We start from the raw sequence: 55,109 nt of genomic DNA, 5'->3' as shown, positions 1-55,109 counted from the left end.
GCGCTGACATCGAGCCCATTGACCCGGGAGCCGGCGGCGCTGTACGCCAGCTTCAGATTCGACAGCACCTCGTCGTGGAAGCCGGTAAGCGATTTTACGTCGGCGCTGACCGAGATCGCGTCGGCGCCGGCGCCCTTCGTGGCCGTGTCGACGTCGGAGGTGAACTGCTTGATCAGGGAACGAGCGTCGAGCGACTCGCCGCTGACATCGACCGCGTAGCTCTTGCCCGATCGCTTCACCGAGACGGCGACGTCGTCGCCCCTGTTGAGCGCAACCTTGCTGAAGCGAGCCTGCGACAGCGCCCCGTTGACCAGCGTCACGTCGCCGTCGATCGAAAAGCTTTTCCCATCTAGGTTGAAATCCGACAGCGTGGTGGTGCTGCCGGACTTCGCCATGGTGAAGGTGGCCTTGGCCGGAATGCCTGCTCCCTTGCTCCAGCCTGCCCAAGGGATGTCGAGCTTGGCGTTGGTCAGGTCGGCCGAGACGCTCTGGCTGCCCTCGCCGCTCCTGTCGATCGCCACCTTGACGGTTCCGGAAAGCAGCTGCGACAGGCCGGGCATCGTCGCATCGCGCGTCTTGTCGTCGAGCACCAGCGCGACCTTGCGGCTGCGTGGCGGCCCGTTGTCCTCGAGCGGCTCGACCAGATCGAGCTCCGCCGGAATGCCGTTCAGCTTGGCTCCGGCCGATATGACAGCGCGGCCGGGGCTGACGGTGATCGAGCCGTCTGCATCCGTTACCGTCTGGTCCTCGAACGGCTTGGCGAGCGAAAGGCCCTGGTAGTCGAGCGCGACCTGCCAATCGAGGGTCGAAGTATCGACACCGGAGGTCAACGGAATGTCGGCCCGCACATGGCCGGTGACTGTGCCGGTCAAATCCTCCGGCGCAAGGCCGACATGGCGCATGGCGTTGATCGGCTCGTAGGAGGCAAGCTCGGCGATCGCCGGCGCTTCGCCGGCAACGTCGATGTCGAGCGCGCCGATGACCGGCGGGCGGTTCGCCGCCTTCACCGTCAGCGTGCCGCCGCTTGCCGCCACGGTGCGGCCGCTCGGCATGTAGACGCTGCCCGAGGAGAGCGATATGTCGACGTCGTTACCGTGGAAAGCGACGACGCCGACGGCATCGCGGATCGGCGGGATGCGGCCCGCCGTGTCGAAGCGCGAGCCGTCGATCTGGAAGCGGCCGAACACCTCGTCGCCGGAAAGCGGCACGCCGTTGCCAAGCCGCCCCGGCACGACCTGGAACTGCAGGTTGGCGTCGACCACGCGGCCGCCAAACAGGTTGTCGAGCACCCAAAGCCGGGCATTGCGGGCGGAGAACCATGGCCACAACTGTTTGACATGCGAGACCGGCATGTCGTGGACATTGAGCGAAAGCGAAACACCCGGCGGACCGTTGTCGATGAAGGCAAGCGAAGCCGTCCCTAGCACTTCGCTCGAGCCACCGGAGCGTACGCCGATCTGCTCGGCGACGAGCTTGCGGCTCTTGGTCTGATAGACGCCGGCGATGCGAGCCAGGAACTGGAGCGCCGGCTCCGGCGATTCCGAAGGCGCAAGCGTTGAGCCGTCGCTGGTGAGGTCGTATCGATAGGACGGCTCCTCGTCTGGGGCTGCCGGCTTCGGCCCGATAGAGCCGGCGAAATCGAAGGTCGAGCGACCGGTCTTGATCAGCAGCTTGTCGATCGAAATCTTGTTCGACCCCGCCACCAGCGTGGCGTTGGCATCGACATCGGCCGGCAGCAGCCCGCGCGAGCCGAGGTCGAGCACCGAGTCGCCGAGCGACAGCGATGCCGTGAGCCGCGAAGGCGTTTCGCCGAACGCCTCGGCGCCCGAGAGCTTCAGCGCTACCGAACCGAGCCTGCCGCCCTGAGCGGTGGCGTTGCCGTCGCCAGAGCTCTCCTCGACCAGGTTTGCCCCGCCATCGGCCAATTGAAGGCTGGCGTCGAGAGACGCAATCCGCCTCGCGCCCGGATCGCGGGCCGCGCTAGCGGTCAAGGCGACGTGCCGGCCATCGACATCGGCATCATATGAGAGCTGCATCTTGCCCGTGCCTGTCTGCTCCACCGTGCCCTCGGCCACGGTCACGCGGCTGACCAGCCCGCCCCCCGGCAATTCGAATTCGACATTGCGCAGATCGATCTGGCGCATCGAATCCTCGCGCACAGCATCCAGCGCCTCGTTGACGCCGGAAAACACCGCAGCCGACACCTTCTCGGGATCGACGAGACCATCCTCGTTGCGCAGGGCCGCGGTCCAGTCGCCGCGTCCGGACGGCATTGAGGTAACCATGATGTGGGCGTCGGAAAACCTGGCGCTGGTCAGCCGGACCTCGCCTGACAGCAGCGGCAGCAGGCGCATGCCGAAGCGGACGCGGCCGACATCGGCCATCGGCTCGCCGTCGGCCGTCTTCAGACTAACGTCGCTGACCTGCAGGGCGATGAAGCTCGATCCGTCGAGCGTCAGCCGCGCCGACCCGACGGTGACGTCGACATCGACGCCGGCCAGCTTCTCGATTGCCGTCTCCGCTTCGGCGCGAAGCCGCTCCGTGCCAATGCCCGACGTGCCGAGTGCGTAGACGCCGCCAGCCGCCAGAAGCATCAGCGCGCAGAGCCCGGCAAACACCCGGCCGATGATGCGGAAGCGGCGACGCACAGAAGCACGGCCGAGCGGCGGTACGCTGCACGCGGACGGAAACGTCCCCAGGTCGGTGATCTCGTCACGCCTGAACCTGATCTTCTCGTGCTGCGGTTGCTCCTGATCCACGCAATATTCCGTTATGACGAACTCGTCGTGGACGAATCCCCGCTTCACGTTATATCGATGCTCTCTCGCGCGCGTAACCGCAAACAAGGGCATCGACATGGCTGATCTCGACGTGGGCGACGTTGCGCCGCAATTCGATCTTCCGCGCGACGGCGGCGGCTCCCTCAGCCTCGCCGCATTCCGAGGAAAACCTGTCGTACTCTACTTCTATCCGCAGGACGACACTACAAGCTGCACCAACGAGGCGATCGGCTTCTCGCAGTTGAAGCCGGAATTCGAGAAGGCCGGCGCCGTGGTGATCGGACTGTCTCCCGATAGCGTAAAAAAACACGACAAATTCAAGGCGAAGTACGATCTCACCGTCGATCTCGTCGCCGACGAGGAGCGCAAGGTGATCGAGGCCTATCATCTGTGGGTCGAGAAGACCATGTACGGCCGCAAATATATGGGCGTCGAGCGCGCCACCTTCCTGATCGGCAAGGACGGACGCATCGCCCGCGTATGGCGTCAGGTGCGCGTCAAGGGCCATGCCGAAGAGGTGCTGGAGGCGGTGCGCGCCCTCTGACTGTCCGGGCGCTGCCGGCCGACCCTCGTCGAAACCTGCCTCCCGCAGTGCGGCATTCGTTACCGAGGCTGTCGGACCGGCAAAGCTTTGTTAACCCTAATAATGTGTAATTCGGACCTGTCGTTGGTGTCGTAACGAAAGCTTGGTCCCGTGAAATCAAACGGTCAGTCGGCGGTCTTCGGCAGGCGCAAGGAACCCCACACGGTCATTATCGCCCGGGGCAACGAGATCAGGCATTTCACCATCCGACCTTGGCTTGCAGCATTCATCGGATCCGCTCTCGCAGCGATCGCTATCGGCTATCTGCTCGCCACCTCCTACCTGGTGCTGCGCGACGATCTGATCGGCGCCACCACAGCCAGGCAGGCGCGCATGCAGCAGGCCTATGAAGACCGCATCTCCGCGCTTCGCGCCCAAGTGGACCGCATCACCAGCCGCCAGCTTCTCGACCAGCAGCTCATGGAAACCAAGGTGAGCGAGTTGCTGGCCAGGCAGACCCAGCTCAGCCAGCGCCATGGCCGGCTCGGGCCGATCATCGAACGCGCCGAAAACGAGGTCGGTGATGCGCCCGCCGCGAACGATACACCGACGAAGGCCGACGAGCACGCCGAGATCACCGGCAGCCTTTCGCAGGTCCCGACCTACTCCGTCGCATCCTTGAGCGCTGGCGACACTAGGCCTTTCTCGCTGTGGTCGACACGGTCGGATCCGCTCGACAACGAAACGGCCGCGGATCGTGCCGACAAGCTGTTCGTCTCGATCAACGCTTCGCTCAAGGCCATCGAGAGCCAGCAGCTTACCCGCATCACCACGCTTGCCGACAACGCCTACCGCAATGCGGACGCGATCTCGCAGGCGCTGCAGGCCGCCGGGCTGCCGGTCGACACAGAGCTCGACAAGAACGATGTCGGCGGGCCGCTGGTGCCGCTCGATTCCTCGATGATTTTCGACAGCAAGGTCAAGGAGCTGGACGAAGCTCTTGACGCGCTTGATCAAGTCAAGAAGGAAGCGCGCAAGCTGCCGCTCACCAACCCTGCCCCTGGCCGTACCGTGACCAGTCCGTTCGGCGTGCGCACCGACCCGATCCTCGGCACGGCCGCCCTGCATACGGGAATGGATTTCCGGGCGCCGATTGGCATGCCGGCCAAGGTCACGGCCGCCGGCGTCGTCACCAAGGCCGGCTGGAACGGCGGTTATGGCCGCATGGTCGAGGTCGACCACGGCAACGGCTTTGCCACCCGCTATGGGCATCTGAGCGAAATCGACGTCACCGTCGGCCAGAAGCTCACCGCCGGCGACGTGATCGGCAAGACCGGCAGCAGCGGCCGCTCGACCGGCCCGCATCTCCACTACGAAGTGCGCCACAACGGCGAGGCGGTCGACCCGCTACGCTTCCTCGCCGTCGGCAAGAAGCTCGCGCAGTACCTTTAGCGCAGTCGCACGCCCGCAAGCTGTGTCCATCCACAGTTTGACTTGCGAGAAGACCTTGCGGATTGACTCGGCCTAAGTTGTAGGATGATATGTATCACCCTATCGCCTGACACCGATTGCGCCGCTGATGACCATTCACAGTCTCTCGCCTCAGATACTCGGCGCCCTAGAAGGTGCCGTCGGGCGCAATGGGTTGACTGCCGAGCCAGCAGGAATGGCGAAATACCTCGGCGATTGGACGGGCGACTATCGGGGCAGCGCCCTCGCCGTGCTGCGGCCCGCGTCGGTTGCCGAGGCACAGGCCTTGCTGCGACTGTGCAGCGAGTTGAACCTCGGCGTCATCCCGCAGGGCGGGAACACCGGACTGGTTTCGGGCGCCATCGATGGCAACGGCACCGGCTTGGTCGTCGTCAGCTTGGAGCGGCTGAACGCCATCCGCCGGATCGATCCTGAGAATTTCACACTTCAGGCGGACGCAGGCTGCGTGCTGCAAACGATCAAGGATGCGAGCGAGGCCGAAGACTGCCTGTTTCCGCTGGCGCTCGGCGCGCAAGGCAGCTGCCAGATCGGCGGCAATGCCGCAACTAATGCCGGCGGCGTCAATGTCTTGCGCTACGGCATGGCGCGCGATCTGATCCTCGGGCTGGAAGTCGTGCTCGCCGACGGCGAGCTGTGGAGCGGCTTCTCCGGCCTGCGCAAGAACAACAGCGGCTATGATCTGAAGCAGCTTTTCATCGGCTCGGAGGCACGCTTGGCATCATCACGGGTGTCGAGGTCAAGTTGTTCCCAAAACCGGCCCGCGTCGAGACGGCCTATCTCGGCCTTGCCTCGTTCGAGGCAGCCGTCACGCTGTTCAACCGGGCGCGCCGGGCCTGCTCCGATCTGATCTCCGCTTTCGAGATCATCGGTTCGGAATGCATCGCGTTGGCCCAGTTGGTCGATCCGGGAATGACGGCGCCTGTCGCGGCACCAGTCCACGTGCTGATCGAATTGTCCTCGGGACCGACCATCGACCTCAGCGGCGTGCTCGCCAGTTTTCTTGCCGATGCAATGGAGGGCGGCTTAGTGGCCGACACAGTCCTCGCGACCAGCAGCACCCAAGCCAAGACCTTCTGGGCGATCCGCGAGGGACTGGTCGAAGGCCAGGCCAAGCGCGGCTATCATGTGCGCACCGACCTGTCGGTGCGCATTTCCGATGTCCCTGCCCTGATCGATCGGTCGCGGCGCTTCGTCAGCCTCGAACATCCCGGCTGGATCCCGCTGGCCTATGGCCATGCCGGCGACGGCAACATCCATTTCAACGTGCTGCCGCCACTCGGTCTCGGCGGCGCTGAAGCTCGAACGCGCGGCGCCGAGGTCACGGCGGGCCTCTATGACATTGCCGTCAATCTCGGCGGCTCGATCAGCGCTGAGCACGGTATCGGCCGCAGCCGCCGTCGGGAATTCTGGTCCGGGATCTCGCCGGCGCATCGCCGCATGGTCACCGCGCTGAAAACCTCGCTCGATCCCAAGGGTTTGATGAATCCCGGCTGTCTGCTGCCCTCGACGGAGATTTTCCCATGAAGCAAAGACTGGCCGCCATCGGCACCGTCGAAACCTTGCCGCACCGGGTCGCGGCCTTCCTCAGCCGCGAGATCGAATCCGGCGAGCTGAACCCCGGCGCGCGGCTGCCGACCGAGCAGGAGCTTTCCGAAAAATTCGGCGTCAGCCGCAATGTCGTGCGCGAGGCGATCGCCCAGCTTCGGGCCGACGGCATGATCGAGGCGCGTCAAGGCATCGGCGCCTTCGTGCTCGCGCCCGAACAAAGGGCCGCGATCCGCATCGATCGCGAGGCGCTAAAGGACACGCACAATATGGAGCGGCTCTTCGAGCTTCGCTGCATCCTCGAGGCCGAGTCGGCGGCGCTCGCCGCGGCACGCCGCGGACAGGAGCATCTCGATTCTATCAAGGCGGCGCTCGACCGCATGAGCGGCGAGGAGCGCTGGGAAGAAGGCAGCATCGACGCCGACCTGTTGTTCCATCGCGAGATCGCGCGCGCCACCGGCAACAGCTACATCCACACCTTCATTTCCTTCGTCTGCGAACAGATCCGCCACTCGATCCACTATGCCCGCATGACCAACCCGCTGCACAATCTCGTCGAGATCAATCTCGGCGAGCATGTGCGCATCTACGAGGCCCTTGTGGCGGGCGATCCCGCAGCGGCGGAAGCCGCGATGCGGGCGCACATCATCGGCGCGGCCAACCGCGTCGGCGTGAAGCTGCCGCTGCCGAAATCCAGCGGAGCGAAATAGCCATGCCGGCGAACGTCACACGTATCTCCGATGTCTGCCTGCTCGTGGAGAACATCGAGCGTACTGTCGAGTTCTATGTCGAGAAACTCGGCTTCCGCCTGCGTCGCCGCGCCGAGGGCTTCGCCGACTTCTACGGCGAAGGCGTGACGCTTGCCGCCTGGGAGCTCGACCACATCAACCAGCATACCGGCGTGTCAAACCTGAGATCGCCGCGCCATGCGCACAAGGTTTGCGTCGCCGTCCAGCTCGACACACCGGCCGACATCGACCGGCTGCATGGCGAACTGAGCGCCAAGGGCGTGAGCTTCTACGGCCCGCCCGAGAACTACGTCTGGAATGCGCGCTGCGCCTATTTCACCGACCCGGACGACACGCTCTGGGAGCTTTACGCCTGGCTCGACGGCGGCCCTGGCGACCACCACGACGAACAGCCGTAGACGCCGCCGCGCCGGAGGGAGCGGCGCTTGGAAAGAAGAAGTCTGCAACAGGAGCGAAAAATGAGTGGGAACCGAGACTACCAATTGAACCGCCGCGCCTTCGTGAAGACCGGCCTCGCAGCGGTCGCGGCCGCGTCAGCCGGCATGCAGCTGGTGCTGACGCCGGGCGCCAGGGCGGCCGGCAAGGTCGTCATCCAGTATGACTGGCTGATGTCCAACGGCCAGATCGGCGACATCGCGGCTGTCGCCAACGGATATTTTAAGGATGCAGGCCTGGAGGTTGAGTTCAGCCCCGGTGGCCCCAACGCTTCGACCGTGCCGCCGGTCGTCTCTGGAGCTGCCCAGCTCGGTCAATTTTCCGAAACGCCGCAGCTCTATGCGGCGCGCGCCAGCGGCGTGCCGGTCAAGATCATCGCCTGCGGTTTCCGCACCGGTCCCTATGCACTGACCTCAAAGCCAAGCAAGCCGATCCGCAATGTCGCTGACCTCAAGGGCAAGAAGATCGGCATTCAGCCGACAGCGCGTTTCGTCATCGACGAGATCCTGGCGAAGAACGGCATCGACCCGTCCGAGGTCACCATCGTCAATGTCGGCTTTGACAAGGCGCCGCTGGTGCGCGGCGATGTCGACGCCATCGGCGGCTGGATCACCAACACGCAAGCGCTCAGCGTCGTCGGTAACGATCGCATTGACCTATTGGTGCGCGACCTCGGGTTAAGCTCTTATGCCGATGTCTACTTCGCCACCGACGCGGCAATCGAGAAAGACTCCGAAACGCTGGCAAAGTTCATCGGCGCCGTCGGCAAGGGCTGGGGCTGGGTGCACGCCAACCCGCAGGAAGCCGTAAAGAAAATGGTCGCCGCCTATCCAGAGATGGACCTCGGCTGGGAGCAGAAGACCGTCAACCTGGTGCTCAAGCTTTCCTTCGACGGCTCCACCGCCAAGGATGGCTGGGGCACGTTCGATCCGGCCTCGATCGAAGAGCAATTGGCACTGCTCGACAAGGTCGGCCAGTATCCGAACGGACGCCCGGCTGCCAAGGACGTCTACACCACCAAGATCCTGGAACTCTCGTCGGCCGACCGACCCAAGCTCGACGCGCCCGCGGCCTGATGGCGAACGCGATCGAAGCCAACAAGCTCGATGTCGGCTATGGCGGCCGGCAGACGGCCGTCAAAGTGCTTTCCGGCCTCGACCTTACGGTCGCGGCCGGCTCCTTCCTGTCGATCCTCGGACCGTCCGGTTGCGGCAAGTCGACCTTGTTGCGTGTCGTGGCCGACTTGCTCGATCCGCTCGGCGGCACGATCAGTGTGCTCGGCGCCACACCGCACGCGGTGCGCTCGCGCCGCGATGTCGGCTTCGTTTTCCAGGATTCGACGCTGCTCCCCTGGCGCACGGTGCGCGACAATGTACGGCTGCCGCTCGGCGTCGGTCAGCGCAGTCTGACGCGCAAGATAGAAGACCGAAGCGTAGAGCTGCTGGAACTGATGGGGCTTAGTGGTCTCGGCGAACGCCTGCCGCATCAGCTTTCCGGCGGCCAGCGCCAGCGTGTCGCGATCGCCCGAGCGCTGCTTAGCGAACCAAAATTGCTGTTGATGGACGAGCCGTTCGGTGCCCTGGACGAGATCACGCGCGACCGCCTGAATGACGAATTGCTTTCGCTCTGGCGCCGCACCGGCACGACGATCCTCTTCGTCACCCATTCCATCGCCGAAGCCGCCTATCTCGGTGAGCGCGTCATCGTCCTTGCCGCCAATCCGGGGCGCGTGGTGAAGGATCTCGACATGCGGCCGTTCAAGCGGGAAGGCAACCGCTGCTCGCGCGAGGATCCGGCGATTGTCGCCGCCATGGCGGAACTCCGTACTGCGCTGGAGCGCGCATCGTGAGATCGGCACCGCTTTCCCCGCAAATGACGATTGCGCTGCCAGCTCTCGGCGCTGCTTCGATTCTGCTGGTCTGGCAGTACCTGCTGCCCTTACTTGGCGTGCCGGCTTACATCGTGCCGACGCCGACGGCGATCTTCGGCGTCTTCCAGAAGAATTTTCCGCTTCTCATCGACAACCTGAGACCGACGCTGATCGAGGCGCTGGCCGGCTTCGCCATCGGCAACCTGGCCGCCGTACTACTAGCCGTGCTCTTTGTGCACAGCCGCATCCTGCAGGCCGCCTATTTCCCGATCGTGCTGTTCTTCAACACCATCCCGATCCTGGCGCTGTCGCCGATCATCATCCTGATCTTCGGCCTCGGCATGACGCCGAAGATCGTCATCGCGGCGGTGATCTGCTTCTTCCCAACTCTGGTGAACATGATCCGCGGCTTGGACTCCGCGAGCGACAATGAGCACGAGCTGTTCCGGGTGCTGTCGGCGACGCGCTCGGAGGTTTTCTGGAACCTGCGCCTGCCCCGCGCCCTGCCGATGCTGTTCTCCTCGCTCCGCATCGCCTCGGCCACCGCGGTGATCGGTGCCATTGTCGGCGAATGGATCGGCTCGGACAAAGGCCTTGGCGCGCTGATCATCCAGGCGACCTTCAACTACCAGTCCGACCGCCTTTATGCGGCGATCGTGCTGTCGTCGTCGTTGTCGATCGCACTGTTCTGCATCGTGGTGCTGATCGAGCGCAGGGTGATCCGATACTAGGCCGGCGCCGCGCTCCTGCTCCGCCTCGGACGGCGAAGTCGGAACGGCCTCGGCCGCACCCAAAAATATTTTTGAATTCCATTTGACTGAATAAATCTTCTCTGCGAACCTTGCGTCAGCAGGGAGCGCAAGGCATGGCGTTGCGGGGAACCAATCAGGAGTTCGGGCGGCCGTACAATCGGCGCATTGTGCTCGAGTCCATCCGCCGCTTCGGCCCTATTGCCCGCGGCGATATCGCCCGGCATGTCGGGCTCACCGTCCAGACGGTGTCGACCATCGTGCGGGAACTGGAGGAACAGGGTTACATCCTGTCAGTTCGCGAGGAGCCGAAGGGCCGCGGCCTGCCGCCGGCAACGCTGCGCGTCAATCCGGAAGGCGGTTATGCCGTCGGTATCCACCTCACCCCGCTCGGCATCGACGCGGCGCTGATCAACCTCAGCGGTGACGTGATCGAAAGCGCGCATCGCGAGGCGAGCCATGTGGCGCCCGATGAAGCATTCGAGGCAATCGGCGCCATGGTCGCCGAATTGACCGGCCGCCGCTCGGGTGGCCGCGTCATCGGCATCGGCATGGCGCTGCCGGGACCGTTCGGTGTCGAGCCGATGAGCTTCGTCGGCCCGACCACCATGGCTGGCTGGCAGGACGTTCCGCTGCGCGAGCGGCTGACCGCAGTCACCGGCCTGCCGGCCTTCTTCGAAAACGACATGGCCGCCGCCGCGATGGGCGAGCGCCTCTACGGCCTCGGCACGAAACATTCCGAATGCTACTATCTCTACTTCGGGGTCGGCCTTGGCGGCACCATGTTGCATGATGGCAGCGTATTGCGCGGCGCCTGGGGCAATGCCGGCGAGATCGGCCACATTCCGGTCGTTCCGGGCGGCGAGCTTTGTCCCTGCGGCAACCGCGGCTGCCTCGAACGCTACATCTCGCTGGAAGCGCGAGGCCGCTGGAGCGGCGATGATGCCGAGTGGGTTGCCGAGGTCGCGCCGGTCTTCCGCAACGCCATCACCATCATCGAAAACCTCTTCGACCCCGAAACGATTGTCCTCGGCGGACTGGCTTCGCCTGCCTTGCTCGAGCGGCTGGCGGCATCGGCGGAACCGCTGCACAATTCGGTCTCGGCCCGCAAGGACCGCACGACGCCGCGCATCCTGGTCGCCCGGGGTGGCCAGCATGCGGTGCTGCGGGGTGCGGCCGCACTTGCCGTTTCCGGCGTGCTTTCCCCCCGCTTCGGCCAGATCTTCACCGCCAAGCGGCAGCGCGAGGGCGACCCTCTGAAAGGCGGAGACATCGCGGCATGAGCGAACCCCTGCTGGTCCTCGACAACGTCGCCAAGAACTACGGCGCCATCCAGGCGCTGAAAGGCATCAGCTTTTCGATCGGGCGCGGCGAAGTGGTCGCGCTGCTCGGCGACAACGGCGCCGGCAAATCGACGCTGGTCAAGATCATCGCCGGCGGACTCGAACCGACCTCCGGCCGCATGCTGTTCGAAGGCAAGGAATTCCTCGCCAAATCTCCCGCCGAGGCCAAGGCCGCCGGCATCGAGACCGTCTACCAGGACCTCTCGCTCTGCACCAATGTCGACGTGGTGGCCAACTTCTTCATGGGGCGCGAGATCACGCACAAGGTGTTGGGCGTTCCGGTGCTCGACGAGCGCGCCATGGAGGCGGTAGTGGCGAAGGCGCTAGCCAATGCCGGCACGCGCATTCCCTCGCTGCGCACCAAGGTCGAGCATCTCTCGGGCGGCCAGCGGCAGGCGATCGAGCTCAACCGCTTCGTCCATTGGGGCGGCAAGCTGGTGCTGCTCGACGAACCCTTCGCCGCGCTCGGCGTCGAGCAGACGCGCCGCGGCCTCGACATGATCCGCCAGGTGGCGAGCCAGGGCATCGGCGTCGTCATCATCACCCACATCATGCAGCAGGCCTTCCAGGTCGCCGACCGCATCGTGGTGATCCGCCAGGGCGTGGTGGCCGGAGACGTTGCCCGCAACAAGACAAGTCCCGATGCGGTGATCAACATGATCACCGGGGAGACGCTCGCCGGTGCCGGACCGGCGGGCTGAGGGACAAATGAGGGGTCCGGCGCAAGAGGAGCGAACGACATGAAGCGACTGCTACTTTCTGTCTTCGGTATCCTGGCTCTGGCCGTTGCCACGCTCACGCCGGCATTCGCCCAGTCCAAGGGTACCGTCTATTACCTGGTGCCGACACTGCTCGACGAATTCCAGACCGGCTCGGTGAGCGCGCTGGAACTCTTCCTGAAACAGGTCGGCTACGAGATGAAGACGCTGAACGCCGACAACAAGACCGACGCTCAGCAATCGCAGATGAACGACGTGATCGCGCTGAAGCCGAAGGCGATCATCCTCGCCGCCGTCGATTTCAACGCGCTGAAACCGTCAGTGGAGGCGGCGCGCGCGGCCGGCATCCCGGTGGTCGAGTTCGACCGCCAGATCACCGCGACGCCGTCCGACTTCACCTCCGTCGCCGGCACCGTCGAGATCGGCCACATCGCCGCCGACCAGGCCGAAGCGCTGCTGAAGGCCAAGAACGGCTCGGTGAAGGGCAAGATCCTGCAGGTTCTCGGCGATCCCGGCGATCCCTACACCCTCGACATCCAGAAGGGCTTCGAGGAGAAGATGAAGGCGTTTCCGGACGTCAAGATCATCTCGCTGCCCGCCATGCAGTGGGAGGCGAGCAATGCCGGCACGATCGTCGCCGATCAGATCCTGGCCAATCCCGACATCGACCTGATCTTCAGCCACGCCGCCCATCTTTCGGTTGCCGCCGTCGCCTCGCTGGAGGCCGCCGGCAAGAGGCCGGGCGACGTGATGCTGATGAGCTCGAACGGCGCGCCGGTCGGCCTCGACCTGATCCGCAAGGGCTGGCTGAATGTTGAGGTCGAGCAACCGCTCTACGCGCAGGCCGCCGCGGTCGCCATGTTCATGGACAAGGTCGCCAACAAGCAGGAGATCAAGCCTGGCGACTATGACGTGCTCGGCCTGAAGTCGGTGGTGACCAAGGAGGCCTGGGGGCCGAACATCAAGATCCCGGGCGCCGCGATCACCAAGGCGAATGTCGACAACCCCGCCTTCTGGGGCAATCAGAAGCCGCCGACGGATACAGTCAAGTCCGTCGAATAGGCTTTCCATCGAGCTCCGGGCCTCCGGCCCGGAGCTCCGCGGCGCGTCCGCCCGAGTGGCCGCGCATCACGTCCCGACGTCAACCGGATCGGCCCATGAGTCCGCGCACCCGCCATAGTCTCGAGCTCGTGCTCGACAATCTCGTCTGGTTCATGCTGGTCTTCGTGCTGGCGGTGTTCTCGATCTTCATCCCCAACTTCTTCCAGCTCGGCATCTTCGCCAACATCATCGAGGCTTCGAGCGTGCTCGGCGTCATGTCGATCGGCCTGGCGCTGGTCATCATCGCGGGCCACATGGACCTGTCGGTCGAATCGGTCGCCGCGCTCAGCGCCATGGCGGTCGGCATCATGTTCTGCTCGTCGGGCATCGGCCTTGGCCTGCAGCTACATCCGGACTGGCTGATGGTGCCGGTGTCGCTCGCCATCGCGGTTGCGGTCGGAGCCGTCATCGGCGTCGCGAACGGCTTCCTCATCGTCAGGCTGCAGATGAGCGCCTTCATCATCACGCTGGCCTCCTACATCTGGGTACGTGGCCTGGTGCTCGTCGTTTCCGGCGGACGCTCGGCGCAGGATCTGGCGCCGGCCATACGCTGGTTCGGCATCCAGCGCCTCGCCGGCCTGCCGCTCACCGCCTGGATCGCCGTCGCCTGCTTCGTGGTCTTCTCGCTGATTCTCGCCAAGACGCCGTTCGGCCGGCATCTCGTCATGATCGGCGGCAACGAGACCGCGACCTTCCGCGCTGGCATCCGCGTCAACCGCAACCTGATCATCGCCTTCGTGCTTGCCGGCGCGATTGCCGGCCTTGCCGGCTGGCTGCTTGCCATCCGTACCTCCGGGGCGACCGCCAACCTCGGCGTCGGCCTGCTCTTCAACGCCTTCGCCGCCGTCGTCATCGGCGGCGTCAGCCTGAAGGGCGGCGTCGGCACGCTGCCCGGCGTCTATGCCGGTGTGCTGCTTCTGTCGGCCATCAACACCGCCATCAATCTCATGGGCCTGCCGGCCAATTTCACCCAGGTCATCCATGGCCTCTTGGTGCTGGCCGCCGTGCTGCTCGACGCTTTCAAGCAAACCATTCGCCAAAGACTCGCATGACAGGACGGCTCGCATGACAGGACGCATCGACGGCAAGGTGGCGGCGATCGTCGGCGCCGCGCGCGGTATCGGCAAGGGCATAGCGCAGCGCTTCGCCGAGGAAGGCGCCAAGTTGGTGCTCGCCGACAGCGAAGCCGAAGCCGGCAAGGCGACCGCCGACGAGTTGGGTGCCGCCTTCATCCGCACCGACATCTCCAAAATGGCCGATGCGGAAGCCGTTGTGGCATTGGCGCTGGAACGCCATGGCCGGCTCGACATCATCGTCCAGAATGCCGGCATCTACCCCTGGCAGCTGATCGAGAACACCAGCCCGGAGGACTGGGACCGCGTCATGGCCGTCAACCTGCGCGGCAGCTTCAACGCCGCGCGCGCCGCGCTCACGCCGATGAAGGCGCAGCAGAGCGGCCGCATGCTCTTCACCTCCTCCATCACCGGCCCGCAGGTGAGCAGCCCCGGCCATGGCCATTATTCGGCCAGCAAGGCTGGCATCAACGGCTTCATCCGCGCCGCGGCGCTGGAGTTTTCCGGCTACGGCATCACCGTCAACGGCGTCGAGCCCGGCAACATCCTGACCGAAGGCATGAGGCTGCACCGCGACGCCGCCTTCATCAAGAGCATGGAGGACGCCGTGCCGCTCGGGCGTCTCGGCACCCCGCGCGACGTCGCCAACGCCTTCCTGTTCCTGGCCTCGGACGACGCCAGCTACATCACCGGCACCACCATCGTCGTCGATGGCGGTCAGCTGCTGCCCGAAGGCCAGGATTTCCGACTGACGCCGCCGTGATTGCTGTCCTTCATAACGCCGGTCATCGGGAAGTGATCGAGCCTGCCGGGATTCGGCCCCATTTTAAGTATTCCTAATGTAAAGCTGGAAAGCAGGCCTTGTTGCTGTACACTCGCAGCTCGAAGCGCGTCGCGTTCGGGCGGCCTTTTGTGAGGCGCTTCACTGTCCTGTTTTGTGCATGTCGCAAGCTGGTAGAGCATTCTTGGCTGGCATGCATCAGGCAAAGGGTTGCTCCCGATGCTGCTCGAGCGAGAGGGTCCGCTTAAAACCTTGTTGGCGACCGCGGCCAGTGCCGTCGACGGCCGCGGCGGTATCGTCCTGCTCGAAGGCGAAGCGGGCATCGGCAAGACTTCCCTCCTGCAGGAATTCGCTGGGCGGGTGGACGCAGGTTGCCGCGTGCTGTGGGGCTGGTGCGAGGCGCTGTTCACCCCGCGTCCGCTCGGTCCCCTGCAGGACATGGCGCAGGCGCTCGACCCCGAGGTCGCGGCGTTGCTCGACCAGGGGGCCGCGCCAGAGCGGCTCTTTCCCGCGCTGCTGAATGCGCTTCAGCACGCCAGGGGAATGACGGTGCTCATTTTCGAGGACGTGCATTGGGCGGATAACGCAACTCTCGATCTCATCAGATATCTCGGCCGACGCATCTCCGTGCTTCCTGCCATGCTGGTGCTCAGCGCGCGCAGCGACGAACTGGTCGCCGACCATCCGCTCACGCATATTAGGGGCGACCTGCCGGCGGCATCGCTGGCCCGCATATCGTTGAAGCCGCTTTCGCCCCAGGCGGTCATGAAACTTGCCGCGCAGTCGGATCGCGCCGGCGCCGATCTTTACCAGATCACCGGGGGCAACCCCTTCTTCGTCTCCGAGCTTCTGGCGAGCAGCGAGGCGGAACCGGGCCATGTTCCGGATTCGATACGCGACGCGGTGTGGTCGCGCCTGTCGCGCCTGACGGGCGGCGAGCGCGAGGTGCTGGAGATGATGAGCATCGAGCCGGGCAGCGTGGAGCCGTGGCTGATCCGCGCCCTTCTCGGCGCCGAGGCCGACACTGTCGTGGACCGCTGCGTAGCCCGCGGATTGCTGCGGCGGGACGCTCTGGGGGCGCTGACCTTCCGCCACGAGCTTGCCAGACAGGCGACGCTCGAGCGGCTGTCGCCCAGTCTTCAGCGGTCGCTTCATGCCAAGGTGGAGGCAGCGATAGCAGCGCTTCCGGCCGCGCAGGCAAATGCCCAGCTTGCACGCCGGGTGCACCATGCCGCCGCCGCCGACAACGGCGCGCGCGTCCTTGAACTCGCGCCGCAGGCCGCGGCGCAGGCTGCGCGGCTGGGCGCGCATCGCGAAGCCGCCGCGCATTTGGCGACGGCGCTCAAATACATCGCGCAGGCTTCGCCGGCCGAGGCCGCCCAGCTTTACGAATCCTGGGCCTACGAGGCCGGACTGGCGCTGCAGGTCTATGACACGATCATCGAGGCGCGCCATCGCGCCATTCAGCTCTGGCGCGAGCTTGGACGCCCCGACAAGATCAGCCTCAACCTGCGCAACCTCTCCAGGCTGCATTGGCGCCGCGGCGAGGGCGAGCAGGCGGAGCACTTCGCCAACGAGGCGGTGCGCGAGGTGGAGAACCTGCCGCCCGGGCCGGAACTGGCGATGGCCTACAGCACCTGCTCGCAGCTGCACATGCTGCACTACCGCTTCGACGACGCGATCGAATGGGGCCTGCGCGCGATCGCGCTGGCCGATCAGTTGGGCGAAGTCGAAACGCGCGTGCATGCGCTCAACAATGTCGGCACCTCGCTCTTGTTCGACGACCGTCCGGGCGGCCGCGAACGAATGGAGGAAAGCCTGGCGCTCGCGCTCGAGCACGGGTTCCACGACCATGCAGCGCGGGCCTACACCAACTATGCCGAATATGCGGTGGTGTCCAAGGACTTTGCGTTGGCCGAACGGCTGCTTTCCGAAGGCATCGTGTTCGCCGCCCGGCACGATCTTGATTCGCCGGCGCAGTATCTGCTCGGCCGGCAGGCGCAGCTTCGCATGGAACAGGGCCGCTTTCGCGACGCCGAGACCATAGCCCAAGGCGTCATGAAACTGAAACGCCTGCCGGTGGTCATGCACCTACCGGCGCTCACCGTGCTTGGCAGGGTGCGCGTGCGGCTGGGCGAACCCGGCGGCCCTGCCCTGCTGCAGCAGGCGCTGGAGGAAGGACTGCCGACGGGCGAGCTGCAACGCATAGTGCCGGTCCGCTTGGCGCTGACCGAGGCCGCCTGGCTAACCGAGGATCGCGCCGCCGGCCATGAGCAGCTAACGGCGCTGGCCGCGATGGACCTCAACAGTTTCCGCCCGTCCGACCTCGGCGAACTGGCTGTCTGGTGGCGGCGATGCGGGATGGGGGAGCCGCTGCCTGCGCCGACGACACGCATTCCGTGGCGCCGCGCCGTCGAAATTGGCGGCGATCCGTCGGCGGCAGCCAAGGAGTGGGAGCGCCTCGGCCTTCCCTACGAGGCGGCGCTGGCACTGATGCAGGTGCGGGGCGCCGACGCCGCGATGGCCTTGGCCAGCGCCGTGACCACGCTGGAGGAACTCGAGGCGCGTCCTGCCGTGATGCTGGCACGCAAGCTGGCGCAGCGCCTGGGCGTCGCCGGCCGGCTGCCGAAGATGCGCCGGGGTCCTTACACCGCCGCCCGCCAGCACCCGCTCGGGCTCACGCAGCACGAGCAGCAGGTGCTCGCCCTGATCGCGGAGGGCAAGAGCAACAAGGAGGTCGCCCGCACCCTGTCGCGATCGCCGCGCACGGTGGAGCACCAGGTTTCGGCGGTGCTCGGCAAATTCAACGCCGCCAACCGGATGGAAGTGCTGCTCAGGCTGCGCGGCGAGCCGTGGCTGCTCTCCACCGCCGCGCCCTGATCCAGCGAAATTAGGAGGGCTACAGCCGAAATTTGGGTGATCGTACCGATGTGCGCGAAGGCCGCGGCGCGTAGGCTCAGATCAGCTGAAATCCCGGGCAGCCTGCCTGTCCGGGAACTCGCTAAACCGAAGGGAGAGATCGATGACCAGACGTTTTAGCGCATTTGCATTTGCGCTGCTCACTGCCACGGGCGGCGCGGCGGCATCGGAACTGGCGCCAGGCAGCGGCCATAGCATCCAGCTCGGCAGCTTCAGCGGCGCCGTCTATTACACGGTCGAGCAGGACGGTTACCGGGTCGTCGCGACCATGGCTTCCGGGGTCGAGCAGCAGCCGGTCCGCGTCGTGTCCACGCTCGCGGCGGGCCAGCGCATGACGATCTCCGTGCCGCAGGCCGTCGGTCAGCCGTCGATCGATTTCGAAATAGTGCGGGACGGCAAGGCGCTGCTGGTCAGCGACCCGACCTTGGTTCCGGCAACCGCCATGGAGAACGACCTGTCGCTGGACAGCGCGCAACCGACGACGGTATCGGCCACCGCGCCATGAAGGCGGCCTAGGCCAACACTATGAGATGCTGGCGGGGCAGATGGGGGCGCGAAGGATCGCGATGGAACGACCTGCGCTCCCACACTCTTGGCCGATGATGTTACTGACGATGGCTGGCCTGCTGCAAATCTTTTGCCCCGCAGTCCTGAGCTTCGCTGTCGGCGCCGGCGCATCGGCGCAGGATGCCGCCGCTCCCGGCAAGTTCTACAGGGTCGTGGACGGCAAGGTCGATGCGCGGACCTATGACGGTTTCAGGCGTTACCATGCGGGCTGCGATCGCTGTCACGGCCCAGACGGCGTGGGATCGACCTTCGCGCCGTCCCTGGTCGGCCGGCTACCCGACATCGAAGCCTTCCGTCGAGCCGTGCTCGGCGGCCGTGCTGAAGGCGGCTCGGCGATGAAAGGCTTTGCCGGCGATCCCAACTTCGCACCCTATGTGGACGATATTTATGCCTACCTGCAGGCCCGCGCCGACGGCGCGCTCGGCCGCGGGCGGCCCGGCAGACTGCAGCCATAGATGCTCCGGGTTTGCCGCTTGAGGCTGGATTGATGGCGACGCTGCGCAACCGCGCGACGTCGCCAACGCCTCTTGTTCCTGGTCTCCGACGACGCCAGCTGCATCAGCGGGACGACCATCGTCGACGATAACGGCCAGCTTCTGCCCGAAGGCCGAGATTTCTGGCTGACGCGATGTGCCGCATCGGCCTGAGGTTGGTCTTCGTCAGGCCGACCGCTTCGAGTTGTGCGTATGCCCACGAGGCGTGCTCCCGACATGAGCCTGCTATTGCCGAGGTCGACCCGCTCATCATTTCGGATCAGACTGGCCCGAATAGAGTCTGGCCAGACCGCCTCGTCCGGGTGCATAGTCATTTGCAGGACTTCGCGAGCGGAATTGTCCGCAGCAATGACATTGCCAGGTCCTGTCTCTTGTGCTGCATCCGTCCGCGATCCCGATGGGACCAGGCCACATGGAGGCGACCATGCTGGTAAAGGAAGCGATGACGGGGAAAGTGCGTTGGTACTCCCCCGATACGCCGATACGGGAAGTCGCGCGCGCCATGCGCGACGAAGGTATCGGTTGCGTGCCGATCGGCGAGAACGATCGGCTCGTTGGCATGATCACGGATCGCGACATCACCTGCCGCGCCGTGGCCGCCGGCGAGAGCCTCGATAAGTTGACATGCCGCGCGGTGATGTCGCCCGGCATATTCTTCTGTTTCGAGGATCAGACCCTGGAACAGGCGCTTGGGCAAATGCAGGAGCGCCAGGTGCATCACCTTCCGGTGCTCAACCGGCAGAAACGGATGACGGGCCTCATCTCGTTGGGTGACGTCGCGCTGAAGGCCGAAAGTGCGATCCTTGCGCCGCTTGCCAAAATCGCCGCACGCGACGCTGAGCGGCACCTCCGAGCCGCCTGAGATCCAGGTACGCTTTGCAAGGAACTGGCTGGGATGGCATGCCTGAAATGGAACCTGGCATGCCACCCCAGGTTTTCTTACCGCATCCGTTTTGCACAAGCTTGGCTTTCGCCCCCCGCCCGCGCGCCGGCTGCGGACGGCTTCGAGTGCGTATGGTGCAGTGTCACGCCATCTCGACTCGCTGATCCACGCCTGGCCATTGCCCTCTTCGCAGGAACTTGTGAATTCGAGCAGCCCGACGGAAAGCGCTGGCCTGCGCACTTTTCAGCGCGATCGCCAGCGTGCTGGACACGCTCCCACGATCCGCGGCCAGGGCTCGATAGGAACAGTTATCTTGGCGGTATCGAGGACCATCCTCAAAGCGCCAACGCGGAGCCGTGATCAGCCATCGCCGCGCTGGCGCGCCACACAGAAGAAGATCGGCGAGGAGATCTCGATCTCCTGCGTTCCGATTCGCACGTATTTCCGGTCGCTTGAAAAATTAGGCGGCCTTGAGATCCTGCAGCACTTTCTCGAAGGCGTCTTTGACCGGCTTGGAAACGTCGGTCGCCGCTTTGGTAGTGAGTTCCTGAAATTCCCTGGCTTGCGCGACACCCATTTCGACGCGCTTGCGCAGGAAGGTCGTCTGCAGCTCAAAAACTTCTGGCAGCGACTTCGCTCGGACCAGAGCCTCGACGTGCGAGAAATCAGCTTCGGCATTGGCGCGCAATGCGGCGATCATCTTCAGCGACAGCTCGTTGCCGACCGACTTCGCGGTTTCGACGGTCGACTCGAGTGCCTTCCGGGCGTCTTCAGCACCCGATTGGAATTTCGCAAGAGCTTCTTTCGACTGCTCCACGCCCTTTTCGGCGACTGCACGAAGTTGATCGGTGGCCTTGCCGGGGTCGACCGTCGGAATTTCGGCGGTTTCGGTGGGCTTGTCGGCGGTCTTGGACATTTCCTGATCCTTCCGGTTGACGATGATCCCTCGCCCGCGCCCCAGAACTGCGAGGGCAGTATGTGGCAGTATTACCTGCAGTGCAACATTTTGTTGCGGCGCACTATATTTATATTTGAAACTAGGCTTCCTGTACCCGCCAGAAGAAACAAGGCATGAGGGGAGCCAATCAGCCGCTGCTTGCGGCACATGTCAGCTATGCAGCCCGCGGCCAGCCGCGCGGTATATCCAGATGCCTTGGTAGCGGCCGGCTCGCGGTCGCTGGCGCATATGTGACGCAGTTCGTAATGCGGCACCGCGACCTCCTTCCCTGGGATGAGTGTCCCGTTGTCAAATGCAGGGCTCATCAGCTTGAATGCCATGATTGCCTCCCTGCGTGCTGGGCTTTCGTGAGTTCCGCCCAACGGGCAGCTTCGCAAGCTGGGGCCTTGGGCCGCTGGATGACTGTCTTCGGTGCAAGCAGAGATCGTGACAAGAGTATCCAGGCCTCTGCGTCTGGGAGGCTCGACTGCAAGCCCTCTGCCGGGGAATTGGTGGGCGATGACGGACTCGAACCGCCGACATCTTCGGTGTAAACGAAGCGCTCTACCAACTGAGCTAATCGCCCGCTCCGGGCCGGACCTTTAAGCAGTTAGGGCTCTATTCGCAAGGCCCAATGAACGGGCGGCTGTTCTGGTGGCAAGGGGATTTGCCCGGTGCCGCCGCGCTTGTCAAAAAACCTTCTCCAGTTTGCTGTTATGCTCACATGCCGCGCTTGACACCCGCAAACGAACCCCTTATCCAGCGCCCCAACGACGAACACGCCTGACACGTGCTCGTCAGTGCGCGGGTGTAGCTCAGTCGGTTAGAGTGCCGGCCTGTCACGCCGGAGGTCGCGGGTTCGAGCCCCGTCACTCGCGCCATTTCCAACTCCTTGGCAATGCAGAGTCTTTTGTTCCGATCTTTGGGTCGGAAGGGGGCTCACTTTCAATTTGAATACCGGTGCCGCCCTAGGCAGCTGTGCTCTACCTTCCCCAGAACTGCCTCAAGAAAGCCGGCCGCCGGCAGGCCATAGCTGTCGTCGGTTTTTTTCAGGATGCGCCCCTTGCCCAATTTCCCGTTCTCCGAAGCGGACCCGATTCAATATCCCGGTCCTCCACCGAAAAAGTCCGACGTGGTGATTGTCGGCGGCGGCATAATCGGTGTGACGACAGCCCTTTTTCTTGCGCGGCGGAACATCTCCGTGACGCTGGTCGAAAAGGGACGGGTTGCGGCTGAGCAGTCCTCCCGCAATTGGGGATGGATCCGCAAGCAGGGACGCGATGCGGATGAGCTGCCGATCGTGATCGAGGCATCCCGTCATTGGCGGCAACTGGCTGAAGAATGCGGCGAAGACATCGGCCTGAAGCAGACAGGTGTGACTTACCTTGCAAGCTCGGACCGCGAACTAGCCGGCTTCGAAAGGTTCATGAAGATCGCTGCTGCCCATAAGATCGATACCCGCCTTCTGAACGCACAAGAAACCGCGGGTCTCATCAAGGGCATGTCGCGCAGCTTCAAGGGCGCGATGACAACGCCTTCCGACATGCGGGCCGAGCCTTGGATGGCCGTGCCCGCGCTTGCTCGGCTTGCCGTCCGCAAAGGCGTCAAGATCGTAGAGAATTGCGCGGCGCGAACCCTCGAGATTTCGGCCGGCAGGGTCAGCGGGGTGTGGACCGAGGCGGGTCACATCGAGACTTCCAGCGTTCTTCTCGCCGGCGGCGCGTGGTCTTCCCTCTTCCTGAAAAGACACGGAGTTTCCATTCCTCAGCTCAGCGTCAGGTCGACCGCCGCTGCGACGGAGCCGATGCCTGAAATCCATGCAGGTGCCGCCTCAGGAGAGCGTATCGCCTTCAGGCGCAGACAGGATGGCGGATACACGCTCGCCCCGGGAGGCAGTCATTTGCTCCACCTGGGGCCTGACGCATTCCGGCACGCGACGAAATACCTTCGCGCCCTCATGGCCAATCCTTTCGGGTCGCGCTATTCACCGGCCGCGCCGGCGGGCTATCCGGATAGTTGGTCGACGCCGCGTCACTGGACGCCGGATTGCCAAAGTCCCTTCGAAACGATGCGGGTGCTCAATCCGGCCGCCGAGCGCTCCGGCCTCCGTTCGATCGAACGCAATTTCAGTCGCCTTTTCCCGCAGCTCGGGCCGGTCCGCCTGAAGGCAAGCTGGGCCGGCATGATCGACGCAATGCCGGACGTCGTCCCCGTGGTGGATCGCGTCCAGGCGATCAGCGGCCTGACCGTCGCAACGGGCATGAGCGGCCATGGCTTCGGCATTGGGCCTGGAATCGGTCGGGTCGTCTCCGACCTGATCCAGGGGAACGAGATCGGCCACGATCTCACCCGCTTTCGCCTGTCGCGCTTCTCTGACGGAAGCGCCATTCGGTTGGGTCCGGCCCTCTAGGGCCCGGCTCTCTAAGACCATTGCGCCCAGAATCAGACCTCTGATGCAATTGCCGAATCGCCGGCGAACAAACACTTTCCCCCTGCGCCGGCTACCCCGCCCCCCAGCCCAACGCCGGTGCGCAGCCCGGCTTGCTGTTATGTGCCGATCTTATCCGCCAAAGCAGGCCGGGCTATTCCCGGAACCCATTGCGCCATTGCCTCGTTCAGCCCGAGGGCGCAAGGATGGGAGAGACAGATGGCTGTGAGATGTCGCGTTTCGATTGACGACGCCAGGGACGTCGACGAGCTCGCGTTCCAGGAGCTGCCCCGGGTGGGTGAAAGCGTCTCCATGCTGATCGAAGGATCGGCCAGGGACCTTCGCGTCATGCGCGTCGTGCATATCCCCGGCAGCGAGCAGGGTGGAACGACGATGCTGGAACTGACCAGCAAGATTCTTTAGAGTTCGCTGATCACTCGCCCAATATCACGCCCGAGGCGACAATCTGGGCGGTTCGCGCGGTGAGCTTTTGGCGCTTCACAAGCGTGGGCTTCTCATAAGGCTTTTTCATCTCACCGTTCCGGAACCGGCGCCGCCTAGTATTGGTCAGCACAGTGAACGCGTTCGCTCGGTTTGCGTTCCGAACGGTGAAACCGCCAAGTCGTAACTGCAGCGAGGCGTCTCAAGCCCTCGCCAGCAGCGCCTCGACCTCCTGGAGCGTCGGCATGGACGGAGCCGTGCCCGGACGGGTCACCGAAATGCCGGCGACCGCGCAGGCAAAGCGCACGGCCTCCAGCGGCTCGATGCCCCTGGCAAGTGCCGCTGCCAGGCCGCCATTGAAGGCGTCGCCCGCTCCCGTGGTCTCGACCACCGGGCCGGCATTGACCGCGCCGACATGATCGGAACGGTCCTTGGTGTGCAGCAGCGCGCCTTTCTCGCCGAGCGTCACGATGACGGCGCCGACGCCCTTCGCCAGCAGCGCGTCGGCGGCACGGCGGGCATCATCGACCGAAGAGACGGTGATACCGGTCAGCCCTTCGACCTCGGACTCGTTGGGCGTGACGTAGTCGCAGAGCGCGTAGATGCTGTCCGGCAGGGTAGCGGCCGGCGCCGGGTTGAGGATGGTCGTCACCCCTGCTTCGCGTGCGATCTCAAGCGCCTTCACAGCCGCAGCGATCGGCTGCTCGAGCTGGGTGACGAAGACGCCGGCCGACCGGATCAGATCGGCATGCGCCTCGATATCGGCGGGCGAGATCAGCATCGCCGCACCCGGGCTGACGATGATGGCGTTGTTGCCGGTGCCCTCCTCCACAAAAATATAGGCCGCGCCGGTGTAGCTGTCGGGCGTGTCGATGACCGCGCTCGTCACGCCCGCACCGTTCCACGTCTGCTTGGCCATGTCGGCGAAGGCATCGACGCCGAGTCTCGTCAGGAAGGTGATGTCGGCGCCGAGCTTGCCGGCCGCCACCGCCTGGTTCGAGCCCTTGCCGCCCGGTCCGAGCTTGAACGAATTGCCGAGGATCGTTTCGCCCATGCGCGGCTGGCGGTTGGCGCGATAGGCGGTGTCGGCGACGAAGACGCCTAGGATGACAACAGGCTTGCCGGCGGCCATCTTCCTACTCCGCATCCGGCGGAATGACGCCCTTCCGGAAGGCGAAGCAACCATAGAAGCGGCGCTCGCCGGTCTGGATGACGCAATAGGCCTTCTTGGCGCGCTCGTAGAAGGCGTAGCGCTCGATCGAGATCATCGGCCAGGGCTTGCCCTCGGCTGCGTCAATCTCCTTCTGCACTTCCTTCTGTACCGGCGGGATCTCGTTCGGCTTGCCGACGATCTCCATGCGCGCGGCAGCATCGTTGACGAAGCTGTCCAGCGGATAGAGCGACAGCACGGCCTTCACCACATCGGCTGCCGGCGCATCGATGCGCAGCAGCTTGCCGAGCACCGTCTGCTTCGCGACGGAGTCGGATGGGAAATTGGTGTCGGCGATGATCAGGTCATCGCCGTGGCCCATGGCCCGCAGCGCCTGGAGCACATCGGCATTGAGCAGCGGATTGATCCCTTTGAGCATGGTTTCCTCTTGGAAGTCTGTTTACGGTCAGAGCCGCTTGCCGGTCCCTGCGTCGAAGAGATGGACGTGGTCGAGGCGCGGTCTGAGCTTCAGCGTATCGCCCGGCTTGAAGTCGTGGCGCTCACGGAACAGCGCCACCATCTCGCCTTCACCGAAGCGCACGAACACCAGCGTCTCCGAGCCTGTCGGTTCGACCACCGAAATCGTGGATGCGACGCCCTCGGGATGGATCTCCAGATGCTCCGGGCGCACGCCATAGACGACAGCCTGGCCGTCCGCAGCCGTTATGCTGGTAGGCATTGGAAAGGCCGAGCCCGCTATGTCGACCACCGGCTTCTCACCCTTCTTCACCGTGCCCTTGAGCAGGTTCATCGCCGGCGAGCCGATGAAACCGGCGACGAACAGGTTGGCCGGCCGGTCGAACAGCTCCAGCGGCGCGCCGATCTGCTCGATGCGGCCGTCGCGCATGACTACGATCTTGTCGGCCATGGTCATGGCCTCGATCTGGTCGTGGGTGACGTAGATGGTGGTGGTCTTCAGCCGCTGGTGCAGTTCCTTGATCTCGGTGCGCATCTGCACGCGCAGCTTGGCGTCGAGGTTGGAAAGCGGTTCGTCGAACAGGAACACTTGCGGATTGCGCACGATGGCGCGGCCCATGGCGACGCGCTGGCGCTGGCCGCCGGAAAGCTGGCGCGGATAGCGCTTGAGATAGGGATTGAGGTCGAGGATGTCGGCCGCTCGCTTCACCCGCTCGGCGACGACGGCCGGATCGGTGCCGCGCAGCTTCAGCGCGAAGGCCATGTTCTGCTCCACCGTCTTATGCGGATAGAGCGCGTAGTTCTGGAACACCATGGCAATGTCGCGTTTTGCCGGCGGCAGGTTGTTGACGACGCGGTCGCCGATCGAAACCGTGCCGCCGGAAACGCTCTCCAGTCCCGCCACCATCCTCAAGAGCGTGGACTTGCCGCACCCCGAGGGGCCGACCAGCACGACGAACTGGCCGTCAGCGATGTCCACGCTAACGTCATGCAGAACCTTGACGGTTCCGAATGCCTTGGCCACATTGGTGATTGCGACTTGAGCCATCGTCTCCCCTACCTCTTTCGGTGAAGCTAGCCATTGCCAACGGCAAGGGCAAGTCAGTATCTTATCGATAAAAAGCCATCCTTGTTGACAAGGTAATCGATTACGCGAATAGTGGCGAGTGCCAATCCGACAGCCGGTCCTTTTTCCGGAAATCGGAGCTCCAGGCGACGCAGGGTGGGGTCCCACGTCCACCTATGGTATAGGAGAACCGCAGACGTTTCGGCGTCCGAGAGATTGGCAAATCAATTCACGACTGAAGTTCTGGGAGGAACCTTGCGATGAGAGTCGATCTTTACGAAAAACTGGTGCGCGCCGGGGCGACCCGCCGCGATGTGCTGAAGGGCGCGGCCAGCATGGCAGCGCTCGCCGCGGCGTCCAGCGCCGGGCTCGGCGCGCTGACCAAGCCGGCCGCGGCCGCAGATGATCTGCGCGCGAAAATCCTGCAGATCCCGGGCGTCGGCAAGGGCCAGCCGACAGATGCCGACTTCCAGAAAGTCGGCGAGCTTTGCCTGGGAGCAACCAAGGCCAACGTCAAGGAGGGTGAGTTCGCCGGCGTTCAGCTCACCTTCATGGGCCTCAACAACCAGAACCTCCATAACGTGCTGTTCCGCGGCTTCCTGAAGCCGTGGGAGGCCTATACCGGCGCCAAGATCAGCTGGATCGACCTTGCCCAGGCCGACTACAACGCCCGCCTACAGCAGTCGATCGCAACGAAGACCGTCGACTTCGACATTATCGAGATGGGCGCGCCCTTCGAAGGCGATGTCTGCGGCAAGGGCCTCACCTCGGAGATGCCCGACTGGGTCAAGAAGCAGGTAGACATGGACGATCTGGTCAACTACCTGAAGCCGCCGGTCGGCACGTGGGACGGCAAGCAGTACCGCGTCACCATCGACGGCGACACGCACAACTTCAACTACCGTACCGACGTGTTCTCCGATCCGGATCTGGCCAAGCAATGGAAGGACAGCGGAGGTCAGGGCGAATGGGGCGTGCCGAAGACCTGGCAGCAGGTCCAGGCCGTCACCAAATTCCTCAAGGGCAAGAAGTTCAAGGGCCAGGACGTCTACGGCTATCTCGATGCGCCAAAACCCTGGGGCGGCTTCGGCTTCTACTTCCTTGGGAGCCGCGCCTCTGCCTATGCCAAGCATCCTGACGACAAGGCTTGGCTGTTCGATGCCGACACGATGAAGCCGCGCATCAACAACCCGGCCTGGGTGCGGGCGATCCAGGACGTGATCGACGCCCTGCCCTCGGAGCCGCCGGACCAGATCAATGCCGATCCGAACACCACCGGCTTCCAGCAGTTCCTGGCCGGCACCGGCTCGATGATCCCGTGGTGGGGCGATATCGGCTCCAACGTCAAGACCAACGACTCCTCGGTCATCGGCGACGTCACCGGTTTCTCGATCCTGCCGGGTTCGGACGACGTCTATAACTCCAAGACCGGCAAGTGGGACAAGCTCGCCAGCGGCCCGAACTATTCGCCGAACTGCGCCTATCTCGGCTGGGGCGTGTATGTCATGGCCCGCGTCGACAGCGACGAGAAGAAGAAGAAGGCGGCCTGGTCGGCGGCAGCCCATCTCGGCGGCAAGGATCTGTCGCTGTGGTGCGCGGCCTATCCTTCGGGCTTCCAGCCCTACCGCAACTCCCACTTCAACATTCCGGAATGGGTAGCGGCGGGCTATGACGAGGCCTTCATCACCTCGTATCTGAAGTCGGAGGGCGACTCCTACAACCATCCGAACGCTGCGATCGAGCCGCGTATCCCCGGCATCTTCCAGTACTACAGCGCCGCCGAGGACATCCTGGCCAACACCTTCGCCGGCAAGATGAAGGCGCAGGAAGGCGCCGATGCCATCGCCGCCGCCTGGGAGAAGCTGACCGACCAGATCGGCCGCGAGAACCAGATCAAGCTCTACAAAGCCTCGCTCGGCATGTAGGCTGCTTCAGGAGAAAGTCGCGGCCCGGCGACACCTCGTCGCCGGGCCGCATGTTGATGGGCTTGCCCGGTCATTCGGGCTTGGAGCAATTGCAGGAAAAGTGTGAAACGGTTTTCCGTTCCGGAATTGCGTCAAAACAAAAGGTAGAGGCGAGAGGCGTGGCTGAGCAGACTTCGACCGCGAATGCGTGGCCGGCAGATTCTACAACGGCCGATCTGATCCCGGCCGGCCGCAAGCGCCTCGGGTGGGCCCTGCTGATCGCCGCGACGCTCGGGCTGCTGGCGATGATCGTGGTGCAGATCCTCTACAAGACCGAGGTCGACGCGATTGGCTTCTATACCTGGCGTCCGGTCGTCTATGCCTATGTGCTGTGGGGCGTGGCGCTCGGCGCCTGGCAGGTGCTGACGCGCGGCGAGGACGGGCAGCGGGCGCTGTTCCTGCTGCCGGCGCTGCTCTTCACCATCGCCATGGTGATCTTCCCGACGCTGTTCGGTTTCTACATCGCGCTGACCGACTGGAACCTCAGCTCGTTCTCCGGTCGCAGGTTCAACGGACTCGACAATTTCTGGGAGATGCTGGGCGATCCCTACTACCGCAACGCGCTGTTCAACATGGTGCTCTATGTGCTGGCGGTGCTGGTCGAATACGTCATCGCTTTCGGACTGGCGCTGCTGCTCAACGCGCAGATCCGCGCCAGAAAACTCTTCCGCGTCGTCTTCCTGCTGCCGCTGATGCTGTCGCCGGTCGCTGTCTCCTGGATGGTCGGTAAATCGCTGATGGAATACCGTTTCGGACCGGCTTCGACGCTGGCGCGGCATCTCGGCTGGGACAATCCCGCCTTCTTCTCTGACCCGATCGTCGCGCGCATCTCCATCATGGTGCTCGACGCCTGGACCTTCATTCCGTTCATGATGATCATGCTGCTCGCCGGTCTGCAGGCAATGTCGCGCGAGGTGATCGAGGCGGCGCGCGTCGACGGCGCGAACCCTTGGCAGACCTTCTGGCAAGTCACCTTCCCGCTGATGCTGCCGGTGTCGCTGACGGCGGTGATCCTGCGCATCATCTTCAAGCTCAAGCTTGCCGACATCATCATCACGGTGACGTCCGGCGGCCCCGGCGGCGCCACGGATTCGGTCTCGAGCTTCATCTACCGCGAGTATCGCGACCGTTCGAATGTCGGCTACGGCACCATGCTCGCCATGGTCTACCTGATCATCATCGTGGTGTTCGTCACCTGGCTGCTGAAGATCGCCGGCCGTTTTGTGCGCAACGTGAACTGAGCGGCATCATGAGCGTCCAGACCACCGAATACACCGTTTCCGAAATCCGCTCGCCGGCGGCCTTCATCACCAGCCGCGTCTTCATCTATGGCGCGCTGGTGTTCTGGTCCTTCGTCTGCCTGTTCCCGATCTACTGGACGATAACCACGTCCTTCAAATCGGCGGTCGACGTCACGCAAGGCCACCTCATCCCCTTCATCGACTTCCAGCCTGACTGGAAAGGCTGGCGCTCGCTCGGCCTGTCGCCGGATTCGATCTTTGAGACATCGACCGTGCGCGACGAGTTCCTCAAGCGCTTCATGAATTCGGTCATCACCTCGGTCGGCGCGTCGAGCCTTGCCATCATCATCGGCAGCCTCGCTGCCTATGGCCTGACCCGCTACCGCTATCACTTCGCCTGGTTCAAGAACGAGGACATCTCCTTCTTCTTCCTGTCGCAGTTGATCCTGCCGCCGGTCGTGCTGGCGCTGCCCTTCCTGGTGCTCTACCGCGAAGTGGCGCTGCTCGACACACGCATCGGGCTCGTGCTGCTCTACACGCTGATGGTGCTGCCGATCGTCATCTGGATCATGCGCGACCAGTTCAACTCCATTCCCGTCGAGCTCGAGGAGGCAGCACTTGTCGACGGCCTGTCGATCTGGGGCGCCTTCTTCCGCATCGTCATGCCGATCGCGCTTCCCGGCATGGTCGCCGCCTTCATCCTGGCGATGGTGCTCTGCTGGAACGAGTATTTCTTCGCTGCGCTTTTGACATCGACCGACGCCAAGACCATCCCTGTCATGGTGGCGAGCCAGACCGGCTCGCAAGGCATCAACTGGTGGTCGATGGCCGCCCTCGCCACGGCTGCGATCGCGCCGCTGGCGATCATCGGCATCGCGCTGGAGCGCTATCTGATCATGGGCATGACGGCCGGTTCGGTGAAGTAACTACACCGCACGCAACGTCCGCGTCGTATGTCACTACATCGTCTCCGCCGGCGCGAAGAAGCAGTTTTCGTGCTCCTCGCTCGGATGCAAGCAAATGTGAAAATTATCGTCGCCGGACGGAATGACACTGTCGTAGGGGACAAAATAGCGGTCCTGGTGAGTGACCTTCCGATGATCTCCCGGTCGCAAGATGATCACGTAGCCATCCGGCGTCGGCGTAACAGTTGTGCCCGGGATGCTACTGCATTCGCCTGTCATTGAATCGCCGTGACAGCACGCCGGCGGATAGGTCCAGCCGCTACTGGCGCTGTGCGCAAACGCAGAAACATCCTGAAGTGCTGCAGCCGTGGCGATCACGCCTGCCAAGCTTGCCATGCGTCGTTTTCCGACCGCGTGCACGTCCAAGGGCCCAACGGCATAGTTGGAGCCATTATATATTATTCGTATTTGCTAATATATAGACGGAAGCATTCCTCCGTTCGGACCGCAAACATCAGGGACGTCAGCCCCTGAGCGTCGCGCGCAAATGGTCGAGGATCATCGCGACGCCCTTTTGCCCCAGCTCGGCCGAAGCCTCCGGCGCGCTCTTCGTGTACCAGCCCTTGTTGTCCGCGAAATGGCCGGCATCCACCGCCTCGGGACATAGCGCCAGCATCAGCGACGTCTCGCCGATCCCGGCATGGTCGAACGGATATTTGCCGTTCATGGCGGCCGGCATAAGCGGATGCACCTGCACCCAGTTGAAGACGTTCTCGCCCTGGGCGTGGCCGGCATAATAGTCGGCCATCTTGTCGGAGCCCCACCAGCCCTCGCCGCGTTCCTTTTCCAGAAACCGGAAGATCGCCTGCCGGCCGGCCGTCTTGAAGGCGAGATCGGTCGGCATGCCGGCGACAAAATTCTCGGTCTGGTGATGGATAATGGCGTGGATGTTGCGGAAGCCGATGCGCAACAGGCCGTAGAACAGTTCTTCTGCGAAAGGCGCCAGCACCGGACCGCCGACCTGCACCGAGCCGCTGCCTTCCGGCGGCTCCACGGCATAGCTCGCCGCGCCATAATAGAAGGGCGGCAGGATAACGATGTCCCTCTCCTTCTCGAAGAGCTCCAGCGTCTTGATCACGGCCAGCGTGTCCATGCCGACCGCCATGTGCTCGCCATGGTATTCGAGCACGCCGAGCGGGAGCGCAACCGGCCAGTTCTCCTCGATCGCCTTGCGGATCTGGTGCGGCAGCATCAATTCGTAGCGCATTGACCCTTACTCCATGTTGGTATGCCGGGCGCGCATCGCTTCCGGGGTCGCGCCGGTGAGCGCCTTGAGCTTCAGCACCATCACTTCGAACAGCAGGAAAAGCGCGCCCTCGAACAGCGAGCCCATCGGCAGCACCGAGGTCCTGGCGGCGCCCTGGTCGCTGGCCATGGTCTGGGCCGGAACGAGCAGCGTAAAGTCGGCAAGCTTCGCCGCGCTGCCCGCCGGTTCAGCGGTGAGCAGCAGCACCTTCGCGCCGGCGGCGCGGGCAACGCGCATCAAGGCGAGCACGGTGGTGGTCTCGCCCGGTCCGGAGCTCGCAAGCAAGACATCGCCCTGCCCGAGCGGCGGCGTGGTCATGTCTCCGACAACCGAGACAGGCAAGCCCAGATGATAAAGCCGCATAGCGAAGCCTTTGACCTGCAAGGCCTCGCGGCCGCAGCCATAGGCGACGATTTTGCCGGCGCCGGCAAGCATCTTGCAGGCGGCATCGATCCGGCCGTCATCGATGTGCCTCACCACGGCGCCAAGCTCATCCAGCGCGGTTTCGAACATCTGCGGTCCGGCTTGCGTCATCACAATTCACCTCCGCGCCGAGGGTTGAACAGGCATGCGGATCCGCGATCGCCTCTGCCGCGAAACACTTGTTTTTGTTCATGCTATCACCGCGAAAATTCGTGTCCAACGAGCCTCGGCGCTTTTGCTGTGCCACCACCGTGATAGTGTCGTGTCAGACAAATCGATCCGGGACATTTGAGGATATGAAGACACGGTATTTCGACCGCATCGGCAATGGCATCACCTTCACCGAGCTTGGCTTCGGCACCGCGCCGCTCGGCAATCTCTACCGCGCTGTCTCCGATGAAGATGCCCAGGCCACGCTGGAGGCGGCCTGGAAGACCGGCTGCCGCTACTTCGACACCGCGCCCCTCTACGGGCTCGGCCTCTCGGAAACCCGGCTCAACCCATTTCTCCGCGGCAAGAAGCGCGACGATTATGTGCTGTCGAGCAAGGTCGGCCGCCTCTTGCGCGTCTCGCCGCCCGACCAGCGCACCGGCATCGGCAAGTTCTTCGAGACGCCCTCACGCAAGGAAGTCTACGACTACAGCTATGACGGCGTGATGCGCTCCTTCGAGGCCTCGCTGGAGCGCCTCGGGGTGGACCGCATCGACATCCTCTACGTGCACGATGTCGACATCTTCACCCATGGCAGCAAGGAGGCGTCGGACCGGCGCATCGAGGAGTTCATGTCGTCGGGCTATTACGGCCTGCTTGCGCTGCGCGACCAGGGCGTGATCAGGGCCTTCGGCGGCGGCATCAATGAATGGCAGGTCTGCCAGACGCTCGCCGAGCGCGGCGACTTCGACCTCTTCCTGCTCGCCGGCCGCTATACACTGCTCGAGCAGGAGGCGCTTGCCACCTTCCTGCCGCTCTGCGAGAAGCGAGGCATCGGCATCGTTCTCGGCGGCCCCTACAATTCCGGCATCCTGGCGACGGGGCCGAAGCCCGGCGCTTTCTACAACTATACGGAGGCGCCGCAGGATGTGCTCGAGCGCGTGGCCAGCATCGAGGCGGTCTGCAAGCGCCATGGCGTACGCCTGATCGAGGCTGCCCTGCAGTTCCCGCTGCAGCATCCTTCCGTCATGTCGGTGATCCCTGGCGGCCAGCGGCCGGCCGAGGTCGAAAGCAATCGCGCGCTGCTTGACGTCAAAATCCCGTCCGCTCTGTGGGCGGATCTCAAGCAGGAGGGCCTGATGCGGGCCGACGCGCCGACGGCCTGAAGCTCCTGCACAGCGACAGCCGATCCAAAAAGAAGAGCCGGGCAAGCCCGGCTCATCTGATTTTAAAAGAAAAAAGGTCTTAGTTGACCGCGTCCTTCAGGCCCTTGCCGGCCGAAAACTTCGGCACGGTACGCGCCGGAATCTTCACTTCCGCGCCGGTCTGCGGGTTGCGGCCGGTCGAAGCAGCGCGTTTTGACACGGTGAAATTTCCGAAGCCGACAAGCCGGACATCGCCGCCCTTCTTCAGTTCGCCAGTGATCACGGAGAACACCGCATCGACGGCAGACTGCGCGTCAGCCTTCGAAATGCTTGCGGCGTCGGCGACAGCGGACACCAGTTCGTTCTTGTTCATCAAAATTCCCTTCCATGAGAAAACCGGAACTTACGACTCATCCGGCAGGAAACGGACTTTAGAAAGAACCGCTGCGGAACCCAAGCCGAAAACCGCAGAATTCCGGGCTTTTTTCGCCTTTTTCGGGGCTTTTTCCCACGAAAAAGCCGGGCTGGAAGCCCGGCTCTCTCCTTGTGCGCTGCAATGTCAGAAGATTCTAATGAGCGAGCGACTTGCCGGCATCGTCTCCGGTATCCACCGCAGCCGGCGGATTGACAGGCTCGACCCATTCGATCGGCTCCGGCATCCGGACCAGCGCGTGCCTCAACACCTCGCCGACCCGCGAGACCGGAATGATCTCCATATTGTTCTTCACATTGTCCGGAATCTCCGCCAGATCCTTGGCGTTGTCTTCCGGGATCAGCACTTTCTTGATGCCGCCGCGCAACGCGGCAAGCAGCTTCTCCTTCAGGCCGCCGATCGGCAGCACCCTGCCGCGCAGCGTCACCTCGCCGGTCATCGCCACATCGGCGCGAACCGGGATGCCGGTGAGCACCGACACGATCGCCGTCACCATCGCAACGCCGGCCGACGGACCATCCTTCGGCGTGGCGCCCTCCGGCACGTGGACGTGGATGTCGCGCTTGTCGAACAGCGGCGGCTCGATGCCGAAGTCGATGGCCCGCGAGCGGACGTAAGAGGCCGCCGCCGAGATCGATTCCTTCATCACGTCGCGCAGGTTGCCGGTCACGGTCATGCGGCCCTTACCGGGCATCATGACGCCTTCGACCGTCAGCAGCTCGCCGCCGACTTCCGTCCAGGCAAGACCGGTGACGACGCCGACCTGATCGTCGGCCTCGACCTGACCGAAGCGGAAGCGCGGAACGCCGAGATAATCGGCGAGGTTGTCCGCCGTGATCTTCACCGTCTTCTTCTTCGTCTTCAGTATCTCGGTCACCGCCTTGCGCCCGAGCTTCATCAGCTCGCGCTCCAGGCTGCGCACGCCAGCTTCCCTGGTGTAGGTCTGGATGATGCCGCGGATCGCATCCTCGCCGACAGAGAACTCGTTCGGCTGCAGGGCGTGATCGCGGATCACCTTCGGCATCAGGTGCCGCTTGGCGATCTCGATCTTCTCGTCCTCGGTGTAGCCGGCGATACGGATGATCTCCATGCGGTCCATCAGGGGCGCAGGGATGTTCAGCGTGTTCGCCGTCGTCACGAACATCACGCTCGACAGGTCGTATTCGACCTCCAGGTAATGGTCCATGAACGTCGAGTTCTGCTCCGGATCGAGCACCTCGAGCAAGGCCGACGACGGATCGCCGCGGAAGTCCTGGCCCATCTTGTCGATCTCGTCGAGCAGGAAGAGCGGGTTGGACTTCTTGGCCTTCTTCATCGACTGGATGACCTTGCCGGGCATCGAGCCGATATAGGTCCGCCGGTGGCCACGGATTTCGGCCTCGTCGCGCACGCCGCCGAGCGCCATGCGGATGAACTCGCGGCCGGTCGCCTTGGCGATCGACTTGCCGAGCGAGGTCTTGCCGACGCCGGGCGGGCCGACGAGGCACAGGATCGGCCCCTTGATCTTCCTCTGGCGGCTCTGCACGGCGAGATACTCGACGATGCGCTCCTTGACCTTGTCGAGGCCGAAATGATCCGCGTCGAGCACGTCCTGCGCGAAGGCGAGGTCATGCTTGACCTTGGAGTTCTTGCTCCACGGGATCGACAGCAGCCAGTCGAGATAGTTGCGCACGACCGTGGATTCAGCCGACATCGGCGACATCGAGCGCAGCTTCTTCAATTCGGCTTCCGCCTTCTCGCGGGCCTCCTTGGAGAGCTTGGTCTTCTTGATGCGCGCCTCGATCTCGGCGGCCTCGTCGCGGCCGTCCTCGCCTTCGCCGAGTTCCTTCTGGATCGCCTTCATCTGCTCGTTGAGGTAATACTCGCGCTGCGTCTTCTCCATCTGGCGCTTGACGCGCGAGCGGATGCGCTTTTCCACCTGGAGCACGGAGATCTCGGCTTCCATGAAGCCCATCGCCTTCTCGAGACGCTCCTTGACGGAGAGCGTGGCGAGCATCTCCTGCTTCTCGGGGATCTTGATGGCGAGATGCGAGGCAACCGTGTCGGCGAGCTTGGAATAGTCGTCGATCTGGCTGGCAGCACCCACCACTTCGGGCGAGATCTTTTTGTTCAGCTTGACGTAGTTCTCGAAGTCGGTGACGACCGAACGGGCAAGCGCCTCGATCTCGACCTCTTCCTCATCCGGCTCGACCAGCGCCGTGGCGCGAGCCTCGTGGAAATCGGCACGGTCGGTGAACGAGGCGATCTTGGCGCGCGAGGCGCCCTCGACCAGCACCTTCACGGTGCCGTCGGGAAGCTTCAGGAGCTGCAGCACATTGGCGAGCGTGCCGATGTCGAAAATGGCACCGGGCTCGGGATCGTCGTCGGCTGCGTTCATCTGGGTGGCAAGCAGGATCTGCTTTTCCTGACCCATCACTTCTTCCAGCGCCTTGATCGACTTTTCACGCCCAACGAAGAGCGGAACGATCATATGCGGAAACACCACAATGTCGCGCAGCGGGAGGACCGCGAAGACACCGTCGCCGGAAGCCCTGGATATTTTGGCCATTGTCCAACCTTTCATGTCGCGGCTGCTAATCAAGCCACCCGCGAATCTCATATTAACGACCGAGCGTCGTTCCGCCTACCACCGTTTATGACGGGAGTTTAACAGCACAGAATTCGGCGCTCGGCCTTCCGCTGTTAGGTGGATGCGGGTGGTCCAAAGATCAAGGGTTAACATGGTCTGCTCATCCATTCCACCACCTGCCGGTACCCCCTTCACAGCGAAACGGCGCCACACGGGCGCCGTTCCATGAAAAATTGCAGGATCAACTACCACCTCAGGCGCTGACGTTGCCCTTCTTTTCCTTCTGCTCGGAATAGATGTAGAGCGGCCGGGCGTTGCCGGAGACCACTTCTTCCGAGATCACCACTTCGCGCACGCCTTCCAGCGCCGGAAGCTCGAACATCGTGTCGAGCAGGATTGCCTCCATGATGGAGCGCAGGCCGCGCGCACCGGTCTTGCGCTCGATGGCGCGCTTGGCGATGGCCGACAGCGCGTTCTCGTGGAAGGTGAGATCCACATTCTCCATTTCGAACAGCCGCTGGTACTGCTTGACCAGCGCGTTCTTCGGCTCGGTCAGGATCTGGATCAGCGCCGGCTCGTCGAGGTCCTCGAGCGTCGCCAGCACCGGTAGACGGCCGACGAATTCCGGGATCAGCCCGAACTTCAACAGATCCTCCGGCTCGACCTGGCGGAACAGGTCGCCTGTGCGGCGATCCTCGGGCGAAGCCACCGTCGCGCCAAAGCCGATCGAGGTCTTGCGGCCGCGGTCCGAGATGATCTTGTCGAGCCCCGCGAAGGCGCCGCCGCAGATGAACAGGATGTTGGCGGTGTCGACCTGCAGGAATTCCTGCTGCGGGTGCTTGCGGCCGCCCTGCGGCGGCACGGAAGCGACAGTGCCTTCCATGATTTTCAAGAGCGCCTGCTGCACGCCCTCGCCCGACACGTCGCGGGTGATCGACGGGTTGTCCGACTTGCGCGAGATCTTATCGATCTCGTCGATATAGACGATGCCGCGCTGGGCACGCTCGACATTGTAGTCGGCCGACTGCAACAGCTTCAGAATGATGTTCTCGACGTCCTCGCCGACGTAACCGGCCTCGGTCAGCGTCGTGGCATCGGCCATGGTGAAGGGCACGTCGATGATGCGCGCGAGCGTCTGCGCAAGCAGCGTCTTGCCGCAGCCGGTCGGGCCGATCAGCAGGATGTTCGACTTCGCCAGCTCGACATCGTTGTTTTTGCCGGCATGCGCGAGGCGCTTGTAGTGGTTGTGGACGGCGACCGACAGCACCCGCTTGGCGTAAGGCTGGCCGATGACATAGTCGTCGAGGACCTTGAGGATCTCCTGCGGCGTCGGCACGCCCTCGCGCGACTTCACCATCGAGGTCTTGTTCTCCTCGCGGATGATATCCATGCACAGTTCGACGCATTCATCGCAGATGAAGACGGTCGGACCGGCGATCAGCTTGCGTACTTCATGCTGGCTTTTGCCGCAAAACGAGCAATAGAGGGTGTTCTTTGAATCACCGCCGTTGTTGCCGACCTTGCTCATTTTTCTGTCCTTTCACCGCCTACCCGCCGATGGTCTGGCTGCATGGGCGTCTCACCAATCTATCGCGAGAATCCGCCAACGCCAGTGTCCCGGCTCACACAGCGCATTCCGTACGAAACACAAATCAGAAAACGCGACAATGATTCGCAGCAACCCCATTCAAAGCTAAGCCGTCGAAAATCAACATAGCCTTAACGTAGGCAATCCCGACCCTTGAGGGAACAGGCAATTGTGGCCGAAATGCCGCAAGCCGCGCCAAAAGCGCGTTATCCCGCCAATCAGCTGCCAATCAGGCCCTATAGGGCGGGGATGGCAACTTCGCCCAGCTCGCGCGTCGTGATGACCTTGTCGATCAGGCCGAAATCCTTGGCCTCGTCGGCGCTCATGAAATGGTCGCGGTCGAGCGTCCGCTCGATCTCGTCATAGCTCTTGCCGGTGTGCTTGACATAGACCTCGTTGAGGCGACGCTTCAGCTTGATGATGTCCTGCGCATGACGTTCGATATCCGACGCCTGGCCCTGGAAGCCGCCGGACGGCTGGTGGACCATGATGCGGGCGTTCGGCGTGGCAAAGCGCATGTCCTTGTGGCCGGCGCAAAGCAGCAGCGAGCCCATCGAGGCGGCCTGACCGATGCAGAGCGTCGACACGGCCGGCTTGATGAACTGCATGGTGTCGTAGATCGCCATGCCCGAGGTGACGACGCCGCCCGGCGAGTTGATGTAGAGGTTGATTTCCTTCTTGGGGTTCTCCGCCTCGAGGAACAAAAGCTGTGCACAAACCAGCGTCGCCATGCCGTCCTCGACCGGCCCGGTGATGAAGATGATGCGTTCCTTCAAGAGGCGGGAGAAAATGTCGTAGGCCCGCTCGCCGCGATTGGTCTGTTCGACCACCATCGGAACGAGGTTCATGTAGGTTTCGACGGGGTTCTTCATGGATTACCCTTATTGGATGGATTCCGGCGCCGTGAAATATGAGCCATCAGGCGGAATCGGTTCTGGATCGTTATGATCTAAATAGGATGCCGGCTCACCCTAGCGCAAGACCGCCTCTCCTAGCCATCTGGTTAAGTCGAATCAAGCACCTCGGCCAAGGGATGCCGGCGGTTCGCCGCGAAATGGCCCTTGCCGAAATGCCCCGGCGCCAAAGTAGCAGATTCTTAACCGCGCCGCTTAACGACAAGCCTCGAAATCGCTGTCCGGCGGCGGACCTTTGGGTACATTCCTGCGTTGAACCGGCGTCCTTTTTCAACGGGGGAATGTCATGTTTTGCAAGGGTTCCGCGTCGCTCGCCGCAGCCTGCCTGGCAATGCTCGCCACCGTGTCGGAAACCGCGGCCGGCGGCCGGGCACTGGAATGCTACGAGCCGGTGCACAGGCCGGCGCTTTACGACACCGTCTATGAAGACGTGATGGTGAGCCCCGGAGGCCAGATCGTCGACTACGATCCGCCGATCTACGGCACGGCCGAAAGCATTGAGCAGATCGCCCCGCCTCGCGTCACCTATGAGGTGGTACCCGCCGTCACGCGCACCCTCTATCATACGGTCAAGGTCGACGACGGCGGCTATGTCTGGGAATGGCGCGTGATCCACGGCCGCAGGGTGCTGTGCAAGGTGTGGCGCAAGGCGCGCTACGCGCGGGTCGCCGAAACAGTGATCGTCGAGCCGCAGCGCGTCCAGCGCGTCGTCCTCCCAGCGGAATATGAAGGCGTTGCCCGCGAAGTGCTGGTGCGGCCCGAGCAGCGGCGCATCACGGAAATCCCACCTTCATACTGGACCGTGGCGCGCCGGGTGGTGGTGCGGGAAGGCTCGACCGGCTGGCGGCGGGCGCATATCCCGCGGCACTGCCCGAACTAGGAGCCGTTTGCTCGGGGCTGGTCCGACTGGGCCTCTTTCAGCCCAGTCGGAAAAATGTCGGCCTAGCCGAGATCGACGTCGAGGATCGCCATCGAGAAATTGTAGTCGCCGTCGTCCTCGTCCTTGAAGACGATGCCGAGGAACTCGTCGCCGACATAGACCTCGGCCGAGTCTTCCTTACGCGGACGCGCCTTCACCTGCAGCTTGGGATTCTGGAAGACGCGCTTGAAATAGGCGTCCAGCTTTCTGATTTCGTCCGGCTTCAAAAGTCTTCTCCGAAATGTCGGCTAATTCGTTGGAACGCGCTTCTGACACGCCGACGATGGCGATGTAAAGGCAAGCAAGCACGATAACACGGGACAGCCGGCAACCGAAATGGCGGCCGGATTCCGGACCGCCATCGATGACGGCCGAATTCAGATGTCGAAGCTGACGACGTGGTCCATCGTCTGCGAAGGCAGAAGCTGGTCCATCTGCCGCGAAGGCTGGTCGCAGCCGGTCTCGCCGACGACACGCGCAGGCACGCCGGCGACCGTCTTGTTGTGCGGCACCGGCGACAGCACCACCGAGCCGGCCGCGATCTTCGAGCAATGGCCGACCTCGATATTGCCGAGGATCTTGGCGCCGGCGCCGATCAGCACGCCGCGGCGGATCTTCGGATGGCGGTCGCCGCTGGCCTTGCCGGTGCCGCCGAGCGTCACCCCATGCAGGATCGAGACATCGTCCTCGATGACAGCCGTCTGGCCGACGACGAGGCCGGTGGCATGGTCGAGGAAGATGCCCTTGCCGATGCGGGCAGCCGGATTGATGTCGGTCTGGAACACCGAGGACGAGCGGCTCTGCAGGTAGAGCGCGAAATCCCTGCGGCCTTGGTTCCACAGCCAATGAGCCAGCCGGTGCGTCTGGATGGCATGAAAACCCTTGAAATAGAGCACTGGCATGATGAAGCGGTCGCAGGCCGGGTCGCGATCGTAATAGGCCTGGATGTCGACCCGCACTGTGGCGCTCCACTCGGGATCGTCCGCAAGCATCGCCTTGAAGGTCTGCCGGATGAGATCGGAGCCGATATCCTGGTGCGCCAGACGCTCGGCCAGGCGGTGGATGACCGTCTCCTCCAGGCTCTCCTGGTTGAGGATGGTGGAATAGAGGAACGCGGCAAGCAGCGGATCGCGGTTGACCGCTTCCATCGCTTCATCGCGGATCGCGCGCCAGATCGGATCGACTGGCTGCACCATGCTGGGACGGGCTATCGTTACGCTGTTCATCGACGCTCTCCGGCCTGCTCTTTCATCCGGCGGCACATATAGGCCAGATTGTAGCACGGTTGAACTCAATTTTCCTTAGTGCTTTGTCAAATGGACTTGGTTCACGGAAATTCAAGCCGCGATGGAAAACGAACCCTTGATCGACGAAGCGCTGAAAAGTGAGCTTTCCGCACTCTATAAGAGCGAGGATCGGCACTACCACAGCCTGGCCCATATCGAGGCCATGCTGGCGCTGGCTGTGGATTGCCGGCACCTGCTGCACGACCCGGAGGCCGTCGAGGCCGCGATCTGGTTCCACGACGCTATCTACGACAGCCGCGCCAAGGACAATGAGGCCAAAAGCGCGGCCCTGGCGGAGCAAGAGCTCTCCGGCCGCACCAGCCCAGAGCGTCTCAGCCGCATTGTGGCGATGATCAACGCCACCGCCACGCACCAGCTGCCGCAGTTCGACGACGAGAAGGCGGCAGGCGACGCGGCCCTTTTCCTCGATATGGACTTGGCGATCCTCGGCGCCGAGCCGAGCGTCTTCGATACCTATGAGAAAGCCGTCCGGCGCGAATATGGCTGGGTCGAGGAGCCGATGTGGCGCGGCGGCCGCGCGGCGGTGCTGAAGAGCTTCCTGGCCCGCCCGCACATCTATCACACCGCCGAATTCCGGCGGCGTTTCGAGGCCCAGGCCAGGCAGAACATGGAGCGCTCGCTGGCGGCGCTCGAAGCTGGATAACGCCGCTCAGAGCGGGTATTCGGCATAAAACTCCAGCACCCGCTGCTTAAAACTCTTGTCGCCGACGGCGAGCATGTGGTCGCGGCCCTCGATGTGAAAGGCTTTTGCGCTCGGCATCAGCGCGGCAAGCTCGTCGGGCGAGCCGCCGATGTCGTCCTTGGTCCCGACGGCAATCAAGGTCGGCTGGGCAATGCGCGCGACATCTTCCTCGCTCATGGATGCGCGCGAGCCGACGATGCAGGCGGCGAGCGCCCGGCGGTCGCTGCGTGTCTGGTCGGCGAAGGCGCGAAACGAGCGGCCGCGCGCATGGCCGATCGTACCGGCATCCTCGGCCAGAAGCGCGTCGGCGATCGGATCCCAATCGCCGACGCCGTCGACAAGACCGATGCCGAGGCCCCCGAACACCAGCGTCGCCACTTTGTCCGGATTGGACAAGGCCATGAATGCGGATACCCGCGCGCCCATCGAATAGCCCATGACATGGGCGCGTTCGATGCCAAGGTGGTCGAGCAGCGCGGCCGCGTCCGAGGCCATCTTGGCCGGCGTGTAGTCGGCCTCGTGATAACTCTTCGATGAAGAGCCATGGCCGCGATTGTCGAAGGCGATAGCGCGGTAGCCGGCGTCGTTCAGCGTCTTGAACCAGCCGGGCGAGACCCAGTTGACGTAATGGCTGGAGGCAAAGCCATGGATCATCAACACCGGATCGCCCTCGCCGGATGCCGGCTGGCGGTCGAAATAGGCAAGATCGAAGCCGTCGTGGGAAAAGAACTGCATAGGCGCTGCCGCGGTCAATTGGAGCTGGTGCCCGAGGCCTTGGCGATCACCGGGTGGCGCAGGAGATCGCCGTCCTTGAGCCCGTCCTTGGCGGCCGTTCCCGCCTTCAATTCGAGTACGAAGCTCACAGGTTGTCCTGCTGGGATGATCGCCTCGGATTCCGGTTCGCCGCGCTTGATGGCCTTGATCTTTCCGTCCTGGCCGACAAAGACGAGGTCAAGCGGCATCGGCGTGTTCTTCATCCAGAAGGTCACCTCGCCGGGCGTCTCGAACACGAACAGCATGCCGTGATCGTCGGCCATGTCCTTGCGAAACATCAGCCCGGCCTCGCGTTCGTCGGACGTGTCGGCGATCTCGATGGAGAAGGAACGCTCCCCGGACCCTGTTTCCGCGACCAGCGGCGTCGGGTCGACGGGCAGGATCATAGCCTGGCCGTCCGCCGAACCCGGCGACAGAGCGTAGAAGTAGACGGCGAAAGCCATCGCGACGCAAAGTGCGCCCGCGGTCAGCCAATTGCGATAAGCCATGTGATACCTCGTCCAGACCCCGTCCTAGACCATGTTCCGGGCGAGTGGAACCGGTTTTCGGACAAGATCGGGCCTCGCGTGACACAAGGCTATACAGTTCGTGTCGGGAAGACCCTAATGCGAGACCGGCAAGGTGCCCATATCGGGATGAATTTCGGCGGCCATAAGACCTTTGTCGCCGCGCCCGAAGCGGACCAGCACGACCTGGCCCGGCCTCAGCTCGGTGATGCCGTAACGGCGCAGCGTCTCCATATGGACGAAGATGTCTTCGGTGCCCTCGCCCCGGGTGAGGAAGCCGAAGCCCTTAGTGCGGTTGAACCACTTCACCAGCGCCCGCTCCAGCCCGCTCTCGGCTGTCACGGTGACATGCGTGCGCTGCTCCTGCTCCGCCGGATGCACCGCCGTCGAGGCATCCATGGACAAAACCCGGAAAGCCTGCAGGCCACGCTCGCCCTGCTTGACGAGACAGACGACGCGCGCGCCTTCCAACGCGGTCTGGAAGCCGTCCCTTCGAAGACATGTCACATGGAGGAGAACATCGCCCGAGACGCCGTCGTCCGGAAGAATGAAGCCGTAGCCCTTGGCCACGTCAAACCATTTGATCGCGCCGGCGATCTCGACAAGCTCGGCGTCGCCGCCGCTGTCCCGCTTCAAGGCGTCGTCAAGGCTTCCGTCCCGCCTCATGAAAGAGGCCTTTTCCCCCATAGAATGCCCCCTTTTGCAACTGAAACCACAACTGATTCTTGGCATCAGATTAACACCGTGGCTTCCGGGGTGTGCAAGACCTGACGTGCCTTTTTTCACCGTTGAGCACTAGAAAGCCTTAATTGTTGTTTGCCGGCGCGGATTGAAACGCACCGGCGCGGCCTGAAACCGACCGCTCCGTCCATTTTGTCGGACGATTGCCCTTTGGCGGAGCGGCTCCTATGTTGCGCCGCAATGCAATCCTGAGGAGCCCGATATGCGCTATCTCCACACAATGGTCCGCATCGCCGACATCGATCAATCGCTCGATTTCTACTGCAACAAGCTCGGCCTCAAGGAGGTGCGTCGCTACGAGAACGAGCAGGGACGCTACACGCTGATCTTCCTTGCCGCGCCCGAAGACGAACAGAACGGCATCTCGGAGAAGGCGCCGCTGATCGAATTGACCTACAATTGGGATCCGGAAGAATACAAGGGCGGCCGCAATTTCGGCCACCTCGCCTATGAGGTCGACGATATCTACGCCACCTGCCGGAAACTGATGGACAATGGCGTGACCATCAACCGGCCGCCGCGCGACGGCAACATGGCTTTCATCCGCTCGCCGGACGGCATTTCGATCGAGCTCTTGCAGAAAGGCCCGGCCAAGCCGAAGGCTGAACCGTGGGCCTCGATGGCGAACACTGGAAGCTGGTAAGCGTTAGCCCATCCCGAGGATTTGACCATCGGTCTATGGCGTTTCGCCGGATGGTGCTTATCTACCCGGCGGCGCGCCAGTCTCATTAGGCTGGCGCATTCTTTGACCCGCCAGGAGAATTTCATGTTCACCAGCCGCGCCGATGTCGCCACCGAACACGCCAGCCGCTATCTGCAGCAACTCTGCAAGCATTGGGCGCACAAATTCCCGGTCGAGTTCGATCCGCATCACGGCGCCATTCAGCTTTCGCTCGGCCGCACCGTGATGAATGCCGACGACAAGGCTCTTCACATCGCGATCGCCGCCGATGATCCCGCCTCGCTCGAGCGGCTGGAAACCGTCGTCGCCGATCACATCAAGCGCTTCGCCTTCCGCGAGGAGCTGACCTTCGACTGGCAGAAGGCCGCCTGAACCTATCGAGCGTTAGCCGCCTGCCTTGCCCGCCATGTCGAGCAAGGCAAGCACGCTGCGCCAGTTGCGCGCCGTGCCAGGCACCTTCAGTGTGCGCGGAATGAGATTGGCAAACACCGATTTGCCGAGCCCGTTCGGCGCATGCAGGTAAAGCACGTCGCCCTTGATCTCGAAGCGCTCCGGGCCTGTGCATTTTTCCGCGAGCCGCTTCGTCTCGTCCGCGGTCGGCTCGCGCTCCAGCGCATAAGCGTGCAGCTTGGTCGGCTCGCCGGCAACCTCCGGATAGGGATTGCCTTCCACCAGTCGTTCGAGCCAGCCGGCATCGCGCACCATGACGCGGGAATTGAACCCCCATTTCTTCTCGAAAGCCGCCTCGAGCTCACTTGTCAGTGCCGTCGCGTCGCCCTTCTTCGCGCGGAACACCACATTGCCGCTTTGCACATAGGTCGCGACGTCGGTGAAGCCGAGGCCTTCGAAGAACGACTTCAGTTCCGCCATCTTGACGATGCGGTTGCCGCCGACATTGATGCCGGAAAACAGCGCAACGAACACGTTCCCCTGCCCGCTCATATGATGAACCCCGCCAGCGTCTCGTTGTCGGTGATATCCTGATACTGCACACCCTCGGCGTCGAAATTCGCCTTGAGCAGATCGAAATTGCGCCGGTCCTTGGTCTCGATGCCGATCAGCACCGAGCCGAAATTGCGCGCCGACTTCTTCAGATACTCGAAGCGCGTGATGTCGTCGTCGGGACCGAGCATTTCGAGGAAATCGCGCAGCGCGCCCGGCCGCTGCGGGAAGCGGATGACGAAATACTTCTTCAGTCCTTCGAAGCGCAGCGCCCTCTCCTTCACGTCTGGCAGACGCTCGAAGTCGAAATTGCCGCCGGAAACCACCGCGACGATGGTCTTGCCCCTGATCTCCTTGCGCGAAAAGTCCTTGAGCGCGTCGATCGCCAGCGCCCCGGCCGGCTCCAGCACCACGCCCTCGACATTGAGCATTTCGATCATCGTCGCGCAGAGCCGGTTTTCCGGGACGAGGCGCACGGCGTCGGCGGTGAATTCCTTGAGATGGCGCAGCGGCTCGCGGCCGATCTCGGCGACCGCCGCGCCGTCGACGAAATTGTCGACCTTGGCGAGCCGGACCCGCTTGCCGCTCGCAAGGCTCTCGCTGAGGCTCGGCGCGCCCGCCGGTTCGCAGAACACGAAGCGCGTGTCGCGATGCCGGTCGGAAAAATAATGCGTCACCCCGGCTGCCAGGCCGCCGCCGCCGACCGGCAGCATGACGATGTCGGGCATGCGCCCGCCTGGCATCTGGGCAGCGATCTCATAGGCAACCGTCGCCTGGCCTTCGATGATGTCCTTGTGGTCGAAGGGCGGCACCATATGCGCGCCGGCGCTCTCGGTGAATTCGAAGGCGGCCCGGTAGCAATCGTCGAAGAAGTCGCCGACCAGCCTGATCTCGACGAAATCGCCGCCGAACAGCCGCGTCTTGTCGATCTTCTGCTGCGGCGTCGTCACCGGCATGAACACGACGCCCTTTTTGCCGAAATGCCGGCACACGAAGGCGAAGCCCTGCGCATGATTGCCGGCCGAAGCGCAGACGAACAGTTCCGCATTGTTGCCGGCGGCGAGCGCCTTGCGGAAGAAGTTGAAGGCGCCCCTGATCTTGTACGAGCGCACCGGCGTCAGGTCCTCGCGCTTCAATAGAATGCGGGCGCCGGTCTTCTTCGACAGGTAGTCGTTCTCCTGCAGCGGCGTTTCCGGAAAGATCCCGCGGATCGCCTCGGCGGCTGCGGCGACACGGGAAGAGAAGCTGTTCATGAGGAGACCGCCCTGGGACCATATGGTTCGAAACGCCAGCCTATTGCACAAATCGATGTTTGCGGCCACCGACCAAGCCTCGGCGCACCGCAGCAATGCGCCGGGCCGGTCCGACATTTCGGACGTTGCCCGCGGGCACAATCGCGCTGCCGCTGTTTTGGCTTTCGCGCAACACTGCCATGGCCGTCGTCAAGCGCTGGGCAAATTTCCGCTGGACACGACTTACTTCCGCCGCACTTCGCCTGTCCGGGAGATTTCGCGGAGGCGGATGGCCGATTGCGGCCGGAGTGGAATTCTCGACGTGCGTTTGAAGACGATTTTGATCATTGCCCTTGCTCTGCTGATGGCAGGCTGCGCGGGACACCAGACACAGGAAATTCTAGGCAGCGTCGTTGTGCCGACGACGGCGACCGAGATCGCGGGCAACCACTCGATCTTCATCGCCACCACGCGCAAACGCTCCGACGATCCGAACAAGGTCTTCGACGGCGAGCGCTCGGCGACGCTCAACTACGCCCGCGTCAACGTCACGGTGCCGCCGGTCCACGAGACCGGCCAGATCGAGCGGCGCTCGCGCGGAACGTCAAACGACCCGACCAAATATTTCATGGCTTCCGAGGTCGTCGGCTACGACGCGCAGCCGAAATTCGCCAGCGCGCTCAATGCCGACATCGACGCCCGCGGCGGCCGCGTCATGGTCTTCGTCCACGGCTACAACACGGGCTTTGACGACGCCGTCTATCGGCTCACCCAGATCGTCCACGATTCCGGCTATCCCGGCACGCCAGTGCTGTTTTCCTGGGCTTCGGGTGCCAAGACCACCGACTATGTCTATGACAAGGAGAGCGCCGCCGCCGCCCGCGACCAGCTGGAGGTGACGCTGAGGATGCTCGCGCAGACGGGCGCGCGGCGCATCGACATCGTCGCGCATTCGATGGGGACATGGGTGACGATGGAGACGCTGCGACAGCTCGCCATCACCGGCGACCGCGATCTCAACGGCAAGCTCGGCGACGTCGTTCTGGCCTCGCCAGACATCGACGTCGATGTCTTCAAGAGCCAGATGCGCCGCTACGGCAAGCCGGACAAGCCCTTCATCCTGCTCCTGTCGGACGACGACCGGGCTCTGCGGCTCTCCGGCCTGATCGCCGGCTCGCGGCCGCGCGTCGGCGACTACAGGGACGCCGCCGATCTTGCCTCTTATGGCGTCACGGTGGTCGACCTCTCCAATGAGAAGGGTAGCGATAGCTTCAACCACACCAAATTCGCCGACAATCCGGTGCTGGTGAAGATGATCGGCCAGCGGCTGCGCGAGGACGACGGCTTTGCCAGCGACCGCAACGTCACCGACCGCATCAGCCAGCTCGGCGGTCAGTAACCGTGATTCGCCTGAAGGCGCGGCGATTGTCGCGTTGCAGCGACTTTGAACTGGACCGGCTTGGCGTCTGGCTTTATCGGAGTAGGGAGAGAGGTTTGCCGCCCTTGGGGGACCCCGGGTGATCGTGCGTTCGAAGATCGTCCTTGGCCTTGCCTTCGCGCTCGCCCTGACCGGCTGCGCCGGGCAGAGCGCGCACGACCTGCTCAACCGGAAGGCGGTCGCCGTTTCCGCCTCGGAGGTTGAGGCAAAGCACGAGATCTTCGTCGCTACGACCCGCCAGCCGGCGACCAAGGATCCGCGGCAGGTATTCGGCGGCGACCGCTCGCTGGCCACCAGCTACGCCCGTGTCGATGTCACGGTTCCCAAGGTGCATCAGTTGGGCGCGATCGAGCGCGCCAAGGGCTCGGCCGATAGCAACCCGGCCAAACAGTTCACCGCCACCGATGTCGTCCATTATGGAGACGCTTCCCAATTTGCCAAAGCGGTCGGCGCCGATATTTCGATGCGCGGCGACCGCGCCCTTGTCTTCGTGCACGGCTTCAACAACGGTTTTGACGACGGCATCTACCGCCTGACGCAGATCGCGCATGACACGAAATATCCGGGCACGCCGGTGCTGTTCTCATGGGCATCGAGCGCCAAGACGACTGGCTACATCTACGACAAGGACAGCTCCACCGCGGCGCGCGACGATCTCGAGGCGACGCTGAGGATGCTTGCCAAGACGCGGGCCAAAAGCATCGACATCATTGCCCATTCGATGGGGACCTGGCTGACGATGGAAGCTTTGCGCCAGCTCGCCATCACCGGCGACCGCGATCTCAACGGCAAGCTCGGCTACGTCATCCTCGCCTCGCCCGACATCGATGTCGATGTCTTCAAGAAGCAGATGATCCGCTACGGCAAGCCGAGCAAACCGTTCGCCATCCTGCTTTCCGGCGACGATCGGGCGCTCAAGCTATCCAGCTTCATTTCGGGCGACAAACCGCGCGTCGGCGACTACGGCAACGCGGCTGATCTCGCCAATTACGGTGTGACCGTCGTCGATCTGACCCAAGCCAAGGGCGGTGACGGCGGCCTGAATCACGCGAAATTCGCCGACAACCCGATCCTGGTGCAATTGCTCGGCAATCGCCTGCGCACGCCCGCCGGCCTTGCATCGGACGAGCCCGACCCGGCGCAGCTCAACAATATCGGCCAGGGTCTCGGCAAGGCTGTAGGCTCAGTGGCGGAGGTGGTCATTACCACCCCGTTCAAGGTGCTAACCATCGCCACCGGCGGTTAGCCGGCAGGCGCTTCAAACGAACAGATCGACTTTCTGGAACGTCGTCACGTCGACCAGGCCGACATCGGAAATCCTCAGCTCCGGAATGACCACCAGCGCCAGCAGCGAGTGCTGCATGTAGGCGTTGTTCAACGAGCAGCCCACCTTGCGCATCGCCTCCGTCAGTTGCTCGGCCTTGGCGGCGACGATCTCGGCGCGCTCGTCCGACATCAACCCGGCGATCGGCATTTCGACCAGCGCCAGTTCCTTGCCCTTCGAGTAAAGCACAACGCCCCCGCCGACCTCGCTCAGCCGGTTGACTGCAAGCGCCATATCTTCCTTGTTGGTGCCGACGACGATGATGTGGTGCGCGTCATGCGCCACGCTCGAGGCCATGGCGCAGTCCTCGACATAGCCGAATCCCGAGACGAAGGCATTGGTGACGCCGCCGGTGCCCCTGTGGCGCTCCACCAGCGCGATCTGGCAGATGTCATTGCGGCGATCCATGGCGACCAGCCCGTCCTCGACCGGCAAGTCGGCCTCCAGAGCCCGCGTCGGCGCCTGGTTCTCGATCACGCCGATGACCCGCGCCCGCACCTCGTTGGCGCCCTGGGGTGCGGCGATGTCGAAATCCGCCGCCTTGAGCCTCTTGCCGAGCTTGACCGTGTTTTTCGCCGTCGGCGGATAGTCGTAGGCCGGAATGTCGATCTCGAGCTTGCCGCCCTTTGCCAGCCTGACGCCCCGGCCATAGACCTCGTCGATGCTCATCCGGGCGAGATCCGAGACGATCAAAAAGTCCGCCAGCCGCCCCGGCGCGATCGAGCCGATCTCTCGCTCCAGCCTGAAATGCTGGGCGGTGTTGAGCGTCGCCATCTGGATCGCCGTCACCGGCTTCAGGCCCTGGCTGATGGCGTGCCGCACCACGCGGTCCATATGCCCCTCATGCACCAGCGTGCCGGAATGGCTGTCGTCGGTGCAGAGGATGAAGTTGCGCGGATCGATGCCTCCTTCGGTGACCGCCTTGATCTGCGCCGCGACATCATACCAGGCCGAACCCAGCCTCAGCATCGCCTTCATGCCCTGGCGCACGCGCGCGATCGCGTCCTCGGCGCGCGTGCCTTCATGGTCATCCTCGGCGCCGCCGGCGACATAGCCGTGGAACGGCAGACCGAGATCGCGCGAGGCATAGTGGCCGCCGACCGTCTTGCCCGCCTTGACCGTCTCGGCAATCTCGCCCGACATCACTGGATCGTTGGCGGCGACACCCGGGAAATTCATCACCTCGCCGAGCCCGATGATGTTTTCCCAGGTCATCGCCTCGGCGACATCGGCGACCGTGAGCTCCGCGCCGGCATGCTCCAAGCCGGGCGCCGAAGGCACGCAGGACGGCATCTGCACATGCACGTTGATTGGCATGGCGACGGCCTCGTCATGCATCAGCCGGACGCCCGGCAGGCCCAGCACATTGGCGATCTCGTGCGGATCGATAAACATCGAGGTGGTGCCGTGCGGGATGACCGCGCGGCAGAATTCCGTCACCGTCACCATGCCGCTCTCGACATGCATATGCGCGTCGCAGAGGCCAGGCACCAGATAGCGGCCGCCGGCATCGACCACCTTGGTCCCCTGCCCGATCGCGTGGCCGGCATTCGGCCCGCAATAGGCGAAACGCCCGGCGACAATGGCAATATCCGTACCGGGGATGATCTCGCCCGAATGGACATTCACCCAGCGGCCGTTGCGGATCACCAGATCGGCCGGCTTGCGCCCCATCGCGACGTCGACCAGATGCGTTGCCACCTCGGTCCAGGGCCGTGGTTTGGCAGCACTTGCGGGTTTCATATCGGTCATTTGCTGAGTCCTCTGTTGCGGCCAGTCTCGCAAATGTCGGCGCGCGGAGCCAGAGCCCTTCGTCCGCTGGCCATCCGGCGAAAAGCCGCGCTTGTTGACTATTCCAGGCAGAAGGCGATGCTGATCTCGAAGGGAAGCTTTGGAGGGAAAGATGACCCGTTTCTGGAAAGCGTTCGCCACCGTCATCCTGATCGTCGCATCGACCGCTCTCGCCACAGCAGAGGAACGGTGGCAGACCTTGCCGGAGCCGGCACCGATGCCGAAACCCGAGCAAAGCGGCTACGCGCCGGTCAACGGCATCCAGATGTACTATGCCGTTTTCGGCAAGGGCGATCCGGTGCTGCTCATCCATGGTGGCCTCGGCCATGCCGACATCTGGGCCAGCCAGGTGGCCACGCTCTCCAAGACCCACAAGGTGATCGTTGCCGATAGCCGCGGCCACGGCCGCTCGACACGGACCGATGAGCCCTATGGCTACGACTTGATGGCTTCGGATTATCTGGCGCTGCTGGATTATCTCAAGATAGACAAGACCGCCCTCGTCGGCTGGAGCGACGGCGGCATCATCGGCATCGACATCGCGCTTCATCATCCCGAGCGGCTGACGCGGCTCTTCGCGCAGGCCGCCAACGTCACCACGGACGGCGTCGACCCCGGCGTCATGACCAACAAGACCTTCGCCGCCTACATCGACCGATCCGGCCGCGACTACAAGAAGCTCTCGAAGACGCCCGATCAGTACGACGCCTTCGTCGCGCAGATCAGCCACATGTGGGAATCTCAGCCGGCCTGGACCAAGGAACTGCTCGGCAAGATCACGACGCCGACCGCCATCGTCGCCGGGGACCATGACGAGGCGATCAAGCGCGCGCACACCGAGTATATGGCCTCCGCCATTCCCGGTGCGAAGCTGATCATCCTGCCGAACGCCAGCCATTTCGCCATGCTGCAGGCGCCGGACGAATACAGCCAGGCGGCGCTGGATTTCATCGACGCCAAATAGCTGGCCCAAATGCTGGTATTGCCGCGGGCCGTGCCGGCTTCCTGACCGTTCGGATCGGCGAAGGATGGCACATACGATCAGGTTCTCGATCTTCACGCTGTCGGCCGGGCTGGCTGGCCTGGCCTTCTTCACCCTGCATTCGCTCTGGGCATGGGGCGCGCCGGTCGCGATCTTCGTCGCCGGCTCGTTGCTTGCCTAACATGCTTTCAGCCGGCTGGCCTCGCCCGCGCAGAAGCAGCGCGACCTGGAAGACCGCGTCCGCAAACCACCGACGTAAACCACTGTTGCAGCCATGCAATTCCGTTTGGCGAGGAACGAGGTTAGGCTGCGGCAAAAGAGTCTTTCGAAACCGCCAATTCGGAGCGCTCGATGCATCGGCTGATGCTTGCCAGTGCCGGCTTTCTCGCCCTGCTGTCCGGGCCGGCCCTGGCCGCGGACACAGGCGCCGACCTGCCCATGACCGCGCCCGGCTTCGACTGGACAGGCTACTATGCCGGCCTGCAGGCCGGCTATGGCTGGGGCTCCTCGGACATCACCGGAAATGACGGCGGCCCCTTTGCGTTCGAGCCTGACATAAACGGCGGTTTCGTCGGCGGCCATGTCGCCGGCCTTTGGCAGTTCGACCAGGCGGTGCTCGGCGGCGAAGCCAACCTGAACTACGCTTCGATCGACGGCACCGCCGGCGCAGGGCCGGCCTTTGGAACCGACATCAAATGGTTCGGATCGATCAACGCCAAGGCTGGCTACGCCGCCGATCGCCTGCTCATCTACGGCAACGGCGGCATTGCCTTCGCCGGTATCGAGACTTCGCAGACCGCAGGCCCGACCTTTGCCGAGACCCGCACGAGCACCGGCTGGACGATCGGCGCCGGCGTCGATTATGCGCTCACCGACAATGTCGTCGTCGGCGCGCAGTATCGCTACTACGATTTCGGCAAGGAGCATTTCGACCCCCCGGACGGCTTCTCCGACCGCGACCAGGACGTAAAGCTTCAGACGCTCGGCGTGAACTTCAGCTACAAGTTCTGACGACGAGCGCTAGTATAGCCGAGTTTGTGCGCTCCCGCGTGAAGCAATTTCGTTGGAAGTAATGTAGGCCGGCGCCCGCAGGGGGCGGGGGGAATGGGTAGGGCCTGATGGACGCCGGCCGCGGCGGATCAAATCCGCCGCGTGGACCACCCTAACGAACCCCTCGGAGGGCGTAATTCCGTGATCGCGCCACTATCCAGGAATCAAGTCGAATTGGTCTTGCCGGCCGGCATTGCCGCGAGGCACTCTTCCAGTCGCTCCAGCCGCGCCTTCTGCCACCGCAAGGTGTGCGCAATGTCGTGAAGCGCCCCCTTGCCCTTCGAGTTGGCTGCATCGATCAAGTCCAGCTCGAGCTGCATGATCTCGCGCCTCAGCTGCTGCGCCTCGGCTTCCCGCAGCCCTTTGATCCACCCTGCTCCGCGCATGGCCGCACGCATTCTGCCGTCAACGCAGGATGGATGTTGGCAAGGAAATACTAACGAGAGCGGTTCGGACAATCTCGCATTTTAAACATCGCTAATATATTCTCACTGCACGCGGTCCAGCACCGTCTTCTTCACGGAAGGACGCCCGCCCCCTAAACATGACTTGACGGTTTCCGGCTGGCATCTGAAAAGGGCTCGCCTGCGGACGTGGCGGAATTGGTAGACGCAAGGGACTTAAAATCCCTCGATCTCTGATCGTACGGGTTCGATTCCCGTCGTCCGCACCATCCTTCGCTCTTCGAGCTTCGGATAGCAGGCCACCGTTTCGCCCTTTGAGCTTCGGTTGGCAGGCCATCCTTCGTCGGAAGAAGGTATGTCCTCCGAAGCTTTGGCGAAGGAGGACGGCGGCAACTCAAGCCTTGATCGGATTGAGCTTCAGATGCTGGATCAGGATTATGGTCTTAGCGTCGACGATTCGGCCATCGGCAATGCCGGCGAGCGCCTCGTCGAGTGGCATCTCCAGAACCTCGATGTCCTCGCCCTCCTCCGGCGCTCCGCCGCCGTCGGAGATGCGGTCGGCCGGCGAATAGCGCGCCACGAAGAACCAGAGCCGTTCCGTGACGCTGCCCGGACTCATGAACGGCGCGAACAGCCGCTCAACATCCTTCAGCTGATAGCCGAGCTCCTCTTCCGCCTCCTTGCGGATGCAGGTTTCCGGATCGTTTTCGTCGAGCAGGCCGGCGCAGGCCTCGATCAGCGGCTCGCGGTGCCCGCTGACATAGGCCGGATAGCGGAACTGCCGCACCAGAAGCACCGTCGAGCGCTCTGGATCGAAGGGCAGGATCACCGCGCCGTCGCCGCGGTCGTAGGTTTGGCGGGTCTGCGTCTCCCATCGTCCGTCGCGGCGGCGATAGTCGAGCACCGTCTTCTTCAGCACCGCCCAGTCGTCGGACAGGATTTCTTCCGAGCGGATGCGGACGCGATCTTCCATGGTGAACTCCATGCCGGGGCCAGCAAGCGTTAGAGCAATTCCAGGAAAAGTGTAAAACGGTTTTCCGTCCGGAATTGCGTCAAAGCAAAGATCTAGTGGCACTGCACAGGGATTATGACTCTTTGGCGGTGGGCTTTGGATAGGCTTTGGCCAATTTGAGGCGGGCCTGTTCGGTCGAGAACATCCAGTTGATGCGGGCGCCG

General features: G+C 63.5%; 57 protein-coding genes and 3 tRNA genes (1 of these 60 running past the window's edge). 35 read left to right on the top strand and 25 right to left on the bottom strand.

What is annotated here, in order from left to right:
* Positions 1-2,759: the 5' portion of a YhdP family protein gene (locus RFN28_RS10015; protein WP_320287189.1), read on the bottom strand. Its footprint begins 652 nt before the window's first position; the window shows 2,759 of its 3,411 coding nt (coding positions 1-2,759); its start codon is at positions 2,757-2,759; the stop codon falls past the left edge of the window.
* A gap of 97 nt (positions 2,760-2,856) precedes the next feature.
* Here RFN28_RS10015 and RFN28_RS10010 point away from each other — a divergent pair, with 97 nt between their 5' ends.
* The 18 genes from RFN28_RS10010 to RFN28_RS09925 all read left to right on the top strand — a co-directional run bounded on the left by RFN28_RS10010 (position 2,857) and on the right by RFN28_RS09925 (position 20,001).
* A complete protein-coding gene (locus RFN28_RS10010) occupies positions 2,857-3,324 on the top strand; it encodes a peroxiredoxin (RefSeq protein ID WP_320287188.1) in 468 nt (155 codons plus the stop codon).
* 150 nt (positions 3,325-3,474) lie between these two features.
* Positions 3,475-4,755, top strand: a complete 1,281-nt coding sequence (locus RFN28_RS10005) for a M23 family metallopeptidase (RefSeq protein WP_320287187.1) — start codon at positions 3,475-3,477, stop codon at positions 4,753-4,755.
* Positions 4,756-4,969: 214 nt separating this feature from the next.
* Positions 4,970-5,641, top strand: a complete 672-nt coding sequence (locus RFN28_RS10000) for an FAD-binding oxidoreductase (RefSeq protein WP_320287186.1) — start codon at positions 4,970-4,972, stop codon at positions 5,639-5,641.
* Complete coding sequence (locus tag RFN28_RS09995; RefSeq protein WP_320287185.1) at positions 5,536-6,318, top strand: FAD-binding oxidoreductase; 783 nt, start codon at positions 5,536-5,538, stop codon at positions 6,316-6,318. The genes RFN28_RS10000 and RFN28_RS09995 overlap by 106 nt, the downstream gene beginning before the upstream one ends.
* Positions 6,315-7,049: a FadR/GntR family transcriptional regulator gene (locus tag RFN28_RS09990; RefSeq protein ID WP_320287184.1), complete on the top strand. Its 735-nt coding sequence runs from the start codon at positions 6,315-6,317 to the stop codon at positions 7,047-7,049. Before RFN28_RS09995 ends, RFN28_RS09990 begins: the two co-directional genes overlap by 4 nt.
* Before the next feature lie 2 nt (positions 7,050-7,051).
* A complete protein-coding gene (locus RFN28_RS09985; RefSeq protein WP_320287183.1) occupies positions 7,052-7,486 on the top strand; it encodes a VOC family protein in 435 nt (144 codons plus the stop codon).
* 60 nt (positions 7,487-7,546) lie between these two features.
* Entirely contained in the window at positions 7,547-8,599 is a 1,053-nt protein-coding gene (locus tag RFN28_RS09980; RefSeq protein WP_320287182.1) for an ABC transporter substrate-binding protein, read from the top strand.
* Positions 8,599-9,372: an ABC transporter ATP-binding protein gene (locus tag RFN28_RS09975; RefSeq protein ID WP_320287181.1), complete on the top strand. Its 774-nt coding sequence runs from the start codon at positions 8,599-8,601 to the stop codon at positions 9,370-9,372. The genes RFN28_RS09980 and RFN28_RS09975 overlap by 1 nt, the downstream gene beginning before the upstream one ends.
* Positions 9,369-10,124, top strand: coding sequence for an ABC transporter permease (locus RFN28_RS09970; protein ID WP_320287180.1), 756 nt, complete (start codon positions 9,369-9,371; stop codon positions 10,122-10,124). The genes RFN28_RS09975 and RFN28_RS09970 overlap by 4 nt, the downstream gene beginning before the upstream one ends.
* A 134-nt stretch (positions 10,125-10,258) precedes the next feature.
* Positions 10,259-11,425, top strand: coding sequence for an ROK family transcriptional regulator (locus RFN28_RS09965; protein WP_320287179.1), 1,167 nt, complete (start codon positions 10,259-10,261; stop codon positions 11,423-11,425).
* Entirely contained in the window at positions 11,422-12,186 is a 765-nt protein-coding gene (locus RFN28_RS09960) for an ATP-binding cassette domain-containing protein (RefSeq protein WP_320287178.1), read from the top strand. Before RFN28_RS09965 ends, RFN28_RS09960 begins: the two co-directional genes overlap by 4 nt.
* A gap of 39 nt (positions 12,187-12,225) precedes the next feature.
* Positions 12,226-13,266 carry a sugar ABC transporter substrate-binding protein gene (locus tag RFN28_RS09955; RefSeq protein ID WP_320287177.1) on the top strand — a complete coding sequence of 347 codons (1,041 nt, stop codon included), beginning with the start codon at positions 12,226-12,228 and terminating at the stop codon, positions 13,264-13,266.
* A 95-nt stretch (positions 13,267-13,361) separates the two neighbouring features.
* Entirely contained in the window at positions 13,362-14,357 is a 996-nt protein-coding gene (locus RFN28_RS09950; RefSeq protein ID WP_320287176.1) for an ABC transporter permease, read from the top strand.
* A 13-nt stretch (positions 14,358-14,370) separates the two neighbouring features.
* Entirely contained in the window at positions 14,371-15,141 is a 771-nt protein-coding gene (locus tag RFN28_RS09945; RefSeq protein WP_320287175.1) for an SDR family NAD(P)-dependent oxidoreductase, read from the top strand.
* Between the two features lie 237 nt (positions 15,142-15,378).
* On the top strand, positions 15,379-18,039 hold the full coding sequence (locus RFN28_RS09940; protein ID WP_320287174.1) for an ATP-binding protein: 2,661 nt from the start codon (positions 15,379-15,381) through the stop codon (positions 18,037-18,039).
* Positions 18,040-18,181: 142 nt separating this feature from the next.
* Positions 18,182-18,583 carry a hypothetical protein gene (locus RFN28_RS09935; protein ID WP_320287173.1) on the top strand — a complete coding sequence of 134 codons (402 nt, stop codon included), beginning with the start codon at positions 18,182-18,184 and terminating at the stop codon, positions 18,581-18,583.
* A 109-nt stretch (positions 18,584-18,692) separates the two neighbouring features.
* Positions 18,693-19,100: a c-type cytochrome gene (locus RFN28_RS09930; RefSeq protein ID WP_320287172.1), complete on the top strand. Its 408-nt coding sequence runs from the start codon at positions 18,693-18,695 to the stop codon at positions 19,098-19,100.
* Between the two features lie 463 nt (positions 19,101-19,563).
* On the top strand, positions 19,564-20,001 hold the full coding sequence (locus tag RFN28_RS09925; protein WP_320287171.1) for a CBS domain-containing protein: 438 nt from the start codon (positions 19,564-19,566) through the stop codon (positions 19,999-20,001).
* Between the two features lie 481 nt (positions 20,002-20,482).
* On the opposite strand, the gene RFN28_RS09920 is transcribed toward RFN28_RS09925, so the two are convergent.
* The 3 genes from RFN28_RS09920 to RFN28_RS09910 all read right to left on the bottom strand — a co-directional run bounded on the left by RFN28_RS09920 (position 20,483) and on the right by RFN28_RS09910 (position 21,545).
* Positions 20,483-20,938 (bottom strand): phasin, encoded by a 456-nt coding sequence (locus tag RFN28_RS09920; RefSeq protein WP_320287170.1) that lies wholly within the window; start codon positions 20,936-20,938, stop codon positions 20,483-20,485.
* Between the two features lie 71 nt (positions 20,939-21,009).
* On the bottom strand, positions 21,010-21,300 hold the full coding sequence (locus RFN28_RS09915) for a hypothetical protein (RefSeq protein ID WP_320287169.1): 291 nt from the start codon (positions 21,298-21,300) through the stop codon (positions 21,010-21,012).
* A gap of 169 nt (positions 21,301-21,469) precedes the next feature.
* Positions 21,470-21,545: transfer RNA gene (locus RFN28_RS09910), tRNA-Val, on the bottom strand.
* Positions 21,546-21,763: 218 nt separating this feature from the next.
* Between RFN28_RS09910 and RFN28_RS09905 the strand changes: the two genes are divergently transcribed.
* The 3 genes from RFN28_RS09905 (at position 21,764) to RFN28_RS09895 (ending at position 23,810) form a co-directional block, all read left to right on the top strand.
* A tRNA-Asp gene (locus RFN28_RS09905) sits at positions 21,764-21,840 on the top strand.
* Between the two features lie 182 nt (positions 21,841-22,022).
* Complete coding sequence (locus tag RFN28_RS09900) at positions 22,023-23,369, top strand: NAD(P)/FAD-dependent oxidoreductase (RefSeq protein ID WP_320287168.1); 1,347 nt, start codon at positions 22,023-22,025, stop codon at positions 23,367-23,369.
* Positions 23,370-23,606: 237 nt separating this feature from the next.
* Positions 23,607-23,810, top strand: a complete 204-nt coding sequence (locus RFN28_RS09895; RefSeq protein ID WP_320287167.1) for a hypothetical protein — start codon at positions 23,607-23,609, stop codon at positions 23,808-23,810.
* Positions 23,811-23,820: 10 nt separating this feature from the next.
* On the opposite strand, the gene RFN28_RS09890 is transcribed toward RFN28_RS09895, so the two are convergent.
* The 4 genes from RFN28_RS09890 to RFN28_RS09875 form a co-directional block, all read right to left on the bottom strand.
* Entirely contained in the window at positions 23,821-23,919 is a 99-nt protein-coding gene (locus RFN28_RS09890) for a putative RiPP precursor (RefSeq protein ID WP_292419478.1), read from the bottom strand.
* A 111-nt stretch (positions 23,920-24,030) separates the two neighbouring features.
* Entirely contained in the window at positions 24,031-24,960 is a 930-nt protein-coding gene (gene rbsK / locus RFN28_RS09885) for a ribokinase (protein WP_320287166.1), read from the bottom strand.
* 4 nt (positions 24,961-24,964) lie between these two features.
* Positions 24,965-25,417: an RbsD/FucU family protein gene (locus tag RFN28_RS09880; RefSeq protein ID WP_320287165.1), complete on the bottom strand. Its 453-nt coding sequence runs from the start codon at positions 25,415-25,417 to the stop codon at positions 24,965-24,967.
* Between the two features lie 27 nt (positions 25,418-25,444).
* On the bottom strand, positions 25,445-26,503 hold the full coding sequence (locus RFN28_RS09875; protein WP_320287164.1) for an ABC transporter ATP-binding protein: 1,059 nt from the start codon (positions 26,501-26,503) through the stop codon (positions 25,445-25,447).
* A gap of 278 nt (positions 26,504-26,781) precedes the next feature.
* On the opposite strand from RFN28_RS09875, the gene RFN28_RS09870 reads away from it, so the two are divergent.
* The 3 genes from RFN28_RS09870 to RFN28_RS09860 all read left to right on the top strand — a co-directional run bounded on the left by RFN28_RS09870 (position 26,782) and on the right by RFN28_RS09860 (position 30,652).
* The gene (locus RFN28_RS09870) at positions 26,782-28,446 is read left to right on the top strand and encodes a sugar ABC transporter substrate-binding protein (protein ID WP_320287163.1); all 1,665 of its coding nucleotides are present in this window, start codon (positions 26,782-26,784) and stop codon (positions 28,444-28,446) included.
* A 158-nt stretch (positions 28,447-28,604) separates the two neighbouring features.
* Positions 28,605-29,726: a carbohydrate ABC transporter permease gene (locus RFN28_RS09865; RefSeq protein WP_320287162.1), complete on the top strand. Its 1,122-nt coding sequence runs from the start codon at positions 28,605-28,607 to the stop codon at positions 29,724-29,726.
* A gap of 8 nt (positions 29,727-29,734) precedes the next feature.
* Entirely contained in the window at positions 29,735-30,652 is a 918-nt protein-coding gene (locus RFN28_RS09860) for a carbohydrate ABC transporter permease (protein ID WP_320287161.1), read from the top strand.
* 33 nt (positions 30,653-30,685) lie between these two features.
* On the opposite strand, the gene RFN28_RS09855 is transcribed toward RFN28_RS09860, so the two are convergent.
* The 3 genes from RFN28_RS09855 to RFN28_RS09845 form a co-directional block, all read right to left on the bottom strand.
* A complete protein-coding gene (locus RFN28_RS09855) occupies positions 30,686-31,027 on the bottom strand; it encodes a hypothetical protein (protein WP_320287160.1) in 342 nt (113 codons plus the stop codon).
* A 127-nt stretch (positions 31,028-31,154) separates the two neighbouring features.
* The gene (locus RFN28_RS09850) at positions 31,155-31,898 is read right to left on the bottom strand and encodes a creatininase family protein (protein WP_320287159.1); all 744 of its coding nucleotides are present in this window, start codon (positions 31,896-31,898) and stop codon (positions 31,155-31,157) included.
* Positions 31,899-31,904: 6 nt separating this feature from the next.
* Entirely contained in the window at positions 31,905-32,471 is a 567-nt protein-coding gene (locus RFN28_RS09845; RefSeq protein WP_320287158.1) for an SIS domain-containing protein, read from the bottom strand.
* A gap of 185 nt (positions 32,472-32,656) precedes the next feature.
* Between RFN28_RS09845 and RFN28_RS09840 the strand changes: the two genes are divergently transcribed.
* The gene (locus RFN28_RS09840) at positions 32,657-33,676 is read left to right on the top strand and encodes an aldo/keto reductase (RefSeq protein WP_320287157.1); all 1,020 of its coding nucleotides are present in this window, start codon (positions 32,657-32,659) and stop codon (positions 33,674-33,676) included.
* Between the two features lie 79 nt (positions 33,677-33,755).
* On the opposite strand, the gene hupB is transcribed toward RFN28_RS09840, so the two are convergent.
* The 4 genes from hupB to clpP all read right to left on the bottom strand — a co-directional run bounded on the left by hupB (position 33,756) and on the right by clpP (position 39,117).
* On the bottom strand, positions 33,756-34,028 hold the full coding sequence (gene hupB, locus RFN28_RS09835; protein WP_040969493.1) for a DNA-binding protein HupB: 273 nt from the start codon (positions 34,026-34,028) through the stop codon (positions 33,756-33,758).
* A 196-nt stretch (positions 34,029-34,224) separates the two neighbouring features.
* Entirely contained in the window at positions 34,225-36,636 is a 2,412-nt protein-coding gene (gene lon, locus RFN28_RS09830; protein ID WP_320287156.1) for an endopeptidase La, read from the bottom strand.
* Between the two features lie 274 nt (positions 36,637-36,910).
* Positions 36,911-38,185 (bottom strand): ATP-dependent Clp protease ATP-binding subunit ClpX, encoded by a 1,275-nt coding sequence (gene clpX, locus RFN28_RS09825; RefSeq protein ID WP_040969491.1) that lies wholly within the window; start codon positions 38,183-38,185, stop codon positions 36,911-36,913.
* 296 nt (positions 38,186-38,481) lie between these two features.
* Positions 38,482-39,117 carry an ATP-dependent Clp endopeptidase proteolytic subunit ClpP gene (gene clpP / locus RFN28_RS09820; RefSeq protein ID WP_320287155.1) on the bottom strand — a complete coding sequence of 212 codons (636 nt, stop codon included), beginning with the start codon at positions 39,115-39,117 and terminating at the stop codon, positions 38,482-38,484.
* 328 nt (positions 39,118-39,445) lie between these two features.
* On the opposite strand from clpP, the gene RFN28_RS09815 reads away from it, so the two are divergent.
* Positions 39,446-40,039 carry a hypothetical protein gene (locus tag RFN28_RS09815; protein WP_320287154.1) on the top strand — a complete coding sequence of 198 codons (594 nt, stop codon included), beginning with the start codon at positions 39,446-39,448 and terminating at the stop codon, positions 40,037-40,039.
* Positions 40,040-40,101: 62 nt separating this feature from the next.
* Here the strand turns inward: RFN28_RS09815 and RFN28_RS09810 are convergent, their stop codons facing one another.
* Together RFN28_RS09810 and cysE are read right to left on the bottom strand one after the other, a co-directional pair.
* Positions 40,102-40,305 (bottom strand): DUF3126 family protein, encoded by a 204-nt coding sequence (locus RFN28_RS09810; RefSeq protein ID WP_071100516.1) that lies wholly within the window; start codon positions 40,303-40,305, stop codon positions 40,102-40,104.
* A gap of 150 nt (positions 40,306-40,455) precedes the next feature.
* Positions 40,456-41,304, bottom strand: coding sequence for a serine O-acetyltransferase (gene cysE, locus RFN28_RS09805; RefSeq protein ID WP_320287153.1), 849 nt, complete (start codon positions 41,302-41,304; stop codon positions 40,456-40,458).
* A gap of 121 nt (positions 41,305-41,425) precedes the next feature.
* Here cysE and RFN28_RS09800 point away from each other — a divergent pair, with 121 nt between their 5' ends.
* Positions 41,426-42,028 carry an HD domain-containing protein gene (locus RFN28_RS09800; protein ID WP_320287152.1) on the top strand — a complete coding sequence of 201 codons (603 nt, stop codon included), beginning with the start codon at positions 41,426-41,428 and terminating at the stop codon, positions 42,026-42,028.
* 6 nt (positions 42,029-42,034) lie between these two features.
* Here RFN28_RS09800 and RFN28_RS09795 read toward each other — a convergent pair whose 3' ends face one another.
* The 3 genes from RFN28_RS09795 to RFN28_RS09785 form a co-directional block, all read right to left on the bottom strand.
* Entirely contained in the window at positions 42,035-42,802 is a 768-nt protein-coding gene (locus RFN28_RS09795; RefSeq protein WP_320287151.1) for an alpha/beta fold hydrolase, read from the bottom strand.
* 14 nt (positions 42,803-42,816) lie between these two features.
* The gene (locus RFN28_RS09790; RefSeq protein WP_320287150.1) at positions 42,817-43,329 is read right to left on the bottom strand and encodes a DUF192 domain-containing protein; all 513 of its coding nucleotides are present in this window, start codon (positions 43,327-43,329) and stop codon (positions 42,817-42,819) included.
* A 114-nt stretch (positions 43,330-43,443) separates the two neighbouring features.
* Positions 43,444-44,013 carry a cold-shock protein gene (locus RFN28_RS09785; protein WP_320287149.1) on the bottom strand — a complete coding sequence of 190 codons (570 nt, stop codon included), beginning with the start codon at positions 44,011-44,013 and terminating at the stop codon, positions 43,444-43,446.
* 277 nt (positions 44,014-44,290) lie between these two features.
* Here RFN28_RS09785 and gloA point away from each other — a divergent pair, with 277 nt between their 5' ends.
* Both gloA and RFN28_RS09775 read left to right on the top strand, forming a co-directional pair.
* Complete coding sequence (gene gloA / locus RFN28_RS09780) at positions 44,291-44,731, top strand: lactoylglutathione lyase (RefSeq protein ID WP_320287148.1); 441 nt, start codon at positions 44,291-44,293, stop codon at positions 44,729-44,731.
* A 123-nt stretch (positions 44,732-44,854) separates the two neighbouring features.
* A complete protein-coding gene (locus RFN28_RS09775) occupies positions 44,855-45,142 on the top strand; it encodes a DUF2218 domain-containing protein (RefSeq protein ID WP_320287147.1) in 288 nt (95 codons plus the stop codon).
* Positions 45,143-45,154: 12 nt separating this feature from the next.
* Here RFN28_RS09775 and RFN28_RS09770 read toward each other — a convergent pair whose 3' ends face one another.
* Positions 45,155-45,712, bottom strand: a complete 558-nt coding sequence (locus RFN28_RS09770) for a DUF1697 domain-containing protein (RefSeq protein WP_320287146.1) — start codon at positions 45,710-45,712, stop codon at positions 45,155-45,157.
* On the bottom strand, positions 45,709-46,965 hold the full coding sequence (ilvA, locus tag RFN28_RS09765) for a threonine ammonia-lyase IlvA (RefSeq protein ID WP_320287145.1): 1,257 nt from the start codon (positions 46,963-46,965) through the stop codon (positions 45,709-45,711). The genes RFN28_RS09770 and ilvA overlap by 4 nt, the downstream gene beginning before the upstream one ends.
* A 343-nt stretch (positions 46,966-47,308) precedes the next feature.
* On the opposite strand from ilvA, the gene RFN28_RS09760 reads away from it, so the two are divergent.
* Positions 47,309-48,343 (top strand): alpha/beta hydrolase, encoded by a 1,035-nt coding sequence (locus RFN28_RS09760; RefSeq protein ID WP_320287285.1) that lies wholly within the window; start codon positions 47,309-47,311, stop codon positions 48,341-48,343.
* A gap of 118 nt (positions 48,344-48,461) precedes the next feature.
* Positions 48,462-49,628: an alpha/beta hydrolase gene (locus tag RFN28_RS09755; protein ID WP_320287144.1), complete on the top strand. Its 1,167-nt coding sequence runs from the start codon at positions 48,462-48,464 to the stop codon at positions 49,626-49,628.
* Positions 49,629-49,640: 12 nt separating this feature from the next.
* On the opposite strand, the gene ade is transcribed toward RFN28_RS09755, so the two are convergent.
* Entirely contained in the window at positions 49,641-51,449 is a 1,809-nt protein-coding gene (gene ade / locus RFN28_RS09750) for an adenine deaminase (protein ID WP_430677734.1), read from the bottom strand.
* Between the two features lie 160 nt (positions 51,450-51,609).
* On the opposite strand from ade, the gene RFN28_RS09745 reads away from it, so the two are divergent.
* From RFN28_RS09745 to RFN28_RS09735, 3 genes are all read left to right on the top strand, one after another.
* Positions 51,610-52,461, top strand: a complete 852-nt coding sequence (locus tag RFN28_RS09745; RefSeq protein WP_320287142.1) for an alpha/beta fold hydrolase — start codon at positions 51,610-51,612, stop codon at positions 52,459-52,461.
* Positions 52,462-52,525: 64 nt separating this feature from the next.
* Complete coding sequence (locus tag RFN28_RS09740; RefSeq protein ID WP_320287141.1) at positions 52,526-52,660, top strand: hypothetical protein; 135 nt, start codon at positions 52,526-52,528, stop codon at positions 52,658-52,660.
* Between the two features lie 170 nt (positions 52,661-52,830).
* Entirely contained in the window at positions 52,831-53,490 is a 660-nt protein-coding gene (locus tag RFN28_RS09735; protein ID WP_320287140.1) for an outer membrane protein, read from the top strand.
* A gap of 203 nt (positions 53,491-53,693) precedes the next feature.
* Here the strand turns inward: RFN28_RS09735 and RFN28_RS09730 are convergent, their stop codons facing one another.
* Positions 53,694-53,915 carry a hypothetical protein gene (locus tag RFN28_RS09730; protein ID WP_320287139.1) on the bottom strand — a complete coding sequence of 74 codons (222 nt, stop codon included), beginning with the start codon at positions 53,913-53,915 and terminating at the stop codon, positions 53,694-53,696.
* A 201-nt stretch (positions 53,916-54,116) separates the two neighbouring features.
* Between RFN28_RS09730 and RFN28_RS09725 the strand changes: the two genes are divergently transcribed.
* Positions 54,117-54,202, top strand: a tRNA-Leu gene (locus tag RFN28_RS09725).
* A 125-nt stretch (positions 54,203-54,327) separates the two neighbouring features.
* Here the strand turns inward: RFN28_RS09725 and RFN28_RS09720 are convergent.
* On the bottom strand, positions 54,328-54,906 hold the full coding sequence (locus RFN28_RS09720; RefSeq protein WP_320287138.1) for an NUDIX domain-containing protein: 579 nt from the start codon (positions 54,904-54,906) through the stop codon (positions 54,328-54,330).
* Positions 54,907-55,109: the final 203 nt, after the last annotated feature.

The sequence above is a fragment of the Mesorhizobium album genome, assembly GCF_033977205.1.
GTDB classification, from domain to species: domain Bacteria; phylum Pseudomonadota; class Alphaproteobacteria; order Rhizobiales; family Rhizobiaceae; genus Mesorhizobium; species Mesorhizobium album.
This window is presented reverse-complemented; position numbering and strand designations above follow the sequence as displayed.

What these genes read in the sequence shown, in the direction of transcription:
- RFN28_RS09845 (WP_320287158.1), bottom strand. Translation starts at nt 32,471, where the DNA reads ATGACGCAAGCCGGACCGCAGATGTTCGAAACCGCGCTGGATGAGCTT.
- ade (WP_430677734.1), bottom strand. Translation starts at nt 51,449, where the DNA reads ATGAAACCCGCAAGTGCTGCCAAACCACGGCCCTGGACCGAGGTGGCA.
- RFN28_RS09760 (WP_320287285.1), top strand. Translation starts at nt 47,309, where the DNA reads ATGGCAGGCTGCGCGGGACACCAGACACAGGAAATTCTAGGCAGCGTC.
- RFN28_RS09990 (WP_320287184.1), top strand. Translation starts at nt 6,315, where the DNA reads ATGAAGCAAAGACTGGCCGCCATCGGCACCGTCGAAACCTTGCCGCAC.
- RFN28_RS09895 (WP_320287167.1), top strand. Translation starts at nt 23,607, where the DNA reads ATGGCTGTGAGATGTCGCGTTTCGATTGACGACGCCAGGGACGTCGAC.
- RFN28_RS09855 (WP_320287160.1), bottom strand. Translation starts at nt 31,027, where the DNA reads ATGGCAAGCTTGGCAGGCGTGATCGCCACGGCTGCAGCACTTCAGGAT.
- rbsK (WP_320287166.1), bottom strand. Translation starts at nt 24,960, where the DNA reads ATGGCCGCCGGCAAGCCTGTTGTCATCCTAGGCGTCTTCGTCGCCGAC.
- RFN28_RS09945 (WP_320287175.1), top strand. Translation starts at nt 14,371, where the DNA reads ATGACAGGACGCATCGACGGCAAGGTGGCGGCGATCGTCGGCGCCGCG.
- RFN28_RS09720 (WP_320287138.1), bottom strand. Translation starts at nt 54,906, where the DNA reads ATGGAAGATCGCGTCCGCATCCGCTCGGAAGAAATCCTGTCCGACGAC.
- RFN28_RS09730 (WP_320287139.1), bottom strand. Translation starts at nt 53,915, where the DNA reads ATGCGCGGAGCAGGGTGGATCAAAGGGCTGCGGGAAGCCGAGGCGCAG.
- RFN28_RS09775 (WP_320287147.1), top strand. Translation starts at nt 44,855, where the DNA reads ATGTTCACCAGCCGCGCCGATGTCGCCACCGAACACGCCAGCCGCTAT.
- clpX (WP_040969491.1), bottom strand. Translation starts at nt 38,185, where the DNA reads ATGAGCAAGGTCGGCAACAACGGCGGTGATTCAAAGAACACCCTCTAT.
- cysE (WP_320287153.1), bottom strand. Translation starts at nt 41,304, where the DNA reads ATGAACAGCGTAACGATAGCCCGTCCCAGCATGGTGCAGCCAGTCGAT.
- RFN28_RS09985 (WP_320287183.1), top strand. Translation starts at nt 7,052, where the DNA reads ATGCCGGCGAACGTCACACGTATCTCCGATGTCTGCCTGCTCGTGGAG.
- RFN28_RS09955 (WP_320287177.1), top strand. Translation starts at nt 12,226, where the DNA reads ATGAAGCGACTGCTACTTTCTGTCTTCGGTATCCTGGCTCTGGCCGTT.
- RFN28_RS09770 (WP_320287146.1), bottom strand. Translation starts at nt 45,712, where the DNA reads ATGAGCGGGCAGGGGAACGTGTTCGTTGCGCTGTTTTCCGGCATCAAT.
- gloA (WP_320287148.1), top strand. Translation starts at nt 44,291, where the DNA reads ATGCGCTATCTCCACACAATGGTCCGCATCGCCGACATCGATCAATCG.
- RFN28_RS09840 (WP_320287157.1), top strand. Translation starts at nt 32,657, where the DNA reads ATGAAGACACGGTATTTCGACCGCATCGGCAATGGCATCACCTTCACC.
- RFN28_RS09735 (WP_320287140.1), top strand. Translation starts at nt 52,831, where the DNA reads ATGCATCGGCTGATGCTTGCCAGTGCCGGCTTTCTCGCCCTGCTGTCC.
- RFN28_RS09800 (WP_320287152.1), top strand. Translation starts at nt 41,426, where the DNA reads ATGGAAAACGAACCCTTGATCGACGAAGCGCTGAAAAGTGAGCTTTCC.
- ilvA (WP_320287145.1), bottom strand. Translation starts at nt 46,965, where the DNA reads ATGAACAGCTTCTCTTCCCGTGTCGCCGCAGCCGCCGAGGCGATCCGC.
- RFN28_RS09785 (WP_320287149.1), bottom strand. Translation starts at nt 44,013, where the DNA reads ATGAGGCGGGACGGAAGCCTTGACGACGCCTTGAAGCGGGACAGCGGC.
- RFN28_RS09940 (WP_320287174.1), top strand. Translation starts at nt 15,379, where the DNA reads ATGCTGCTCGAGCGAGAGGGTCCGCTTAAAACCTTGTTGGCGACCGCG.
- lon (WP_320287156.1), bottom strand. Translation starts at nt 36,636, where the DNA reads ATGGCCAAAATATCCAGGGCTTCCGGCGACGGTGTCTTCGCGGTCCTC.
- RFN28_RS09745 (WP_320287142.1), top strand. Translation starts at nt 51,610, where the DNA reads ATGACCCGTTTCTGGAAAGCGTTCGCCACCGTCATCCTGATCGTCGCA.
- RFN28_RS09960 (WP_320287178.1), top strand. Translation starts at nt 11,422, where the DNA reads ATGAGCGAACCCCTGCTGGTCCTCGACAACGTCGCCAAGAACTACGGC.
- RFN28_RS09875 (WP_320287164.1), bottom strand. Translation starts at nt 26,503, where the DNA reads ATGGCTCAAGTCGCAATCACCAATGTGGCCAAGGCATTCGGAACCGTC.
- RFN28_RS09950 (WP_320287176.1), top strand. Translation starts at nt 13,362, where the DNA reads ATGAGTCCGCGCACCCGCCATAGTCTCGAGCTCGTGCTCGACAATCTC.
- RFN28_RS09890 (WP_292419478.1), bottom strand. Translation starts at nt 23,919, where the DNA reads ATGAAAAAGCCTTATGAGAAGCCCACGCTTGTGAAGCGCCAAAAGCTC.
- RFN28_RS09860 (WP_320287161.1), top strand. Translation starts at nt 29,735, where the DNA reads ATGAGCGTCCAGACCACCGAATACACCGTTTCCGAAATCCGCTCGCCG.
- RFN28_RS09930 (WP_320287172.1), top strand. Translation starts at nt 18,693, where the DNA reads ATGGCTGGCCTGCTGCAAATCTTTTGCCCCGCAGTCCTGAGCTTCGCT.
- RFN28_RS10000 (WP_320287186.1), top strand. Translation starts at nt 4,970, where the DNA reads ATGGCGAAATACCTCGGCGATTGGACGGGCGACTATCGGGGCAGCGCC.
- RFN28_RS09795 (WP_320287151.1), bottom strand. Translation starts at nt 42,802, where the DNA reads ATGCAGTTCTTTTCCCACGACGGCTTCGATCTTGCCTATTTCGACCGC.
- RFN28_RS09880 (WP_320287165.1), bottom strand. Translation starts at nt 25,417, where the DNA reads ATGCTCAAAGGGATCAATCCGCTGCTCAATGCCGATGTGCTCCAGGCG.
- RFN28_RS09815 (WP_320287154.1), top strand. Translation starts at nt 39,446, where the DNA reads ATGTTTTGCAAGGGTTCCGCGTCGCTCGCCGCAGCCTGCCTGGCAATG.
- RFN28_RS09870 (WP_320287163.1), top strand. Translation starts at nt 26,782, where the DNA reads ATGAGAGTCGATCTTTACGAAAAACTGGTGCGCGCCGGGGCGACCCGC.
- clpP (WP_320287155.1), bottom strand. Translation starts at nt 39,117, where the DNA reads ATGAAGAACCCCGTCGAAACCTACATGAACCTCGTTCCGATGGTGGTC.
- RFN28_RS09790 (WP_320287150.1), bottom strand. Translation starts at nt 43,329, where the DNA reads ATGGCTTATCGCAATTGGCTGACCGCGGGCGCACTTTGCGTCGCGATG.
- RFN28_RS09920 (WP_320287170.1), bottom strand. Translation starts at nt 20,938, where the DNA reads ATGTCCAAGACCGCCGACAAGCCCACCGAAACCGCCGAAATTCCGACG.
- RFN28_RS10010 (WP_320287188.1), top strand. Translation starts at nt 2,857, where the DNA reads ATGGCTGATCTCGACGTGGGCGACGTTGCGCCGCAATTCGATCTTCCG.
- RFN28_RS09925 (WP_320287171.1), top strand. Translation starts at nt 19,564, where the DNA reads ATGCTGGTAAAGGAAGCGATGACGGGGAAAGTGCGTTGGTACTCCCCC.
- RFN28_RS09980 (WP_320287182.1), top strand. Translation starts at nt 7,547, where the DNA reads ATGAGTGGGAACCGAGACTACCAATTGAACCGCCGCGCCTTCGTGAAG.
- RFN28_RS09935 (WP_320287173.1), top strand. Translation starts at nt 18,182, where the DNA reads ATGACCAGACGTTTTAGCGCATTTGCATTTGCGCTGCTCACTGCCACG.
- RFN28_RS09965 (WP_320287179.1), top strand. Translation starts at nt 10,259, where the DNA reads ATGGCGTTGCGGGGAACCAATCAGGAGTTCGGGCGGCCGTACAATCGG.
- hupB (WP_040969493.1), bottom strand. Translation starts at nt 34,028, where the DNA reads ATGAACAAGAACGAACTGGTGTCCGCTGTCGCCGACGCCGCAAGCATT.
- RFN28_RS09915 (WP_320287169.1), bottom strand. Translation starts at nt 21,300, where the DNA reads ATGGCATTCAAGCTGATGAGCCCTGCATTTGACAACGGGACACTCATC.
- RFN28_RS09850 (WP_320287159.1), bottom strand. Translation starts at nt 31,898, where the DNA reads ATGCGCTACGAATTGATGCTGCCGCACCAGATCCGCAAGGCGATCGAG.
- RFN28_RS09975 (WP_320287181.1), top strand. Translation starts at nt 8,599, where the DNA reads ATGGCGAACGCGATCGAAGCCAACAAGCTCGATGTCGGCTATGGCGGC.
- RFN28_RS09740 (WP_320287141.1), top strand. Translation starts at nt 52,526, where the DNA reads ATGGCACATACGATCAGGTTCTCGATCTTCACGCTGTCGGCCGGGCTG.